52 protein-coding genes and 2 tRNA genes (1 of these 54 cut by a window edge) are annotated in these 55,995 nt (G+C 70.6%); 26 read left to right on the top strand and 28 right to left on the bottom strand.

Annotated features, from left to right (window positions below):
- From BLW78_RS02900 to BLW78_RS02895, 3 genes are all read left to right on the top strand, one after another.
- Positions 1-231 carry the 3' portion of a GCG_CRPN prefix-to-repeats domain-containing protein gene (locus tag BLW78_RS02900; protein WP_170855074.1) on the top strand. It extends 87 nt beyond the left edge of the window, so 231 of the gene's 318 nt are visible here — the last part of the coding sequence; its start codon lies off the left edge, out of view; it ends in the stop codon at positions 229-231.
- 275 nt (positions 232-506) lie between these two features.
- Positions 507-746 carry a hypothetical protein gene (locus BLW78_RS30880; protein ID WP_139307667.1) on the top strand — a complete coding sequence of 80 codons (240 nt, stop codon included), beginning with the start codon at positions 507-509 and terminating at the stop codon, positions 744-746.
- A gap of 154 nt (positions 747-900) precedes the next feature.
- On the top strand, positions 901-1,641 hold the full coding sequence (locus tag BLW78_RS02895; RefSeq protein WP_091676430.1) for a class I SAM-dependent methyltransferase: 741 nt from the start codon (positions 901-903) through the stop codon (positions 1,639-1,641).
- Between the two features lie 306 nt (positions 1,642-1,947).
- On the opposite strand, the gene BLW78_RS30875 is transcribed toward BLW78_RS02895, so the two are convergent.
- The 10 genes from BLW78_RS30875 to BLW78_RS02845 all read right to left on the bottom strand — a co-directional run bounded on the left by BLW78_RS30875 (position 1,948) and on the right by BLW78_RS02845 (position 10,761).
- Positions 1,948-2,193 (bottom strand): hypothetical protein, encoded by a 246-nt coding sequence (locus BLW78_RS30875; RefSeq protein ID WP_128083348.1) that lies wholly within the window; start codon positions 2,191-2,193, stop codon positions 1,948-1,950.
- Between the two features lie 148 nt (positions 2,194-2,341).
- Positions 2,342-2,650, bottom strand: a complete 309-nt coding sequence (locus tag BLW78_RS02885) for a hypothetical protein (RefSeq protein WP_132368135.1) — start codon at positions 2,648-2,650, stop codon at positions 2,342-2,344.
- 77 nt (positions 2,651-2,727) lie between these two features.
- Positions 2,728-2,949 (bottom strand): hypothetical protein, encoded by a 222-nt coding sequence (locus BLW78_RS02880; RefSeq protein ID WP_091676423.1) that lies wholly within the window; start codon positions 2,947-2,949, stop codon positions 2,728-2,730.
- Between the two features lie 352 nt (positions 2,950-3,301).
- A tRNA-Val gene (locus tag BLW78_RS02875) sits at positions 3,302-3,377 on the bottom strand.
- 61 nt (positions 3,378-3,438) lie between these two features.
- Complete coding sequence (locus BLW78_RS02870; RefSeq protein ID WP_091676420.1) at positions 3,439-4,158, bottom strand: aspartate/glutamate racemase family protein; 720 nt, start codon at positions 4,156-4,158, stop codon at positions 3,439-3,441.
- A gap of 83 nt (positions 4,159-4,241) precedes the next feature.
- Positions 4,242-6,668 carry an endopeptidase La gene (lon, locus tag BLW78_RS02865; protein ID WP_091676417.1) on the bottom strand — a complete coding sequence of 809 codons (2,427 nt, stop codon included), beginning with the start codon at positions 6,666-6,668 and terminating at the stop codon, positions 4,242-4,244.
- Between the two features lie 246 nt (positions 6,669-6,914).
- Positions 6,915-8,186, bottom strand: a complete 1,272-nt coding sequence (gene clpX / locus BLW78_RS02860; protein ID WP_020090762.1) for an ATP-dependent Clp protease ATP-binding subunit ClpX — start codon at positions 8,184-8,186, stop codon at positions 6,915-6,917.
- A 184-nt stretch (positions 8,187-8,370) separates the two neighbouring features.
- On the bottom strand, positions 8,371-8,997 hold the full coding sequence (locus BLW78_RS02855; protein ID WP_012322036.1) for an ATP-dependent Clp protease proteolytic subunit: 627 nt from the start codon (positions 8,995-8,997) through the stop codon (positions 8,371-8,373).
- 126 nt (positions 8,998-9,123) lie between these two features.
- Positions 9,124-10,545: a trigger factor gene (gene tig / locus BLW78_RS02850; protein ID WP_091676414.1), complete on the bottom strand. Its 1,422-nt coding sequence runs from the start codon at positions 10,543-10,545 to the stop codon at positions 9,124-9,126.
- A 131-nt stretch (positions 10,546-10,676) separates the two neighbouring features.
- Positions 10,677-10,761, bottom strand: a tRNA-Leu gene (locus tag BLW78_RS02845).
- A gap of 148 nt (positions 10,762-10,909) precedes the next feature.
- On the opposite strand from BLW78_RS02845, the gene BLW78_RS02840 reads away from it, so the two are divergent.
- A complete protein-coding gene (locus tag BLW78_RS02840; protein ID WP_020090764.1) occupies positions 10,910-12,412 on the top strand; it encodes a multicopper oxidase family protein in 1,503 nt (500 codons plus the stop codon).
- A gap of 16 nt (positions 12,413-12,428) precedes the next feature.
- Here the strand turns inward: BLW78_RS02840 and BLW78_RS02835 are convergent, their stop codons facing one another.
- Complete coding sequence (locus BLW78_RS02835; protein WP_091676412.1) at positions 12,429-13,931, bottom strand: NAD(P)H-hydrate dehydratase; 1,503 nt, start codon at positions 13,929-13,931, stop codon at positions 12,429-12,431.
- A gap of 194 nt (positions 13,932-14,125) precedes the next feature.
- Here BLW78_RS02835 and BLW78_RS02830 point away from each other — a divergent pair, with 194 nt between their 5' ends.
- Together BLW78_RS02830 and BLW78_RS02825 are read left to right on the top strand one after the other, a co-directional pair.
- Positions 14,126-14,464: a P-II family nitrogen regulator gene (locus BLW78_RS02830; protein WP_003600526.1), complete on the top strand. Its 339-nt coding sequence runs from the start codon at positions 14,126-14,128 to the stop codon at positions 14,462-14,464.
- A 183-nt stretch (positions 14,465-14,647) separates the two neighbouring features.
- The gene (locus tag BLW78_RS02825; protein WP_091676409.1) at positions 14,648-14,827 is read left to right on the top strand and encodes a DUF2735 domain-containing protein; all 180 of its coding nucleotides are present in this window, start codon (positions 14,648-14,650) and stop codon (positions 14,825-14,827) included.
- 266 nt (positions 14,828-15,093) lie between these two features.
- Here the strand turns inward: BLW78_RS02825 and BLW78_RS02820 are convergent, their stop codons facing one another.
- Positions 15,094-16,128: a glutamine synthetase beta-grasp domain-containing protein gene (locus BLW78_RS02820; protein ID WP_012322031.1), complete on the bottom strand. Its 1,035-nt coding sequence runs from the start codon at positions 16,126-16,128 to the stop codon at positions 15,094-15,096.
- A 334-nt stretch (positions 16,129-16,462) separates the two neighbouring features.
- Here BLW78_RS02820 and glnA point away from each other — a divergent pair, with 334 nt between their 5' ends.
- Positions 16,463-17,872, top strand: coding sequence for a type I glutamate--ammonia ligase (gene glnA, locus BLW78_RS02815; protein WP_012322030.1), 1,410 nt, complete (start codon positions 16,463-16,465; stop codon positions 17,870-17,872).
- A gap of 218 nt (positions 17,873-18,090) precedes the next feature.
- Entirely contained in the window at positions 18,091-18,729 is a 639-nt protein-coding gene (locus BLW78_RS02810; protein WP_091676407.1) for a VOC family protein, read from the top strand.
- 164 nt (positions 18,730-18,893) lie between these two features.
- Here the strand turns inward: BLW78_RS02810 and BLW78_RS02805 are convergent, their stop codons facing one another.
- A complete protein-coding gene (locus BLW78_RS02805) occupies positions 18,894-19,517 on the bottom strand; it encodes a ribonuclease D (protein ID WP_091676404.1) in 624 nt (207 codons plus the stop codon).
- A gap of 99 nt (positions 19,518-19,616) precedes the next feature.
- Here BLW78_RS02805 and BLW78_RS02800 point away from each other — a divergent pair, with 99 nt between their 5' ends.
- Positions 19,617-20,045 carry a cupin domain-containing protein gene (locus BLW78_RS02800; RefSeq protein ID WP_091676399.1) on the top strand — a complete coding sequence of 143 codons (429 nt, stop codon included), beginning with the start codon at positions 19,617-19,619 and terminating at the stop codon, positions 20,043-20,045.
- Positions 20,046-20,140: 95 nt separating this feature from the next.
- A complete protein-coding gene (locus BLW78_RS02795) occupies positions 20,141-21,367 on the top strand; it encodes a glycerophosphodiester phosphodiesterase family protein (RefSeq protein ID WP_091676396.1) in 1,227 nt (408 codons plus the stop codon).
- A gap of 220 nt (positions 21,368-21,587) precedes the next feature.
- On the opposite strand, the gene BLW78_RS02790 is transcribed toward BLW78_RS02795, so the two are convergent.
- From BLW78_RS02790 to BLW78_RS02775, 4 genes are all read right to left on the bottom strand, one after another.
- On the bottom strand, positions 21,588-21,827 hold the full coding sequence (locus BLW78_RS02790; RefSeq protein WP_091676395.1) for a hypothetical protein: 240 nt from the start codon (positions 21,825-21,827) through the stop codon (positions 21,588-21,590).
- Positions 21,828-21,848: 21 nt separating this feature from the next.
- The gene (locus BLW78_RS02785) at positions 21,849-22,247 is read right to left on the bottom strand and encodes a hypothetical protein (protein WP_091676392.1); all 399 of its coding nucleotides are present in this window, start codon (positions 22,245-22,247) and stop codon (positions 21,849-21,851) included.
- Positions 22,248-22,744: 497 nt separating this feature from the next.
- A complete protein-coding gene (gene phbB, locus BLW78_RS02780) occupies positions 22,745-23,473 on the bottom strand; it encodes an acetoacetyl-CoA reductase (RefSeq protein WP_020090774.1) in 729 nt (242 codons plus the stop codon).
- A 114-nt stretch (positions 23,474-23,587) separates the two neighbouring features.
- Complete coding sequence (locus tag BLW78_RS02775; protein WP_091676390.1) at positions 23,588-24,772, bottom strand: acetyl-CoA C-acetyltransferase; 1,185 nt, start codon at positions 24,770-24,772, stop codon at positions 23,588-23,590.
- Between the two features lie 325 nt (positions 24,773-25,097).
- On the opposite strand from BLW78_RS02775, the gene phaR reads away from it, so the two are divergent.
- Positions 25,098-25,694 carry a polyhydroxyalkanoate synthesis repressor PhaR gene (gene phaR, locus BLW78_RS02770; RefSeq protein WP_020090776.1) on the top strand — a complete coding sequence of 199 codons (597 nt, stop codon included), beginning with the start codon at positions 25,098-25,100 and terminating at the stop codon, positions 25,692-25,694.
- A 93-nt stretch (positions 25,695-25,787) separates the two neighbouring features.
- Positions 25,788-26,102, top strand: coding sequence for a hypothetical protein (locus BLW78_RS02765; RefSeq protein WP_091676387.1), 315 nt, complete (start codon positions 25,788-25,790; stop codon positions 26,100-26,102).
- Positions 26,103-26,121: 19 nt separating this feature from the next.
- Here the strand turns inward: BLW78_RS02765 and rpmF are convergent, their stop codons facing one another.
- Complete coding sequence (rpmF, locus tag BLW78_RS02760; protein WP_003601373.1) at positions 26,122-26,310, bottom strand: 50S ribosomal protein L32; 189 nt, start codon at positions 26,308-26,310, stop codon at positions 26,122-26,124.
- Between the two features lie 225 nt (positions 26,311-26,535).
- Between rpmF and BLW78_RS02755 the strand changes: the two genes are divergently transcribed.
- Positions 26,536-26,895 carry a helix-hairpin-helix domain-containing protein gene (locus tag BLW78_RS02755; RefSeq protein WP_091676385.1) on the top strand — a complete coding sequence of 120 codons (360 nt, stop codon included), beginning with the start codon at positions 26,536-26,538 and terminating at the stop codon, positions 26,893-26,895.
- A gap of 3 nt (positions 26,896-26,898) precedes the next feature.
- On the opposite strand, the gene BLW78_RS02750 is transcribed toward BLW78_RS02755, so the two are convergent.
- The gene (locus BLW78_RS02750; protein ID WP_091676382.1) at positions 26,899-27,603 is read right to left on the bottom strand and encodes a hypothetical protein; all 705 of its coding nucleotides are present in this window, start codon (positions 27,601-27,603) and stop codon (positions 26,899-26,901) included.
- Positions 27,600-27,902 carry a hypothetical protein gene (locus BLW78_RS02745; protein ID WP_091676379.1) on the bottom strand — a complete coding sequence of 101 codons (303 nt, stop codon included), beginning with the start codon at positions 27,900-27,902 and terminating at the stop codon, positions 27,600-27,602. The genes BLW78_RS02750 and BLW78_RS02745 overlap by 4 nt, the downstream gene beginning before the upstream one ends.
- Before the next feature lie 208 nt (positions 27,903-28,110).
- Between BLW78_RS02745 and BLW78_RS02740 the strand changes: the two genes are divergently transcribed.
- Positions 28,111-30,990: a phosphoenolpyruvate carboxylase gene (locus tag BLW78_RS02740; protein WP_091676377.1), complete on the top strand. Its 2,880-nt coding sequence runs from the start codon at positions 28,111-28,113 to the stop codon at positions 30,988-30,990.
- Between the two features lie 9 nt (positions 30,991-30,999).
- Here BLW78_RS02740 and BLW78_RS02735 read toward each other — a convergent pair whose 3' ends face one another.
- Both BLW78_RS02735 and BLW78_RS02730 read right to left on the bottom strand, forming a co-directional pair.
- Complete coding sequence (locus tag BLW78_RS02735; RefSeq protein WP_020090782.1) at positions 31,000-31,455, bottom strand: NfeD family protein; 456 nt, start codon at positions 31,453-31,455, stop codon at positions 31,000-31,002.
- A gap of 5 nt (positions 31,456-31,460) precedes the next feature.
- Entirely contained in the window at positions 31,461-32,441 is a 981-nt protein-coding gene (locus tag BLW78_RS02730) for an SPFH domain-containing protein (RefSeq protein WP_091676374.1), read from the bottom strand.
- A gap of 330 nt (positions 32,442-32,771) precedes the next feature.
- Here BLW78_RS02730 and BLW78_RS02725 point away from each other — a divergent pair, with 330 nt between their 5' ends.
- The 3 genes from BLW78_RS02725 to BLW78_RS02715 all read left to right on the top strand — a co-directional run bounded on the left by BLW78_RS02725 (position 32,772) and on the right by BLW78_RS02715 (position 36,099).
- Positions 32,772-33,866, top strand: a complete 1,095-nt coding sequence (locus BLW78_RS02725) for a glycosyltransferase family 4 protein (protein WP_020090784.1) — start codon at positions 32,772-32,774, stop codon at positions 33,864-33,866.
- Between the two features lie 107 nt (positions 33,867-33,973).
- Complete coding sequence (locus tag BLW78_RS02720; protein ID WP_091676371.1) at positions 33,974-35,068, top strand: glycosyltransferase family 2 protein; 1,095 nt, start codon at positions 33,974-33,976, stop codon at positions 35,066-35,068.
- Complete coding sequence (locus tag BLW78_RS02715) at positions 35,065-36,099, top strand: glycosyltransferase (RefSeq protein ID WP_091676369.1); 1,035 nt, start codon at positions 35,065-35,067, stop codon at positions 36,097-36,099. Before BLW78_RS02720 ends, BLW78_RS02715 begins: the two co-directional genes overlap by 4 nt.
- A gap of 72 nt (positions 36,100-36,171) precedes the next feature.
- Here BLW78_RS02715 and BLW78_RS02710 read toward each other — a convergent pair whose 3' ends face one another.
- Positions 36,172-36,354: a hypothetical protein gene (locus BLW78_RS02710; RefSeq protein WP_091676367.1), complete on the bottom strand. Its 183-nt coding sequence runs from the start codon at positions 36,352-36,354 to the stop codon at positions 36,172-36,174.
- Positions 36,355-36,531: 177 nt separating this feature from the next.
- Here BLW78_RS02710 and BLW78_RS02705 point away from each other — a divergent pair, with 177 nt between their 5' ends.
- From BLW78_RS02705 to BLW78_RS02690, 4 genes are all read left to right on the top strand, one after another.
- Positions 36,532-37,815: an efflux RND transporter periplasmic adaptor subunit gene (locus BLW78_RS02705; protein ID WP_091676505.1), complete on the top strand. Its 1,284-nt coding sequence runs from the start codon at positions 36,532-36,534 to the stop codon at positions 37,813-37,815.
- Between the two features lie 21 nt (positions 37,816-37,836).
- A complete protein-coding gene (locus tag BLW78_RS02700) occupies positions 37,837-40,974 on the top strand; it encodes an efflux RND transporter permease subunit (RefSeq protein ID WP_091676365.1) in 3,138 nt (1,045 codons plus the stop codon).
- A gap of 119 nt (positions 40,975-41,093) precedes the next feature.
- Entirely contained in the window at positions 41,094-41,651 is a 558-nt protein-coding gene (locus tag BLW78_RS02695) for a DUF4337 domain-containing protein (protein ID WP_091676362.1), read from the top strand.
- A gap of 123 nt (positions 41,652-41,774) precedes the next feature.
- Positions 41,775-42,302, top strand: coding sequence for a phosphate-starvation-inducible PsiE family protein (locus tag BLW78_RS02690; protein WP_043712027.1), 528 nt, complete (start codon positions 41,775-41,777; stop codon positions 42,300-42,302).
- Between the two features lie 192 nt (positions 42,303-42,494).
- Here BLW78_RS02690 and BLW78_RS02685 read toward each other — a convergent pair whose 3' ends face one another.
- Positions 42,495-43,013: a TspO/MBR family protein gene (locus tag BLW78_RS02685; protein WP_091676359.1), complete on the bottom strand. Its 519-nt coding sequence runs from the start codon at positions 43,011-43,013 to the stop codon at positions 42,495-42,497.
- Between the two features lie 107 nt (positions 43,014-43,120).
- Between BLW78_RS02685 and BLW78_RS02680 the strand changes: the two genes are divergently transcribed.
- The 4 genes from BLW78_RS02680 to BLW78_RS02665 all read left to right on the top strand — a co-directional run bounded on the left by BLW78_RS02680 (position 43,121) and on the right by BLW78_RS02665 (position 47,428).
- Positions 43,121-44,323, top strand: a complete 1,203-nt coding sequence (locus tag BLW78_RS02680; protein WP_091676357.1) for a trans-sulfuration enzyme family protein — start codon at positions 43,121-43,123, stop codon at positions 44,321-44,323.
- Between the two features lie 92 nt (positions 44,324-44,415).
- Positions 44,416-44,895 carry a hypothetical protein gene (locus tag BLW78_RS02675; protein WP_056531494.1) on the top strand — a complete coding sequence of 160 codons (480 nt, stop codon included), beginning with the start codon at positions 44,416-44,418 and terminating at the stop codon, positions 44,893-44,895.
- Positions 44,896-45,155: 260 nt separating this feature from the next.
- Complete coding sequence (locus BLW78_RS02670) at positions 45,156-46,085, top strand: AEC family transporter (RefSeq protein WP_091676354.1); 930 nt, start codon at positions 45,156-45,158, stop codon at positions 46,083-46,085.
- Between the two features lie 113 nt (positions 46,086-46,198).
- The gene (locus BLW78_RS02665; protein WP_091676352.1) at positions 46,199-47,428 is read left to right on the top strand and encodes an acyl-CoA dehydrogenase; all 1,230 of its coding nucleotides are present in this window, start codon (positions 46,199-46,201) and stop codon (positions 47,426-47,428) included.
- Positions 47,429-47,579: 151 nt separating this feature from the next.
- Here BLW78_RS02665 and addB read toward each other — a convergent pair whose 3' ends face one another.
- Positions 47,580-50,744 (bottom strand): double-strand break repair protein AddB, encoded by a 3,165-nt coding sequence (addB, locus tag BLW78_RS02660; protein ID WP_091676350.1) that lies wholly within the window; start codon positions 50,742-50,744, stop codon positions 47,580-47,582.
- Between the two features lie 117 nt (positions 50,745-50,861).
- Positions 50,862-52,358, bottom strand: coding sequence for an FAD-dependent tricarballylate dehydrogenase TcuA (gene tcuA, locus BLW78_RS02655; protein ID WP_091676348.1), 1,497 nt, complete (start codon positions 52,356-52,358; stop codon positions 50,862-50,864).
- Positions 52,359-52,474: 116 nt separating this feature from the next.
- On the opposite strand from tcuA, the gene BLW78_RS02650 reads away from it, so the two are divergent.
- Positions 52,475-53,128: a GntR family transcriptional regulator gene (locus tag BLW78_RS02650; protein ID WP_056531487.1), complete on the top strand. Its 654-nt coding sequence runs from the start codon at positions 52,475-52,477 to the stop codon at positions 53,126-53,128.
- A gap of 13 nt (positions 53,129-53,141) precedes the next feature.
- Here the strand turns inward: BLW78_RS02650 and BLW78_RS02645 are convergent, their stop codons facing one another.
- On the bottom strand, positions 53,142-54,449 hold the full coding sequence (locus tag BLW78_RS02645; protein WP_091676343.1) for an MFS transporter: 1,308 nt from the start codon (positions 54,447-54,449) through the stop codon (positions 53,142-53,144).
- Positions 54,450-54,473: 24 nt separating this feature from the next.
- Entirely contained in the window at positions 54,474-55,856 is a 1,383-nt protein-coding gene (locus tag BLW78_RS02640) for a 2-hydroxycarboxylate transporter family protein (RefSeq protein ID WP_091676341.1), read from the bottom strand.
- Between the last annotated feature and the right edge of the window lie 139 nt (positions 55,857-55,995).

Here is a 55,995-nt window from a genome sequence, read left to right as displayed (position 1 = left end):
GATCCGGGCCTCGCGGCGCCGATCACGCTCGTGGCGGGGGGATGTGGGCCGGGCGCCTGGCGCGGCCCCTGGGGCCACTGCCGCAGCACGCCCTATGTCGGTCCGCTGCCCGGCGGCTGGTATCAGGTGCGAGCGGGGAACGGCTGCCCGCCCGGCTACTGGCGCGGACCGTGGGGCCATTGCCGCAACACGCCGTATCACGGACGGCTGCCGAACGGCGGCTACCGGTAGCCACCCGCCCTCACCGTCGACGGAGGCCGGCGCCGGAGCGCCGGCGGGCGGTGAGGGACTCGAAATCCTGACCCTCTCCGTGGAAGGATTGGCGTTCCCAGGCCGTAGAGCGACGGCGCAGGAAAAAAACGTAGCGGGCCATCCGGAGCCCCGTCGGGCCTTCGTTTCCGGAAAATATCCGGAGACCTGTTCCGGGCCGGTTCGTCGGATGCCCCCTGTGTTCTACAGGGCACCCATGTCGGCCCGTAACGGGTCACGCGGTCGTCGCACCCGGCTTGTCGCTCGACGGCTTCGGCCTTGTCGCCATCGTCTCTATCGCCGCACCGGGTACAGACGCTGTCGAGCGCGGAACAGCACCTGACGCCGCCGGCCACATTGTGCCCGCCGGCGCGCCGTATATCGCACCCGACCTCCCGGCACGTCGCGATCGCCGCAATCCGTTCCAACTGCGCGACCCCGGCGCGGATCTCGGCCAGCTTGTCGGCAAGCTCTCGCATAGACCTATGGACGATTGAAAAACCCTATTGGCGGACCTCTGACTTCTTGACTGTTGTTCTTTTATTTGTCACTCATGAATGCTGATTTTTTCATATTTTTGAGCATCAAAATCTGCTGACGGATCGACTCTAAGCCGATTCCGAAAATGCCTATAACAACGCAGGCGACAGAATGGAGTTTCCGAACATGACACATACTCGCGAGGCCGTCGCCGGACTCAGCAAACAAAATGTTTCTTCTCTGAGGTATAACAGCAGAAACAATAATCGATACGAAAGCACGGGATTATTGATTTCGTTTATGAAAAAAAACAAAAAGCTATTAGATGTTGGATGTGGAACAGGGACGATCACATCCACACTGAGAGACGCGCTCTCTCTTGATGTAGTTGGCGTTGAGCCTCATCCCGAGAGAGCCGAGCAAGCGCGCACAGAAGGATTAAATGTCATCACTGGTGTTTATGATCAAACTTTCGCACAGAGAAACGAGAAATTTGACTACATCTTATTTGCAGACGTTTTAGAGCATCTTGTAGACCCAGCAGAAATGTTGAGAGAAGTAAAAAATTCGCTGGCGCCAGATGGTCGCGTGCTGGCCTCTATTCCAAATGTTGCGCATTGGACCGTAAGAGCGCAATTATTATTCGGAAATTTTAACTACAAGCCGACCGGGATAATGGATGCCACACATCTCCGATGGTTCACGCGCAGGAGTGTACGTCGTTTGTTCGAGGCGGCGGGATATGAAGTTGAAGATATTCGCGGTGCCGCGGGTGGCTGGATGGGCGTATACCGCTACACGCCCTTTCGCTTTCTCCCTCAAGATCAGAAGAGTTTTGTGCTCGGCCAGCTCTGCAGGATCGCGCCCGCCCTTTTTTCAGTTCAACATGTGATAAAAGCTCGGCCAAAGTAATATTTAAGACGTAATCAAGGTTGTTATTCTGCACTTATGTGCATGATCCTGTGTCGCTTTTCGATGGAGTTCCTGTCTGCCTCCCGCCCGACCACCCCGAGACACGGTCTCCACAACGCCGCGCAGATGCTCCGGGAGGTGGTGGCCATAAACCTGCTCCACGACCTGCTCGTTGGTGCCGAGTGCTCGAGCAACCTTGCCGAACGGCACGCCCGCCCTCATGCCCCCCGTCGCGAAGGTGTGGCCCAGTGCGCGCGGCAGTTCAGCCAGGTCGAGTTGGCGCCCGACAATGCCTGATTGAACTCATCAATAATAGTGACGGCGAATGATCAGCGCGATGAGGGCAGCAACGGCTCCCAAGGACGCCCCGATTGGCGTGAAAAGCAAAACGACCATATAGCCGGCCGTGCCTTCGCGCTGAGTTACCTTCATGATGTCAACATACCAAGCACCGACGAGAAAACCCAGTATTCCACCCACCACTGCCCCGCAAATAGCGGCACCTAGATACACAAAAATCGAAAATAAAATCTGATTGAACGCCATCGACACGCGAGCCCGCCCTCGAATCAGGGCGAAGCATCCGTAGATCCTCCTGCTTTTGCAACAGGCCCACTCTGTAATTGTGTCCTAGTACTGATATTCGCCCTCGCCAGATTTATCGGTGCCTCCACAGGCGCGCCGCCTCGTAGCGGGGCAGCTAGCGTCCCGTTCGCTTCAACGTCCCTTGGAACTCACACGAGGCGCCGTGCCACATCGTGCAGCCCTGTTCTTCCAGGACGACGGACCGGAAATCCGAAGCGTAGCGGGCGGTGATCCGGCAGGTTTGCCCACCGTCGGTTTTGCTGAAGACGACCGTGTCGGGTCCGGTCGGCCGCCCTTTCATCGTCACCTCACCGCCGCAGCCCTTGGTTCCCGTTGAGAACTGGGCCGTGAAGCCGGCTGCGCCCGCGGCCTTCACCTCGACGCCCTGCTCGTAGCCGTCCTCCTGGTGCTCGAAGGTGCCCACCGCCCTGGCTCCGGGGCCCGCAGCGTGCGCGACCGTGGAGACGAGCAAAGGGAGGAGGATCGCGAGCCGGCGAAGCATTACCGCACCTTATCAGATCGAGGAGAGCGATAGCCCTGGGCGGCCCGCACGATGATCGCCACGAAGCTGACGGCCAGCAGAAGGATCAACGCCTCGTAAGCCCACGGCCCGAGCCACGATGCGACCGCGTCCGGCATGTGACGCACGAGCGTACGCACGATGCCCGCGGCGAGCGCGATCAGCGTGACGAGGCCGAGGGCGAATTGAAGCCAGCGGGGCATGCGGCTTAGGTTAGCACGCCCCGCCAAGCCGGTCAGCGGGCAGCCTGCCGCTCGAACTGGATCCCGCATGTCTTCTGGACGGAGACCTTTTCCAGCGCCTTCATCTCGCCCTTGAGGCGCACCAGCTCGGTTCGGCGTGTCCTAGGACCGGGCCGTGGAGGCGCATCAGCGCAGGCGCGACGGTCAGAAGATGACCGAGGCGCTCGAGCCGTCGACCGCGGCTTCACCAGTCCTCTCCTGTGGGCCGCGGCCTAGCCGGAACCAAGGTGCCGTAAGGCGCCGTCAGAACGGTTGTTGAGGCCGGAATTTGCCGGCCTCACATCAGCAAACAATGGAAAACGAGAAACAATCTTGGTGGGCGGTGAGGGACTCGAACCCCCGACCCTCTCCGTGTAAAGGAGACGCTCTACCAACTGAGCTAACCGCCCGGCTGGCGACCGTTACGGCATGGTCCCGGTCCGGTGCAAGGGTCCGCACCCCGGATCCTTATCAGGGGTCGATGAGCCGCGTCGCCAGCGCGGGTGTCAGGCCGATGCTCTCGACAGGGTCGGGCCTCGACGGGGCCTGCCCGAATGCGCCCGCGGCCAGAACCGCGCGGGTCCCCGCCTCGACCGAGCAGATCACCGGAACGGGAACCTGCGGAGCGATCCGCGCGGCGAGCCCGGCCAGACCGGCACCGCCCAGGATGACCGACTCGGCGCCGGCCCCCGCGCAGGCGCGGCAGGCTTGGGCGAGGATCTCCAGGGCCGCGTCCGGGTCACGGGCGATGGTGCCGCCGCTCGGAGCCACCGTGCGGAGGGCCGCGAGGGCGTCGGCGAGGCCGAGCGCCGCCACGAACTCCCGCAGCATCGGCTCCCAGGCCGCGCCCCCGGTGACGATCCCGAAGCGACCGGACGCAGCGGCCTCGCGGCAGGCCGCCTCTGCCATGCCGATGACCGGTACCCGCGACAGCTCACGCAGGGCGAGGAGGCCCGGATAACCGAAGCAGGCCAGGTAGACCGCATCGCAGCCGGCGCCGTGCTCCGCGAGAGCGTCGAGGGCCGCGTGGCCGGCGATCGCCGCCGCCGCCCGGCTCGCGATGTAGCGGGCTCCGAACCGGCCGGTGACGGCGCGCAGCTCCGCACGGCCGCCGAGCTGAGTGCGGACATGGCCGGCGACGAGATCGGTGACGTGCGCACTCGTGTTCGGGTTGATCAGCAGGATGCGCATCCGGGCCTCCGCGCTCGCGTCCGCGCATGAAAAAGCCCCCGGGGCTCGGGGCACCGGGGGCTCGTCTCAATCGATCGGTCGGCTCAGTGCGCCACGAAGGCGGCGCCGTCCTCTTCGGTCCGGGCGGGCTTGGCCACCGGGAGCGGCTCCTCCCACTCGATCGCCTCGGGCTGACGGACCAGCGCCTTCTCCAGCACCTGATCCATCCGCGACACGGGCACGATCTCCAGCCCGTTCTTCACGCTGTCGGGCACCTCGGCGATGTCCTTGGCGTTCTCCTCGGGGATCAGCACCGTCTTGATGCCGCCGCGCAGCGCGGCGAGCAGCTTCTCCTTCAGGCCGCCGATCGGCAGGACCCGGCCGCGGAGCGTCACCTCGCCGGTCATCGCGACGTCGCGACGGACCGGGATCCCGGTCAGCGTCGAGATGATCGCGGTGGCCATGGCGATGCCGGCCGACGGACCGTCCTTCGGGGTCGCCCCCTCGGGAACGTGGACGTGGATGTCGCGCCGGTCGAACAGCGGCGGCTCGATCCCGAAATCGATCGCCCGGGAGCGGACGTAGCTCGCCGCCGCCGAGATCGACTCCTTCATCACGTCCTTCAGGTTGCCGGTGACCGTCATCTTGCCCTTGCCGGGCATCATGACGCCCTCGATCGTCAGCAGCTCGCCGCCGACCTCGGTCCAGGCCAGACCCGTCACCACGCCGACCTGATCGTCCGCGTCGATCTCGCCGTAGCGGAACTTCGGCGGGCCGAGGAAGACCGGAAGGGTCTCCACGTTCACCGCGACCGACTTGGTCTTGGTGATCAGGATCTCCTTCACCGCCTTGCGGATCAGGTTAGACAGCTCGCGCTCCAGGTTGCGGACGCCGGCCTCCCGCGTGTAGCGGCGGACCAGCATCATCAGGCCGTCGTCGTCGATCGACCACTCGTGCGTCCCGAGGCCATGCTTCTTCAGGGCGTTCGGGATCAGGTGCTTGCGCGCGATCTCGACCTTCTCCTCCTCGGTGTACCCGGCGATGCGGATCACCTCCATCCGGTCCATGAGCGGGCCCGGGATGTTGAGGGTGTTGGCCGTGGTCACGAACATCACGTTCGAGAGGTCGTAATCCACCTCCAGGTAGTGGTCGTTGAAGGTGCTGTTCTGCTCAGGGTCGAGCACCTCGAGGAGCGCCGCCGACGGATCGCCGCGGAAGTCCATGCCCATCTTGTCGATCTCGTCGAGCAGGATGAGCGGGTTCGAGGTCTTGGCCTTGCGCATCGACTGCACGATCTTGCCGGGCATCGAGCCGATATAGGTCCGACGGTGACCGCGGATCTCGGCCTCGTCGCGCACGCCGCCGAGCGACATCCGGACGAACTCGCGACCCGTCGCCTTGGCGATGGACTTGCCGAGCGAGGTCTTGCCGACGCCGGGGGGACCGACGAGGCACAGGATCGGGCCGGTGAGCTTGTTCGCGCGCTGCTGCACCGCGAGGTACTCGACGATCCGCTCCTTGACCTTGTCGAGGCCGAAATGATCCTCGTCGAGCAGCGCCTGGGCGCCGAGCAGGTCCTTCTTGATCTTCGAGCGCTTGCCCCACGGGATGCCGAGCATCCAGTCGAGGTAGTTGCGCACGACGGTCGCCTCGGCCGACATCGGCGACATCTGGCGCAGCTTCTTCAGCTCGGCCGTCGCCTTGTCGCGGGCCTCCTTGGAGAGCTTGGTCTTCTCGATCTTCTCTTCCAGTTCGGCCAGCTCGTCGCGGCCATCCTCGGAGTCGCCCAGCTCCTTCTGGATCGCCTTCATCTGCTCGTTCAGGTAGTACTCGCGCTGGGTCTTCTCCATCTGCCGCTTGACGCGGGTCCGGATGCGCTTCTCCACCTGGAGCACGGAGATCTCGCTCTCCATCAGCGACAGCACGCGCTCGAGGCGCTGCGCCACCGTGGGGGTCTCCAGGATGCCCTGCTTGTCGGAGATCTTGACGAGCAGGTGCGAGCCGATCGTGTCGGCGAGCTTGGACGGCTCGTCGATCTGGGTCACGGCGGAGACGACCTCGGGCGAGATCTTCTTGTTCAGCTTGACGTAGTTCTCGAACTCCGAGAGCACGGAGCGCGCGAGCGCCTCGGCCTCGACGCGGTCGCCGAGCTCGTCGTGGAGCGCCTCGGCGGTCGCCTCGTAGAACTCGTCCGAGCGGGTGAAGTCGACGACCTTGGCGCGGCCGACGCCCTCGACCAGCACCTTCACGGTGCCGTCGGGCAGCTTCAGGAGCTGGAGCACGGAGGCGAGCGTGCCGATCTTGTAGATGGCGTCGGTCGCCGGGTCGTCGTCGCCCGCGTTGATCTGGGTAGCGAGCAGGATGTGGCGGTCGGTGCGAACGGCCTCCTCGAGGGCGCGGATCGACTTCTCGCGGCCCACGAACAGGGGCACGATCATGTGCGGGAAGACGACGATGTCGCGCAGGGGGAGGACGGCGTAGGTGCCCGTCGAACCCGGGACCACCGGCTGGCGCGATTTCGACTGTGACATGTGACTTCCTCTCAGGGACGCCCAGGTTCGACGCCCCCATGCACGGAGCGCGCCTACAGCCGGGTGCCGACCGGGCCGCGAGGGTCGGATTTCGCTAACTTTGCGGCTGGCGACGCGGACCGGACCTCGAAGGAGCGTGCGGCCACCGCGCTGAGCCTGAGGTGGCTGCGAGGAAGCGCGTTTTCAAGGCGATCCCCGCAGCGCGCCCGGCCTGGGCCGGGCGCCTGATGCAACCCTGCCGAGTGCCTACGCGCTGACGCTCGCGGGCGTGTCCTTGTTGCGGTCGCCGTGGATGTAGAGGGGGCGCGACTTGCCCTCCACCACCTCCGGACCGATGACCACCTGCTCCACGGACTCGAGGCCCGGCAAGTCGTACATCGTGTCGAGCAGGATCGTCTCCAGGATGGAGCGCAGGCCGCGGGCGCCGGTCTTGCGCTCGATCGCCTTGCGGGCGACGAGCGACAGCGCCTCGTCCTGGAACGTCAGGTCGACGTTCTCCATCTCGAACAGCCGCTGGTACTGCTTGACCAGGGCGTTCTTCGGCTCCTGCAGGATCTTCTTCAGCGCGGCCTCGTCGAGGTCCTCCAGGGTCGCCAGGACCGGCAGACGGCCGACGAACTCGGGGATGAGGCCGAACTTCAGCAGGTCCTCCGGCTCGACCGAGCGGAAGATCTCGCCAGTGCGGCGGTCGTCCGGGGCCTGCACGGTCGCGCCGAAGCCGATCGAGGTGCCCTTGCCGCGCTGGGAGATGATCCGCTCCAGCCCCGCGAAGGCGCCGCCGCAGATGAACAGGATGTTGGTGGTGTCGACCTGCAGGAATTCCTGCTGCGGGTGCTTCCTTCCGCCCTGGGGCGGGACGGAGGCGACCGTGCCCTCCATGATCTTCAGGAGCGCCTGCTGCACGCCCTCGCCCGACACGTCGCGGGTGATCGACGGGTTGTCGGACTTCCGGGAGATCTTGTCGATCTCGTCGATGTAGACGATGCCGCGCTGGGCCCGCTCGACGTTGTAGTCCGAGGCCTGGAGCAGCTTGAGGATGATGTTCTCGACGTCCTCACCGACATAGCCGGCCTCGGTCAGCGTCGTGGCGTCCGCCATGGTGAACGGCACGTCGAGGATCCGGGCCAGCGTCTGCGCGAGCAGGGTCTTGCCCGAGCCGGTCGGCCCGATCAGCATGATGTTGGACTTGGCCAGTTCGACGTCGTTGTGCTTCGTCGCGTGGGCGAGCCGCTTGTAGTGGTTGTGCACCGCGACCGAGAGGACCTTCTTGGCGAAGTCCTGGCCGATGACGTAGTCGTCGAGGACGCGGCGGATCTCCTTGGGCGTCGGCACGCCGTCGCGGCTCTTCACCAGCGAGGATTTCGACTCCTCGCGGATGATGTCCATGCACAGCTCGACGCACTCGTCGCAGATGAACACCGTGGGGCCGGCGATCAGCTTGCGGACCTCGTGCTGGCTCTTGCCGCAGAACGAGCAATACAGCGTGCTCTTCGAGTCGTTGCCGCCAGTCTTGCTCATATCGGTCTCCGATTCCTCGCGTCCGCCGCCGGCAAGGGGCGGACGCGCATCGCATGAATGTAGGGGGCCCGTTTAAAGAAACAGTGTGCTGCGCGCCTTTGACCGAAGGGCCCGAACCTCGATGCAAACACGCTGCCGCGGCGGGATCAAGGCCGCGCCGCGGCGGTCAGGCGACGCGGGCCGGTCAGGCGGCCGCCGGCTCGGGACGCTTCTCGATCACCTCGTCGATGAGCCCGAACTCCTTGGCCGCGTCGGCGGTCATGAAGTTGTCGCGCTCCAGCGCCGTGTGGATCGTGTCGTAGTCGCGGCCGGTGTGCTTCACGTAGATCTCGTTCAGGCGCCGCTTCAGCGCCTCGATCTCGCGGGCGTGGATCAGGATGTCGGTCGCCTGCCCCTGGAAGCCGCCGGACGGCTGGTGGACCATGATCCGGGCGTTCGGCAGGGCGAAGCGGTGGCCCGGCTCGCCGGCGGTGAGCAGCAGGGAGCCCATCGAGGCGGCCTGGCCGACGCAGAGGGTCGTCACCGGGCAGCGGATGAACTGCATCGTGTCGTAGATCGACAGGCCCGAGGTGACCACGCCGCCGGGGGAGTTGATGTAGAAGGAGATTTCCTTCTTCGGGTTCTCCGCCTCGAGGAAGAGCAGTTGCGCCACGATCAGCGACGCGCCGTAATCCTCCACGGGGCCGGTGAGGAAGATGATGCGCTCGCGGAGCAGGCGGGAGTAGATGTCGAAGGCGCGCTCGCCGCGGCTCGACTGCTCGACGACCATCGGCACGAGCGCGTTGTTGTAGACGTCGATCGGATCTCTCATCTCATCCTGCCCCGGAGTGAGGCCCGGGGCTGCCGCGAATCAGGGCAGCCCCGGGCATGTCAGCGAACACCGGCGATGCTTAACCATCGCCTAACCCTTGCCCGCCGTCCTGGGACAGAGCGGGACTCAGTCGGCCTTGGCTTCGGTCTTGGACTCGCCCTTGGCCTCGGCCTTGTCTGCCGGCTTGCCGCCGGTCGTGTCGTCGTCATCTTCGTCCGCGAAAAGCGCCTCTTTCGAGACGGGCTCCTCGACGAGCTTGACCTGCCCGAGGACGTGGTCGACGACCTTCTCCTCGAACAGGGGCGCGCGGAGTTCCGCGAGCGCCTGCGCATTCTTCCGGTAGAAGTCCCAGACCTGCTGCTCCTGGCCCGGGAACTGCCGGACCCGGGCGATGAGGGCCTGGTTCACCTCCTCGTCCGAGACCTTGATATCGGCGCTCTCGCCGACCTGCGCAAGCACGAGACCGAGACGGACGCGCCGTTCCGCGATCTTCCGGTACTCGGCCTGGGCCTTCTCCTCGGTGGTGTCCTCGTCCTCGAAGGTCTTGCCGCGGGTCTTGAGGTCCTGCTCGACCTGGGCCCAGACGGCGGCGAATTCCTGGGCCACAAGCGACGGGGGCAGCTCGAAGGCGTACTTGCCGTCCAGCGCGTCGAGGAGCTCCTTCTTGAGCCGGCGGCGCGAGGCGGCCTCGAAATCCCGGCCGATCGCCTCGGACACGGCCTCGCGGAGCTTCTCCAGCGACTCCATGCCCATGGACTTGGCGAGCTCGTCGTCGATCTTGGCCTCGCCCGCCGCCTGGATCTTCGTGACGGTCACGTCGAACTCGGCGTCCTTGCCGGCGAGGTGCTCGGCCCCGTACTCGGCCGGGAAGGTGACCTTCACGAGCCGCTTGTCGCCGACCTTGGCGCCGACGAGCTGCTCCTCGAAGCCCGGGATGAACGAGCCGGAGCCGAGCTCCAGGTCGATGCCCTCGCCCTTGCCGCCCTGGAACTCCTCGCCGTCGATGCGGCCGACGAAGTCGATGGTGACGCGGTCGCCGCTCTGGGCCTCGGCGCCCTCATCGCGCTCGGTGAACGGACGGCTCTGGCCGGCCATGCGCTCCAGGGCCTCGTCGACCTCGGCGTCGGCGGGCTTGGCGACGAGCTTGGTCAGGCTGACGTCGGAGAGGTCGGCGAGCTCGAAGCTCGGCATCACCTCGAGGGCGACCTTGAAGGCGAGGTCGCCCTTGGCGTCGAGCGCCTTCTCGACCTCGGCCTGGTCGGTCGGGAACTCGACCTGCGGCTCCAGGGCGAGCTTGAGGCCGTTATCGGTGACGATCTGGCGGTTCGCCTCGTTGACGGCGTTCTGCACCACCTCGGCCATCACGGAGCGGCCGTAGACCTTGCGCAGGTGCGCGACCGGCACCTTGCCGGGACGGAAGCCCTTGAGCTGCACCTTGTCCTTCATGCCGGACAGCTCGTTGGTCAGGCGCTCCTCGAGTTCCTGGGCGGCCAGCAGAACCTGAAACTCGCGCTTCAGCCCCTGGGCGTTGATCTCGGTCACCTGCATCGTCGTCGTCGCTCTTCAAAGAAACCTGGGTTCGCCGGCCGGGCCGGCGTCGTGCTCGCGCGGACCGGGATGCCGAGATGTCGGGTACGGGGCGGAGGGTCCCGAGGGGACCGCAACCTCAGCAGAGGTCCTGGTGCGGGCGGAGGGGCTCGAACCCCCACGTCTTGCGACACTGGAACCTAAATCCAGCGCGTCTACCAGTTCCGCCACGCCCGCGCGCGCCGACATCCGGCGCATCGCCGGCCGCCGGAAGCGCGCCCTATAGCATGGGCCGGCGGGCCCGCAGCAAAAAACTTGCCCCTGTGGCGCGGGAGCCCGCGCGCCGCTAAGGAGCGGGTCCGTCGCGAGCCGCAGCCGAGATCCCATGCCGCCATCCCGCACCGTGCCGCCGACCGATTCGCGCGCCGGCACGCCGTCGCGACGAACCCTGCTCGCCGCCGCGGCGGCCTTCGGGCTCGCGCCGGAGGCCGCGCGGGCCCAGGCGCCGGCCGCCGCGCCGGGGACATCCGCGCCCGTCCAGCCGCAGCCCGAGCCCGCGCCGGCGGCCCTGCCGGCGGCGCCCGGCAAGGCCCGGTTCAGGCCGGACCCCGCACCCGAGACGGCGGTCTGGTGCTTCGACGGCAAGGCCCTGCCGCCCGTGGTCCGGGTGAAGCTCGGGCAGGCGTTGCGCCTCAAGGTCGAGAACCGGACCGACAAGCCGCTGTCGCTGCACTGGCACGGGGTGCGCAACGTCAACGCCATGGACGGTGTCGGCGGCGTGACCCAGGCGCCGATCCCGCCGGGCAGCGACTTCCTCTACATTTTCACGCCGCCGGATGCCGGCTCCTACCTGATCCGGCCCCTGGTCGTCGGCGGGGCGAGCGAGCCGTCGGGCCGGGGCCTCGCGGGCATGCTGGTCGTCGAGGAGACGAACCCGCCCGCGGTCGACGCCGACGTCAGCGTCGTCCTGCAGGACTGGCGGCTCCAGGACGACGGCACCCTCATGCCGTTCGGGCAGACGGCGCTCGCGGCCGCGCACGGGCGCCTCGGCAATCTCGTGACCGTCAACGGCAAGCCGGTGCCGGGCGCCTTCGAGGCGAGGCCCGGCTCCCGAATCCGCCTGCGTCTCGGCAATGCCTGCAACGCCCGGGCAACGCGCATCAAGTTCGAGGGCGTGAAGGTCTACGTGGCGGCGGTCGACGGCCAGCCCACCGACACGTTCGAGCCCCTGCGGGCGACCCTGCCCTTCCCGCCCGGCACCCGCTACGACCTGCTGGTCGACCTGCCGGAGGAGGAAGGCGCCACCTGCGAGATCCACGCGCTGATCGGCAAGGGCCTGGTCCTGGCGAGCGTCGTCACCAAGGGTGCTCGGATCACCGAGAAGCGACCCCCGATCGGGCCGATCGGCGAGAACAAGCGCCTGCCGGCCGAGATCAAGCTCCAGAACGCCCTGCGCCGCGACGTGGTGATCACCGGCGGCGCCTTCGTGCCGAAGGGCAAGGACGGAGTGAAGGACGGAGCCAAGGACGGCCCCGCGCCTGATCCGGTCTACACGGGCGACCCGCAGAAGATCTGGTCGGTGAACGGCGCGAGCGGCACCGCCGGCCTCGCACCGATCTTCTCGGTGAAGCGCGGGCAGGTGGTGGTGCTGGCCCTGCGCAACGAGACCGCCTTCCCGCAGGCCCTGCACCTGCACGGCCACTGCTTCCGCCTGCTCCATCCCCTGGACGACGGCTGGGAGCCCTACTGGCTCGACACGTTCCAGCTCCTGGAGGGGCGGACGGCCCGGATCGGCTTCCTGGCGGACAATCCGGGGCGCTGGCTGATCAGCGCCACGGTGCTGGAGCGGTTCGACACCGGCCTCTGGACGATGTTCGAGGTTACCTGAGCGGTCAGCCGCCGGGTCAGCCCCCGGTCGACGCGACGAGGTCGCGCAAGACCGCCGGCATCAGCTCGGGGATGTCCTCGGCGATCAGGCCCGGCCCGTGGCGCAGGCCGGCATCCCCGTGGAGCCAGACGCCCGCCGCGGCGGCCGCGAAAGGCTCCATGCCCTGCGCGAGCAGGCCGGCGATCAGGCCGCCGAGCACGTCCCCGGACCCGGCCGTCCCGAGATAGGGGCTGCCGTGGTCGTTGATGGCCGCACGGCCGTCGGGGGCCGCGATCACCGTGTCGGCCCCCTTGAAGACCACCACGGCGCCGGTGAGCGCGGCCGCCGCGCGGGCCCGGGCGACCTTGTCGGCGCCCTCGGCCATCGCGTCCGTCCCGTCGAAGAGCCGCGCGAACTCGCCGGCATGCGGGGTCAGCACGGCCCGCGCATCCCCGTCGGCGAGATGGGCGGCGAGCAGCGGCGCCTTGCCGGCGAAGCTCGTCAGCGCGTCGGCATCGAGGACGAGGCCGCGCCCGGCCGCGGCCGCCACGGCCACGCGCTCCCGGGTCGGCTCGCCGGTGCCGAGCCCGGGTCCCGCCAGGATCACGTTCAGCCGCTCGTCGGTGAGCAAGTCGTCGAGGTCGTCGGCGCTCTCGCAGGGCCGCAGCATGATCGCCGTGAGGTGGGCGGCGTTCTCGGGCAGCGCGGCGGTCGGGGACGCGACGGTGACGAGCCCTGCCCCGACCCGCAGGGCGCCGCGGGCGGCGAGCCGGGCGGCGCCGGTCTTGGTGGCCGGCCCGGACAGGACCAGGGCGTGGCCGCGGGTGTACTTGTGACTCGCGCCGGTGAGGTGCGGGACGTCCCGGCCCCAAAGGTCGGGCCCGTTCCGGTCGAGGGGCGCGCCGGCGGCCAGGCCCGCCTCCAGCGCCGCCGGGCCGGTCCCGATATCGGCGAGGCTGAGCTGGCCGCACAGGCCCCGCCCGGGCTGGAGCAGGTGCCCGGGCTTGAAGGTCACGAAGGTCACGGTCTCCACTGCCCGGATGGCGGCGCCGCGCACCGCGCCGGTATCGCCGTCGACCCCGCTCGGCACGTCGACGGCGAGCACCGGCATCCCGGCCTCGTTCACCGCCTCGACGAGCGCGCGGGCGGCGCCGTCGAGGTCGCGCGACAGGCCGGCGCCGAACAGGGCGTCGATCACGAGGTCGCCGGACGGCAGCGCGCCGCCCTCGGCCGGGCGCACCGGCCCCGTCCAGGCCGCGGCCGCGAGCGCGGCGTCTCCTGTCAGCGCCGACACCGCGCCGAGGCTGAGGAGCTCGACCGCGTAGCCGGCTTCGGCCAGCAGGCGCGCGGCCACGTAGCCGTCGCCGCCGTTGTTGCCCGGCCCGCACAGCACGACGACGCAGCCACCGGCCGGGAGCCTCGCCCGGGCGCGCCCGGCCACGGCGGCCCCGGCCGCCTCCATCAGCATCAGGCCCGGCACGCCGCCCTCGATTGCCGCGGCATCGACCCGCCTCATTGCCGCGACCGTCAGCAACCGCATATCCGTCTCCGCCTCTGCCCGTGCACCGATCAGCCCTGACTAAAATCGCGCCAGATTCCGGTGAAGCGCTCTAAGGATGTGCGTGCATCGCACAGCAAATAGGCACTATGGTCGGACACGCCGCGAAAACGGCGTGGCGAAGGCGTCACGAGGATGTTAGAAATGCCAGGCACCGCAGCGCAGGCCCGAGCGGCATGAAGAAGATCGAAGCGATCATCAAGCCTTTCAAGCTCGACGAGGTGAAGGAGGCGCTCCAGGAGGTCGGCCTCCAGGGCATCACCGTCATCGAGGCGAAGGGTTTCGGCCGTCAGAAGGGCCACACGGAGCTCTACCGGGGCGCCGAGTACGTGGTCGACTTCCTGCCCAAGGTGAAGCTCGAGATCGTGCTGTCCGACGCCCTGGTCGAGGGCGCCGTGGAGGCGATCCGCAAGTCGGCGCAGACCGGGCGCATCGGCGACGGCAAGATCTTCGTCTCGACGATCGAGGAGGCGATCCGCATCCGCACCGGCGAGACCGGCACGGACGCGATCTGACCCGAGCCCGCCCGCGGTCCAGGACCGCCGGCGGCCGCGCACCGCGCGACACTGCCTAAGATTTCGCACTGCGCGAATGTCCGGCATCGGCGCCTCCGGCCCTGGAGCGCCGCTTCCCGCACCCCACATCATCGAGAACGGCCGGCCCGATCGGCCGCTCGAACCGGTGCAGGAGGAAGTGCGATGGCCGCCACGGACCCGCGCGAGACCGCCAAGATCTACGATCTGTCCGCGTTCCGACGCGCGCGCGATACCGCCCGGGCGGCTCCGGAGGCGAAGCCCGCGCCCGTGCCGAGCTTCGGCGGAGGCGCGTGGTACCACGAGGCCGCCATCCGCGAGGACGAGCGCCCGCGGCGGTCCTGAGGCGGGGGAATTCGGGAGCGATGGCGCCCCTGCGGCCGTCGAGCAGGCCCGACGGGCTCCCTCACCCGACCCACTCATCCTGACGTGCCCGCGCCAGCGGGCTTCGAGAGGGCGCACGGCGGTCCGCGCGATCCCCGGAGGCCTCCGTCGAGGCCTGCGCCGCGCTCCAACCCCCAGGACGGGGTAGATCGGAAGCCCGTTACCCCGGAAACGGCGAAGCCGGACCCGAGGGCCCGGCTTCGCATCGTCTGTCGAAGCTCCGCGTCTTACGCGGCTGCAGCGGCCTCGGTCGGCACGGAAGCGATCGTCTTCAGCACCTGCGAGGCGATCTGGTAGGGGTCGCCCTGCGAGTTCGGGCGGCGGTCCTCCAGGTAGCCCTTGTAGCCGTTGTTCACGAAGGAGTGCGGCACGCGGATCGAGGCGCCGCGGTCGGCCACGCCGTACGAGAACTCGTGGATCGAGGCGGTCTCGTGCTTGCCGGTCAGGCGCATGTGGTTGTCCGGACCGTAGACGGCGATGTGCTCCTCGCGGGCGTTCTTGAACGCCTCCATGAGCTTCTCGAAGTAGGCCTTGCCGCCGTGCTCGCGCATGAACGCGGTCGAGAAGTTGCAGTGCATGCCCGACCCGTTCCAGTCGGTGTCGCCGAGCGGCTTGCAGTGGTACTCGACGTCGATGCCGTACTTCTCGCAGAGGCGCTGCAGGAGGTAGCGGGCCATCCACATCTCGTCGGCGGCCTTCTTGGAGCCCTTGCCGAAGATCTGGAACTCCCACTGGCCCTTGGCCACCTCGGCGTTGATGCCCTCGTGGTTGATGCCGGCGTCGAGACAGAGGTCGAGGTGCTCCTCGACGATCTTGCGGGCGACGTCGCCGACGTTCGAATAGCCGACGCCGGTGTAGTACGGGCCCTGCGGCGCCGGGTAGCCGGAGGCCGGGAAGCCGAGCGGGCGGCCGTCCTTGTACAGGAAGTACTCCTGCTCGAAGCCGAACCAGGCGCCGGCATCGTCCAGGATGGTGGCGCGCTTGTTGGACTCGTGCGGGGTCACGCCGTCCGGCATCATCACTTCGCACATCACCAGCACGCCGTTCTTGCGGGCCGGGTCGGGGAAGTGGCGCACGGGCTTCAGCATGCAGTCGGAGCTGCCGCCCTCGGCCTGCTTGGTGGACGAGCCGTCGAAGCCCCACATCGGGAGCTGCTCGAGGGTCGGGAAGCTGTCGAATTCCTTGATCTGCGTCTTACCGCGGAGGTTCGGGGTCGGCGTGTACCCGTCGAGCCATATGTACTCGAGCTTGTATTTGGTCATTCCGGTTCTCTCGTCCGTATCGATGCGCGACCTGGGCAACCCGGGAAGACGCGAACGGCTTGCCGCCTCGTCGACGGCTGCGGCCGCAATTGCATGGATCGTGCCAGGAAGGCCATTGCCGGAGAACAACGGTGCCCTAGAAACGGAGCTGCCGATCACGGTTACGAGATCGGGTGCGCGAACGGGCCGATCGTTTCATCCGTCGGCCGATTCCGCTGCCCGGCGGGTGGCAAGGTACGCCCGCGCCGGATATCAAGCGCCGCTTGCCGGTGCGCGCGACCGCGTGCGGGTGCGCCACGAGAGCCGATTCAGAGATCCCTGGAGGATGCCCACGATGACGACTGCGGCCGAGGTGCTGAAGACGATCCGGGACAACGACGTGCGTTACGTGGACTTCCGGTTCACCGACCCGCGCGGCAAGTGGCAGCACGTCACGTTCGACGTGTCGCTCATCGACGAGGAGATCTTCGACGAGGGCACCATGTTCGACGGCTCCTCGATCGCCGGCTGGAAGGCGATTAACGAGTCCGACATGCTGCTGATGCCGGATCCCGTCACCGCCACGCTGGACCCGTTCTTCTCGGCCGCGACCATGTCGATCGTCTGCGACGTGCTGGAGCCGGCCACCGGCGAGCCCTACGGCCGTGACCCGCGCGGCACCGCCAAGCGCGCCGAGGCCTACCTGCAACAGACCGGCATCGGCGACACGATCTACGTCGGCCCCGAGGCCGAGTTCTTCGTGTTCGACGACGTGAAGTTCGGCGCCGACCCGTACCGCACGGGCTTCGAGCTCGACTCCACCGAATTGCCGACCAACGGCTTCACCGATTACGAGGGCGGCAACCTCGGCCACCGGGTCCAGACCAAGGGCGGCTACTTCCCGGTGCCGCCGCAGGACTCGGCGCAGGACATGCGCGGCGAGATGCTCGCGGCCATGCAGTCCATGGGCGTGAAGGTCGAGAAGCACCACCACGAGGTGGCCTCGGCCCAGCACGAACTCGGCATGAAGTTCGACACGCTGACCCTGCTCGCCGACCACATGCAGATCTACAAGTACTGCATCCACAACGTCGCGCAGAGCTACGGCAAGTCCGCGACCTTCATGCCCAAGCCCGTCTACGGCGACAACGGCTCAGGGATGCACGTCCACCAGTCGATCTGGAAGGACGGCAAGCCGGTCTTCGCGGGCGACAAGTATGCCGGCCTGTCCCAGGAGTGCCTCTGGTACATCGGCGGCATCATCAAGCACGCCAAGGCGCTGAACGCCTTCACCAACCCGTCGACCAACTCGTACAAGCGCCTGGTGCCGGGCTACGAGGCGCCGGTGCTGCTTGCCTACTCGGCGCGCAACCGCTCGGCCTCCTGCCGCATCCCGTGGACCAAGAGCCCGAAGGCCAAGCGCGTCGAGGTCCGCTTCCCCGACCCGATGGCGAACCCCTACCTCGCCTTCTCCGCGCTGCTGATGGCCGGCCTCGACGGCATCCGGAACAAGATCGACCCGGGCCCGGCCATGGACAAGGACCTGTACGAGCTGCCGCCGCGGGAGCTGAAGAAGATCCCGACCGTGTGCGGGTCGCTCCGGGAGGCCCTGAACAGCCTCGACAAGGACCGGGCCTTCCTCAAGGAGGGCGGCGTGTTCTCGGACGACCAGATCGACTCGTTCATCGAGCTGAAGATGACCGAGGTCCTGCGCTACGAGATGACCCCGCACCCGATCGAGTTCGTGCAGTACTACTCGCTGTGATGTGAGAGCCGGCCGGGCACGAGGCCCGGCCCGGCACGCACTTCCGGGCCGGGGCCTCTCGCGGGGCCCCGGCCTTTTTCTTGGGGACGCTCAGGCGTTACCCCTCGCCGCCTCACCCGAGGCAGCCCGTGAGCGCCGAGACCGGGGCGGGACCGGTGCGGTCCCGGGCATGCCCGGCGGCCGGCTGCATAGGTGCCCGCGCACACGGAGCCCGAACGATGCTCACCCTCGACCACCTCGTCGTCGTCGCGCCCGACCTCGCGGAGGGCGTGGCCCATGTGCGGGACTGCCTCGGCCTCGCCATGCCCGAGGGCGGTCGCCACCGCGAGATGGGCACGCGCAACCACCTGCTGCGCCTCGGCGGCGCCCTGTTCCTCGAGGTGATCGCCGTCGATCCGGAGGCGCCGCCGCCGTCGGGCGCCCGCTGGTTCGGCCTCGGCGACGCGGCGCGGGTGCGGGCCGACTGGGATTCGGGCCGGCGGCTGCGCGGCTTCGTCGCCCGCGCGGACGATCTCGACGGCCTCCTCGCCGCGCACGGCGCGCTCCTCGGCGCGGCGGCGACGATGACCCGGGGCGACCTGTCCTGGCGCTTCGCGGTGCCCCCGGGCGGGGCGTGGCCGGCGGACGGTGCCGCGCCCTGCGCGATGGCGTGGGGACCGCGCGGCAATCCCGCCGCGACGATGCCGGATCTCGGCGCCGGTCTGGAGGCGCTCGTCCTGACGCATCCGGATCCCGACGCCGTCGCGGGGCTTCACGCGGCGCTGGGCCTCGACGTTCCACCACAGGTTGTGTCCGGCCCGGGCCCGCGCTGGACTGCCCGGATCAGCACGCCGTCGGGCCCGCGGACCCTGACCTGAGGGCGACGGACCCTCCTCGCCGGCCTGATCGGGTGGGCGACCGGCGAGGAGGGCCTGGCCGGGACTCGGAAGTCCAGGCAGCCACAACCTACCAGCGACTTATCGCGGTGCGGTGACAGGAAAGTCTCACTCCGCACAGGAAGTGTGCAGGCCCCGCCGGACCCTCAGGTGTGCGCGAAGATGTCGGTCTCGGGCCAGCCGTCGAGGTCGAGGTGCGCCCGCGTCGGCAGGAAGCCGAAGCAGGCGGCCGCGAGATCGGTGCGACCCTCCCGGGCCAGCATCGCGTCGAGCCGCTCCCGGGCCGCGTGGAGGTGGAGGACGTCCGAGGCCGCGTAGTCGAGCTGGGCCTGCGACAGGGTCTCGGCGCCCCAGTCCGAGGATTGCTGCTGCTTCGACAGGTCGACGCCGACCAGCTCGCGGACCACGTCCTTCAGCCCGTGGCGATCCGTGTAGGTGCGCGCGAGCTTCGAGGCGATCTTGGTGCAGTAGACCGGGCTCGGCATCACGCCGAGGGCCCTGTACAGGACCGCCACGTCGAACCGCGCGAAGTGGAAGATCTTCAGGATGCCGGGATCGGCCAGGACCCGCTTGAGCACGACCGGCTCCGGCCCGTCCTGCGGGATCTGCACCACGTCGGCCGTGCCGTCGCCGGTGGAGAGCTGCACCACGCAGAGGCGGTCCCGATGCGGGTTGAGACCGAGCGTCTCGGTGTCGATGGCCACCGCCCGCCCCGCGTCGTAGGTGGCGGGCAGGTCGCCGCGGTGGAGACGTACGGTCGGGCTCGGCATCGTTCTCGGACCTTGCGGGGTTTTCGGCCGGTAGCATCGGTGCCAAGTGCCGGCAAGCCGCGGACGATCCGCGCGGCCGGGACCGACAGGGAGCTGGACATGACGGCAGCCGAGGTGATCGCGACCCTGGGGTTGAAGCCCCATCCGGAGGGCGGCCATTACCGCGAGACGTTCCGCGATCCACGGACCGTCGACGGCCGTTCGGTCGGCACCGCGATCTACTTCCTGCTCGACCTCGGCGAGGTCTCGGCGTGGCACCGGGTCGACGCCACCGAGATCTGGCACTGGCACGCCGGCGCGCCGCTGGTGATCACCACGAGCCCCAACGGGCACGACGCCGAGGCCCGGCATCTCGGGCCGGACCTCGCCGCCGGGCAGCGCCCGCAATGCGTCGTGCCGGCCGGCCACTGGCAGACCGCCACCAGCCCGGGCGCCTGGACGCTCGTCGGCTGCACGGTCTCGCCGGGCTTCGACTTCGCCGGCTTCGAGATGGCGCCGCCCGACTGGCGGCCGACGCCGCGCGGATGATCCGCCGCTATCATGGCGGCGGCGCGCCGGGGCGTGCGGGGTCACGCCCCTGTCACCGTCCCCCTCTACCGGCGGCCTGAAACGGGAGGTTCGCGATGCGTGCGATCATGTTGGGGCTGGGGCTGCTTCTGGGAGCGGGCCCCGCGCTCGCCGGCGAGGCCGCCCAGCTCGGCCCCCGGCCCTTCTATCTCGTCGACCAGCTGAAGCCCGGCCCGCTCAAGGACAGGCTCGCCGCCTGCGGCGTCGACCGGACCTACACGCCCCGGACCTTCTCGATCTCGCACCGCGGCGCGCCGCTGATGTTTCCCGAACACACCCGGGAGGGCCTGCTCGCCGCGTACCGGATGGGCGCCGGGATCATCGAGTGCGACGTGGCCTTCACCAAGGACCGCCAGCTCGTCTGCCGCCACAGCCAGTGCGACCTGCACACGACCACCGACATCCTCGCCCGGCCCGAGCTCGCGGCGAAGTGCACGCAGGGCTTCACGCCGGCCGACCCGGCCACCGGGCGGAAGGCCTCGGCCAAGTGCTGCACCAGCGACCTGACGCTGGACGAATTCAAGTCGCTGAACGGGAAGATGGACGCGTCCGACCCGGACGCCACCACGGTGGCGGCCTACATGAACGCCACGCCGCGCTGGCGCACCGACCTCTACGCTGGCACCGGCACGCTGATGTCGCACAAGGAGTACATCGCGCTGGTGAAGGGGATGGGGCGGAAATTCACCCCCGAGCTGAAGGCGCCCCAGGTTCCGATGCCGTTCCAGGGCACCTACACGCAGGACATGTACGCCCAGCAGCTGGTCGACGAGTACCGGGAGGCCGGGATCCCGGCCTCCGACGTCTACCCGCAGAGCTTCCAGCTCCGCGACATCCTCTACTGGCTGGAGAAGGATCCGGAATTCGGCCGCCAGGCGATCTTCCTCGACGACCGGGACGAGACCGCGAAGGGCTTCGACCCCGAGAAGCCCGCCACGTGGCAGCCCGGCATGGCCGAGCTCGCCCGGAAGGGCGTGAAGATCCTGGCGCCGCCGCTGTGGATGCTGGTCCGGCCGGGCCCGGACGGGGCGATCGAGCCCTCGACCTACGCCCGGGAGGCCAAGGCGGCCGGGCTGGGGCTGATCGCGTGGTCGCTGGAGCGCTCGGGCCCCCTGAAGGGCGGCGGCGGGTACTATTACCAGTCGATCAAGCCGGTGGTCACCGGCGACGGCGACATCCTGCGGCTGCTCGACGTCCTGCACGGTCAGGTGGGCGTGCTGGGGGTCTTCTCCGACTGGCCCGCGACCACGACCTTCTACGCCAACTGCGTCGGCGCTCCTTAGCGCCGCCGCTCAGTCGGCCCAGAGGGCCACGAGGGAGAAGAGGCCGGCCATCACGAAGTTCACGATCAGGAAGCCGGTGATGATGAGGGCGAGCGTCATGGTGGCCTCGGAGGCGGCGCGGTCTGGGGGATGGGTGCGCGGCGCGGCCAGGTCTTCGTGGACCTGCGCCGCCCGCCGATGAGCCCCGCGGCGCGTCCGCGGGGCCGTGCGCGGTGTCCGCCTAGTGCGGGCTCAGCACGTGGAGGAGGTTGAACAGGTACTCGCCGCTCAGCGGCTTCCAGCCGAGCCGCCGCCGGATCAGGCCGTAACCCGCGCAGGTCAGAGCGGCGGAGCCGAGGACCGCGAGCGTGAACCAAGCGAGGCTGGCGGTCGCGAACCCGACGGCGATGCCGATCAGGGCCACGGTCACGAAGATGATCCGGCTCGGGTTGCGCGGGCCGCGCGTCGTCATGTCGGACATGGGAACCTCCCTCGATCCGGATCAGCGGGCGCGGCAGTTCGGGCCGTACCAAGTCATGGTCCGGCGATCCATGCCGCCGTCCGAGGAGGCGCCGCAGACGGGGAACCGCGCGTCGCCGGTGCGCTGCAGGCTCATGACCTTGTAGAGGTCCTGCTGCGCCTCGCGGCGGCGGTTCTGCTCGGCGAGCTGCGCCTGCCAGTACAGGTTGCTGTTGGACTGGGCGACGGCGCGCTGCTGGTGGAGCCCCATCATGCACTCGGCGAAGCCGTCGGTGCCGGGCTCGAAGCCGAAGGCGTAGCACTGGTTCTGATCCAGCGCGTGGCGCTCCTGCGGGGTGACGCAGGCCGCCAGCCCCAGGGCACAGGCCGCCGCGAGGCCGAGCTTCGCGATTGCGGGCAGCGCGGAGCGGTCGTCACGCATCGCGGTCGTGCGGGAAGAACAATTCTGGCTCGCGCCGATAAACTGAACGCTGAATTTACCGTGAAACCAGTTGTTCATGATCCTCAGGACCTCGATTTCTATCGGCAGGACCATCCGTGAGCCGATGGAAGGAGGTCTATACGAGGCCGTTCGAATTGTTCGTGTCTCAGAACACGCGGGCCGGCGGCTCGATCGCTGCCCGCAATGCCCGTTATCCCGCCCGACGCGCGATTCCGCACGCGGGGAAGGACTTTCGTCACGCTTGATGGGTCGGATGGTCCGGGCTCGCGACCACGGCCGGCGGCGCGCGGGCCGGACCGGCGCGTCCCGGCACGGTCGCCGGCAGGTGGGGCCGGCGCGGGGAGCGCCGTCGTCGGGCTCGGCCGCGCGGAGTGTCGGAAGGAACGCTCACCGGACGGAGAGATGCGCGTCCGGCGCGGTGGGGCGGCTCGCCCACAGGGCGGGCGCGCCGGGTCGATCCGGCGCGCCCGCGGCGATCAGACGAAGTGCTGGCCGCCGTTGATGGTCAGCGTCGAGCCGTTCACGAAGCCGGCCTCGTCGCTGGCGAGATACTCGACCGCGTGGGCGATCTCGTCGGCCTCGCCGAGGCGGCCGGTCGGGATCGTGGAGATGATCTTGTTGCGGATGTCCTCCGCCACCGCCATCACCATCTCGGTGGCGATGTAGCCGGGCGCCACCACGTTCACCGTGATGCCCTTCGAGGCGCTCTCCTGCGCGAGCGCCTTGGCGAAGCCGATCACGCCGGCCTTGGCGGCCGAGTAGTTGGTCTGCCCGGCCTGGCCCTTCTGGCCGTTGATCGACGAGATGATGATGATGCGGCCGAAGTTGCGGCTGCGCATGCCCTCGATCAGCGGACGGGTGCAGGTGAACATCGAGTCGAGGTTGGTCTTGATGACCGCCTGCCACTTCTCGAACGTCATCTTGTGGAAGGCACCGTCCCGGGTGATGCCGGCGTTGTTCACCAGGATGTCCACCGGGCCGAGTTCGGCCTCGATCGCCTTGATGCCGGCCTCGCAGCTCGCGAGATCACCCACGTCGAACTTGAAGACGGGGATTCCGGTCTCGGCCTTGAAGGCGTTGGCCGCCTCGTCGTTGCCGGCGTAGTTGGCGGCGACCTTGTAGCCCTTGTCCTTGAGCCGCTTCGAGATCGCCGCGCCGATGCCGCGGGTGCCGCCCGTCACGAGGGCGACGCGTCCTTGAGCCATTGTTTCCTCCTGTTCGCATCACTTGATGCCGCGTGCGGATGGCGTCCGCACGCGATTTTTTCTGACTTCGGCCTTAAGTCTATGTTGTGGGCCGATACTGTCGTGACAGACCGATCAGGTCCGCTCGACGCACATCGCCACGCCCATGCCGCCGCCGATGCAGAGCGTGGCGAGGCCCTTCTTGGCGTCGCGGCGCTTCATCTCGTGGAGCAGGGTGACGAGGACGCGGGCGCCCGAGGCACCGATCGGGTGGCCGATGGCGATGGCGCCGCCGTTGACGTTCACCTTCGCGTCGTCCCAGCCCATGTCCTTGTTCACGGCCAGCGCCTGGGCCGCGAAGGCCTCGTTCGCCTCGATCAGGTCGAGGTCGGACGGCTTCCAGCCGGCCTTCTCCAGGGCCTTGCGCGAGGCCGGGATCGGGCCGGTGCCCATCACCTTCGGGTCGACGCCCGCGGTCGCCCAGGACTTGATCCGGGCGAGCGGGGTCAGGCCGCGGCGCTCGGCCTCCGAGGCCGACATCAGCACCAGGGCGGCGGCGCCGTCGTTGAGGCCCGAGGCGTTGGCGGCCGTGACGGTGCCGTCCTTGGTGAAGGCCGGCTTCAGCTTGCCCATCGCCTCCAGGGTGGCGCCGTCGCGGATGTACTCGTCGGTGTCGACGATCGTGTCGCCCTTCTTGCCCGGCACCGTGACGGGGACGATCTCGTCCTTGAACCGGCCCTCCTTGCGGGCGGCCTCGGCCTTGTTCTGCGAGCGGGTCGCGAACTGGTCCTGCTGCTCGCGGGTGAGCTGGAAGGCCTGGGCGACGTTCTCGGCGGTCTGGCCCATGTGGTAGCCGTTGAAGGCGTCCCAGAGCCCGTCCTTGATCATCGTGTCGACGAGCTTCACGTCGCCCATCTTCTGGCCGCCGCGCAGGTACTGCGCGTGGGGCGACAGCGACATCGATTCCTGGCCGCCGGCCACGATGACCTTGGCGTCGCCGTTGGCGATCTGCTGCATGCCGATCGCGACCGTGCGCAGGCCCGAGCCGCAGACCTGGTTGAGGCCCCAGGCGGTGGCCTTCTCGGGGATGCCGGCCTTGATGGCCGCCTGCCGGGCGGGGTTCTGGCCGGCGCCCGCGGTGAGGACCTGGCCGAAGATCACCTCGTCCACCTCGTCGGGCGAGACCTTGGCGCGCTCCAGGGCGGCCTTGATCGCCGTCGCGCCGAGCTCGTGGGCCGGCACCGCCCCGAAGGCGCCGCCGAACGAGCCGACCGGCGTGCGCGCCGCCCCGACGATGACGATCTCTTCGCTGCCTGCCATGTGAACGTTCTCCTCTCGCGAGCCGGCGCGCCTTCCACGTCCCGGGGCGCGCTCTGTGCCGGCCCTGGGATGAAGGGCCTGAGGTGGGCGAAGTCAAGGTTGTGGATCAACGCGCCAAACGCGCCGATGACGCGACCGCGAGACTGAAATGGCGCGACCGCCCCGACCGCTCTGCATTATTCTGCGTTGAACAGCTGCAGTTTGCTGTTTTCTGCGCCCGGGGAAGGCTTTAAGGATCGTGTTGCGGGCGCGAAGACAGCCCCCGTCAGACAGCACCGCGCGTCTGCAACGCCCCCCGGTCCCGAGTCCAGAAAGGCCGTTCCCGATGGCGGATACCGTCAAGGCCACCCAGACCGTCATCAAGAAGTACGCCAACCGGCGCCTCTATCACACCGGCACCTCGACGTACGTGACGCTGGAGGACCTCGCCACGATGGTGCAGAACGGCGAGGATTTCGTCGTCTACGACGCGCGCACGGGCGACGACATCACCCGCTCGGTCCTGACGCAGATCATCTTCGAGCAGGAGAACAAGGCCGGCGCCGAGAACCTGCTCCCGGTGGCGTTCCTGCGCCAGCTGATCCGCTTCTACGGCGACAGCATGCGCACGATGGTGCCGAGCTTCCTCGAATTCTCCATGGCGAACTTCGCCAAGGACCAGGACGGCCTGCGCGAGAAGTTCGCCCAGAGCTTCGGCCCGGCGGCGTTCCAGAACGCCATCGAGCAGCAGGTGCGCACCAACATGAACTTCTTCGGCGATGCCATGAAGATGTTCACGGGCTTCGCCCCGCCCGCGCCGGGAGCCCAGCCGACCGCGCCGGCCGCGACTCAGCCTACATCCTACGGGGGCGGCGAGCTGGACGATCTCAAGCGCCAGATGCTGGAGATGCAGCAGCGCCTGGAAGCGCTCGCGAAAAAGTAATTCGGCCGGACCGACCGGACGAAGGGTTGACGATCGGTAAACGTCGGCCCCACCTTTGCGACACGGGCACGGAAACGTGCGGAGAATGTGCGCATGGTGCGTATCGGAACAGTCAGCCGTCTCGGCCCGACACAGGTCCGCTCCACCCGGCGCGCGCCGGCCCCGGACGCGGACGTCTCCCCAGAGGCGGCGCGGACGGAGGTCCAGGCGCTCGCCCTGATCGACGGTGGCCGCTCCGACGAGCCGCCCGCCCCTCGGACAGCGGAACGCGCGGCCGCGGGGAGACCCCGCGCCGGCTTCATCGCGCAGTTGCTGACGGCGGGCGATCCGACGCTGCTGCCGTCGCGCCTGGAACGGACCCGGATGGCCGCCGCGCGCTACGCGGAGGCCGCGCGGCGCCTCGCCTGAGGCGCCGCCTTCGCGAGGCTCAGGCCTCGGCGGACTTCACCTTCAGGACCTGACGGCCGCGGTACATGCCGGTCTTCAGGTCGATGTGGTGCGGACGGCGCAGCTCGCCGGAATCCTTGTCCTCGACGTAGGTCGGCGCCTTGAGGGCGTCGGCCGAGCGGCGCATGCCGCGGCGGGAGGGGGAGGTCTTTCGCTTCGGAACGGCCATGGCTGGATCCTTCGTGACGCCGCGGACAAAGCGGCGCGCGGGCGGCTCCTCGATCGAGGATCGCCACGCACACCGCGGGATACGGATGAGGCCGGGCTTATAGCTCCGGCGCCGGCCCGTGACTAGGGGTGCCGGACCACAACCGTTAAGGGCGGGTTCAAGCGGAGCGGCGCAGATCTGGCCGGACGGCACCGCGGTGCGGGCCGCGCCCCTCGGGAGAACGCCATGGCTTCCTCCACCAAGACCCTCGCCCTCCTCGCCCTCCTGTCGAGCCTCGTCGCGGCCCCGGCCCTGGCGCAGGCGCCGCAGGCGCCGACGACCGCGGCACCGACGGCCCCCGCGAAGCCTGCCGCCCCGAGCGCGCCCGTCGCCGGATCGCCGAACGCCGCCAAGGGGGCGCTGATCGATCTCAACAGCGCCAGCACCGAGGAGCTCGACGCGCTGCCCGGTATCGGCGCGGCGCGCGCGGCCGCGATCATCAAGGGACGGCCGTATCGCGGGAAGGACGATCTCGTCTCCAAGAAGATCATCCCGCAGAGCGTCTACGACGGCATCAAGGACAAGATCATCGCCAAGCAGAAGTAGCCGCTACTCGGCGATCGCCCCCTGGGGCATGGAGAAGCCGGGGGGCGTCTTCGGGGCCGCTGCGGCCTTCGGTGCCGCCTGGCGGGGCGCCTTCTTGCGGGCCTCGGCCTTCGGCACCTTCGGCGCCTTGACGGCGGGCGGCGCCTCGCAGGCGCGGAAGGTCAGCTGCGCCAGGGGCGTCCCCTCCTCGCTCACGATCGCGATCGGGTCGGGGAAGGTCGGCAGCGTCGGCTCCCAGTGGATCGGGCTGCCCAGCATCGCCTCGACACCCGACGCGGCGCCGCCGCGCCGCAGCGTCGTGAAATCGGGCCCGTAGGCCGTGGCGACCTTTCCGGCGATCACGACCTGGAGAACCTCGTTCACCTCGGGCGTGAGCGGCCTGAGCGGGTTCGTCGTGCGGACCTGCCCGGCCCGCGTGATCACCATCTTGAACCCCTTGGCGCTCTCGAAGCGGGCCGCCTGCGTCCCGCAGGGCTGCTCGAGGGTCGGGCCGGCGGCGGGCGTAGGGCTCGCCGCCTGAGGGGCGGCTTGACCTGGCGGCGCCGTCGCGGCGGGCGCGGCCGGTGCGGGCGCGACTTGCGCGGGCGAAGCCTGGGGAGGCGCGGCCGGCGCCGGCTTGCCGGCAGGCGCGGCGGTCGCCTGCATCGTCGACAGGCAGAGAGGACCGGCGAGCAGCAGCCCGGCCACCCCGCGCGCACATCGCTTCATCGCCCGGCTCCCGGCGGATCTCCGCGGAGCGCCGCGTCGCGCTGTGTCCGGTCGAGGGCGCGGATCGGCTCCAGTTCGATCGCGTCCAGATCGAGCACGCGCGGGTCGAGCACCTGGGCGCTGCGGTCGATCGGGCTCTTGCGCGGTCCGACCGAGCCGATGACGAGGTCCTCGTCCTCGATGTCGAGTTCGGAACCCATGCGCAGGGGCTCGCGCCGGCCGCGCGCCGCCATCGCGGCCACGGCGACGATGGCGACAGCGAAGACCAGAATAGCCAGGATGATGAACAGGCGCTCCATCAGGAGGTCAGCTCTAGCCTGCGGTTCAGGCCGCCGCCACCCCATCCCATCGTGGATATCGCCCCGCCGCGTCGCGGTTGTGTTCCCCGTCACGTCCTCGGCCCCGTCCTCTGTCAGGATCCGGTCAGTCCCGGGTCACGTGCGGAACGCTCCTTGCGTGGGCCGGCGGACCGGGTAGATGCGGGCAGACCGGAGCCGGGACCGACCGATGCAGCACGAGCCGAGCCGCGAGCCCGAGGAACTGGAGGCGCACCTCCTCGGACTGATCGAGGCCGCCCGGGATCAGGCCCGGGAGGACCCGTTCCGCAATCCCGTCCTGGCGGTGACTCTGGCGATCACCCGGCGCTTCGACCGGAACGAGATCTCGACGGGCGACCTCGACGGCCTGTTCGTGCGCCTGCGTGCCGCAGCGCTGGCGGCGCGGGCGGAACGGCTGCGGGCCTATGTCGGGCTCGATGCCGGGCCGGAGGATCCGCAGGCGGCGATCCCCGCGCGGCTCGTGGCGGCGGCGCCCGACCGGCCGGACGGCGTCGAGGCCTTCGCGGCCCTGATCCACCGCACCGCCTTCGCGGTGGTGTTCACGGCCCACCCCACCTTCGGCATGCCCCGAGCCGTCGCGGGCCTCCTCGCCGAGGCCGCGAGCCTGCCCGACGCCAGGGACCGAGCCGGGCTGGTCGCGCGCGCGGCGGCCCTGTCGACCCGGCCGGACGCGCCGATCACCCTGGATGTCGAGTTCGAGCAGGCCTGCGCGGCGGCCAATAACGGCCGGCTCGCCCTCGACGCCTTCAACGGCGCCCTGCTCGACGCCGCCCGCGCCCGCTGGCCCGACCGCTGGACCGAGCTGACGCCCCGCCCCTTCGCCATCGCCAGCTGGGTCGGCTGCGACACCGACGGGCGCACCGATATCGGCTGGTGGGACACCCTGCGCTACCGGCTGATCTCGAAGCGCATGCAGTTCGACCGGGTGATGCGCGACCTGCCCGAGATCCCCGCCTGCCGCGAGGTCCGGGCCCTCGCGGAGAACGCCCTGGCGGCCGTGAACCGCCAGCTCACCGTGGCGCCGCGCCTCGGTGACCAGCCGTCCCTGGAGGCGGTGCACCGCTTCGCCCTCGCGCTCATCATCGAGCGCGAGCGCGCCCAGACCGATGCCGGTGCCCTCGTCGCCGCGCTGACCAAGGCCCTGGAGGCCGCCGACGACGCGGCCGACCAGCGCCGGATCGCCGTCCTGCGCGCGGGCGTCGCGACGCACGGCCTGTCGAACGCCCTGCCGCATTTCCGGCTGAACGCCAGCCAGATCCACAACGCGGTGCGGCGGGTGATCGACCTGGAGGGCGAGCCCACCGACGCGGCCCGGCGCCGCTCGCACCTCGCGACGATCCACACGCTGCTGAACGACGTCCGCCCGGTGGCGGTCGATTTCGGGGCGCTCGCGGCCGAGCGGGCCTCGGCGGCGCGGCTGATGATGACGATCGCCCAGATCCTCAAGCACGTGGACGGCACCCATCCGGTGCGCTTCCTCATCGCCGAGACCGAGACCGGCTACACCCTGCTCGCCGCCCTCTGGCTCGCGCGCCACTACGGCATCGCCGACAAGCTCGAGATCACGCCGCTGTTCGAGACGGCGAGCGCGCTGGAGCAGGGCATCCGGGTGCTCGACGACGCCCTGCGCAACCCGCACTGGCGCCAGTACCTGAAGCGCATCGGCCGTCTCACCGTGCAGTTCGGCTACTCCGATTCGGGCCGCTACGTCGGCCAGCTCGCGGCGACCTTCTGGATCGAGCGGCTGCGGCTGCGCATCACCGAGATGCTGGTCCAGAACGGCCTGTCCGACGTCGAGCTCGCGATCTTCGACACGCACGGCGAGTCGATCGGGCGCGGCGCCCATCCGACCTCCCTGCGCGACCGCCTCGCCTACCTCGCCCCCGAGGACGCGCGCGACCGCGCCCGGAAGGCCGGCATCCGGGTCCGGCTCGAATCGAGCTTCCAGGGCACCGACGGCTACCTGCTGTACGGCACCGAGGCGCTGGCGCGCGCCAGCGTCGCCCGCATCGCCGAGCACGTCTACGCCCTCGACGTGACGGAGGAGGATTCGTTCTCGGACTACGCCCTGAACGACCGACCGAAGGCCTCCGAGGACAAGATCGACCCGATCTACGCCGAGCCGGACTTCGCCCTCGAATTCTTCACCGCCGCCCGCCAGGACATGGAGGCGCTGGTCGACGACCCGGGCTACGCGGCGCTCCTCGGCACCTTCGGCCCGAGCCTGATCGATCGGACCGGGTCGCGCCCGGTGGCGCGCCAGACCGACAATGGCGGCCCGGCGCGGATCACCCATCCGCGCCAGATGCGGGCGATCCCCAACAACGCGATCCTGCACCAGCTCGGCTTCCTGGCGAACTCCCTCCACGGGATCGGCCGGGCGGCCCAGCGCGGCCCCGACCTGTTCCGCGACATGCGGCGCGACTCGGTGCGCTTCTCCCGGGCCTTCCGGCTGGTCCAGCACGCCGCCTCGGTCGGGGACCTCGACGTCCTGCGGGCCTATATCGACACCCTGGACCCGGCCGTGTGGCTGGAGCGGGCGCGGCGCACCCAGAAGGATTTCCGCCGGGACGAGCTGGTGGTGATCTCGGGAGCGCTGGAGCGCCTCGACCTCGCCCCCGCGCTGCGGAACCTGTTCGGACGCCTGACCCGGGACTGGCTCGCCCTGAGTGCGGCCGCCCCGGACCTGCCCGCCATGTCGGCCCGGCTGACGCTGCTCCACGCCCTGCGGCTCGCGCTGATCCACCGGATCTGGTTCCTGGCGGTGCACATCCCGGGCTTCCGGCCGCAGGCGGGCATCTCCCGCGAGCAGCTGCTGGAGCGCTTCCTGCGGCTGGACATCGACGGCTGCCTGAAGCTCCTCGACGCGATCTTCCCGGTCACGCCGGACCCGACGCTGGGCCTGAACTTCGGCGAGCCGGCCGGCCCGCGCGACGTCGGCACCTACGAGGCGGAGCACGCCAACCTGTTCCAGCCGATCCGCCGGATGTTCGATCAGGTGCGGGAGATCTCGGGGATGATCCAGCACGAGGTCGGGGCGTTCGGGTAGGCGCGGCCCTCAGGCCGCCTCCACCCGCAGGACCGTGCCGCCGATCCCGGTGACGCGCACCCGGCGGCCCGCCGGCAGGTCGGGCCCCTCGACCCGCCACAGCGTGTCGTCGAAGCGGATCCGGCCCGCGCCCCGCACGATCGGCTCGTCGAGCACGCCCTCGCGCCCGATCAGGCCGCGGTCGGCGCGGTTCAGGTCCGGCCCGGCCCGCCTGCCGCGGTGCTGGAGGCGCGCCGCGAGCGCCACCAGGGCGACGGCGAGACCGGCGAACAGCAGGGTCTGGCCCTGCCAGGGCATGGGCAGCGCCGCGGCCGCGAGGCCGGTCGCGACGGCGGCGAGGCCGAGCCAGATCAGGAACACGCCGGGCAGCAGGATCTCGGCACCGGCGAGCACGAGGCCGGCGATGACCCAGCTCCAGGCCGCCCCGAGGGTCCCGAGGGTTCCGGCGAGGGAATCGAGCGTCACCGGCGTCAGGCCCGCGGCGGAGCGACGTTCGGCGGGCTCCCCGCGCGCCGGGGCGCCGCGGCGCCGTCGCCGAAGACCGTGCGGGTGAGCTCGCCGATGCCGCCGAGGATGCCGGCCAGGGCCGCCGCCTCGATCGGCACCACCACGACCCGCTGGTTCGGCGCGGTGGCGATCGCCCGCACCGCGTCGACGTACTTTTCGGCCACGAGGAAGTTCGCCGCCGCGATGTCGCCCTCGGCGATCGCCCGGCTGACCATGCCGGTCGCGGCCGCCTCGGCCTCGGCCGAGCGCTCCCGCGCCTCCGCGTCGCGGAACGCGGCCTCGCGCCGGCCCTCCGCCTCCAGGATCGCCGACTGCTTGCGCCCCTCGGCCCGCAGGATCTCGGCGGCGCGCTGCCCCTCCGCCTCCAGGATCGAGGCGCGCTTCTCGCGCTCGGCCTTCATCTGCCGGGCCATCGCCCCGGCGAGGTCGGCCGGGAGCACGATGTCCTTGATCTCGATCCGGTTGATCTTGACGCCCCAGGGCGAGGCCGCCGCGTCCATCACCCGGAGCAGGCGCTCGTTGATCTCGTCGCGGTGGGCGAGGAGCTGGTCGAGATCCATCGAGCCGACCACGGTGCGGATGTTGGTCATGGTCAGGGTCGTGGCCGCGAGGTCGAGGCTCGAGACCTCGTAGGAGGCGCGCGCCGCGTCGAGCACTTGGTAGAACACCACCGCGTCGATGGTGACGCCGGCATTGTCGCGGGTGAAGGCCTGCTGGCTCGGCACGTCGATGACCTGCTCCATCACGTTGACCTTGCGGCCGATCCGCTCGACGAAGGGCGTGATCAGGCCCAGGCCGGCGTCGAGGCTGCGGGCGTAGCGGCCGAAGCGCTCCACCGTGTAGACGTGGCCCTGGGGCACGATCTTCACGCCCGCGGCCAGGGTGATGATCGCCAGCACCGCCAAGCCCACGGCGAACACGCTCAGCCCCAACGGAAGCCCCATCGACACCCCTCCCCTGACGGCGCCACGGCCGGCGCGGCCGCGCAGCCTAACAGGCCGATCGGGGCTCCGCGACCGCGTGTCCGCGGGGCAGCCCGGAGGCGTGCCGCGCCGCGGCGTGAACGGTCACCCGCGGATGTCGATCATCAATGGTTCAGGCCGCCGCGCTTAGGAAGCCGGCAAGCGTCGCGTTCGTCGTCGCTCGGACCCCGTCAACGCAACGCTTGTTGAAGAAATATTCGGCATGATCCCCGCCACCCTCGCTGCGGAAAGAAGTCCTTTCGCGCCGCTGCGGGCGGCAGAAATCCCCACCCAACCGGACTCGGTGCGCGCGTGAAGATCGCTGTCCTCGCACATCTGAAATACCCGATCGGCCAGCCCTACGCCGGCGGCCTGGAGATGCACACGCATCTCCTGACCGTCGCGCTGAAGCGGCACGGGCACGACGTCACGCTGTTCGCGAGCCGCGGGTCCGACCCGGCGCTCGACCCGGTCATGCTCTGCGATCCGACCGGGGACGCGCTCCTCGACCCGGAGCGGGAGGAGGCGATCGACCGGGAGGAGGAGGACGCCTACCGGCGCATGATGGAGATGGTCGCGGCCGGAGGCTTCGATCTCGTCCACAACAACGCGCTGCACGCCCTGCCGCTGCGCGAGAGCGCCCGGCTCGGCCTACCCTGGGTCACCGTGCTGCACACGCCGCCCTTCGACTCCCTGGTCGGCGGCGTCGTCCAGGCCGACCCCGACATGGCCTTCCTGGCGGTGTCCCCGTCGCTGGCGCAGGAATGGGCGCATCTCGTGCCCGGCGCCCAGGTGGTCGACAACGGCGTGGACCTCTCGACCTTCGCGTTCTCACACGCTGCCGACGATACGCCCTTCGCCTTCTGGTCGGGTCGGATCGTGCCCGAGAAGGGGCTGCACCTCGCGATCGACGCGGCCCGCGCCGCCGGGCTACCGCTGACCTTCGCGGGTCCCAAGCTCAATCCCGGCTACTGGGCCGCCGAGATCGCCCCGCGTCTCGGGCCGGACCTGACGCATCTCGGCCATCTCTCCCACCGGGACCTCGCCCATCATCTCGGCCGGGCCCGCGTGGCGATCGTCTCGCCCCGCTGGGAGGAGCCCTTCGGCCTCGTCGTGGCAGAGGCCCTGGCCTGCGGCACGCCGGTCGCCGCCTTCCGGCGCGGCGCCATGCCCGACATCCTGGACGCGTCCTGCGGCCGCCTCGCCCGCCCGGACGACCCGCAGGATCTCTCGGTAGCGATCCGGGAGGCCGCCGGCCTGTCGCGCCGGGCCTGCCGCGACCGCGCCGAGGCGCTCTACGACGCCGCCGCCATGACCGGGCGCTATCTGGAGGCCTACGACGCCGTGATCGCGCGCTGCGCCGAGCGGGCACGGCCGGCCCTGCGCGTCGCCGGAGGACGCGGCTGAACGGCGCGGATCCGCGCGCCGCAATCCGCACCCGAGCCCGGAGCCCGGCGGCATGACGGGCCGCCCCTGACCTCCGCGGCGCACGAGGGTGCCACGGGAGACCTGCCATGACCACCGACGCCGACCATCCGGCCCCACCGCCCTGCGTCGTCTGCATCCCCGCCCGGAACGAGGCCGAGCGCCTGCCGCGCCTGCTCGCCTCCCTGGCCGCGCAGAACGGCGTCTCGGCGCGGGCGCCCCTGCGCGTCGTGGTGCTGGCCAACAACTGCACGGACGGGACCGTCCAGGCGGTGCGCGACGTCGAGGCCTCGGGCATCCTCGCGACCCTGACCCTCCGGCTGATCGCGGTCGAGCTCGGCGGCGCGGACGCCCATGTCGGCACGGCGCGGCGCATGGCGCTCGATGCCGGGGCCGAGTGGCTGGAGGCGGACGGGGAGCCGGACGGCATCCTCCTCACCACCGACGCGGATGCCCGCCTGCCGGCCGAGTGGGTCGCGGCCAACCTCCGCGCGCTGGAGGCCGCCGACATCGTCGGTGGCCGGCTGGTGATCGACGACGACGGCACGCCGGACCCAGCCCTGACGGACCTGCACGCGCGCATCGAGCGCTACTGGTCCGGCGTCCGACGCCTGGAGGATCTGCTCGACCCGCCGCCCTACGATCCCGCCCCCCGTCACGGCGACCATACCGGCGCGAGCCTCGCCGTTCCCGCGATCCTGTACCGGGCGGTCGGCGGGCTGCCGGCGCTGCCCTGCGGCGAGGACAACGCCCTCGTCGGGCTGCTGCGCGCCAACGGCGCGCGCCTGCGCCACTGCCCGGACGTGCAGGTGCTGGTCTCGTCCCGCCACCAGGGGCGGGTCTCGGGCGGCATGGCCACCGAGATGCTGCGCCGGACCCGCGTCCTCGACGGGGAGGCCTACCTGCTGCCAGAGGCCGCGCACTGGCAGGCGCTGATCCTGCGCCGCGCGGCCCTGCGCCGGGCCTTCCACCTCGACCCGCAGGCCCGCGCCACAGCCTGCGCGCGGCTCGGTCTCGACGCCGACGACCTCGCCGCCGTCGGGGCCTGCCCGAACGACATCGCCTTCGTGGAGCGGGCCGACCGGATCCTCGAGTCGCGCAGCCCGCCGGCGCGGGACTGCGCCCTCGACCAAGCGGTCGCCGATCTCGACGCCCTCGCGTCGTCCCTGAGGGACGCCGCGTGACCCGGGGCATCGGCTGGTACGTCCATCACCAGGGCGCCGGCCATCTCCAGCGGGCCCGGGCCGTCGCCGGTGCTCTGGACCGGCCCTGCACGATCCTCGGGACGCTGGCCGGGTTCGACACCGCCGGCCTCGACACCGTCGACCTGCCCGACGACCGCCCCCGCGACGACGCGGCCTTCGACGGCCGGGACGGCGCGACCGAGCGGCCCGAGGCGCTGCACTACGCGCCGCTCAACCATCCGGGGGTCCGCACGCGGATGGCGCGCATCGCCGCCTGGGCGGAGCGGGCCGAGCCGGCCCTCCTGATCGTCGACGTCTCGGTGGAGGTGGCGCTCCTGGCGCGCCTCCTGTCGGTGCCGACCCTGGTGGTGCGGCTCGCCGGGACGCGGACCGACCGGCCGCATCTGGAGGCCTTCCGCGGCGCGACGCGGCTGCTGGCCCCCTTCCCCGCGGCACTCGACGGCGCGGCGGTGCCGGACTGGGTCCGGGCCAAGACGCTGTACGCGGGCTTCCTGGGCGCGCCGGCGCAGGCCCCGATCGAGGCGGGACGCGAGATCGTGGTCGTGTTCGGCCGCGGCGGCGCGGGGGGCGACCTCGCGGATCTCGCCGCGGCCGCGCGGGCGGTGCCGGACCGGCCGTGGCACGTCCTGGGGCCGGTCTCAGGCTCGGGCGCCGTCCCCGGCAACCTGCACCTGCACGGCTGGGTCCCGGACGTCGAGGCGCGGGTCGCTCGGGCGGCTTTGCTGGTGGGCGGCGGCGGCGACGGCGTGGTCGCCCTGGCGGCCGCGCAGCGGAAGCGCTTCGTCTGCCTCCCGGAGGAGCGTGCCTACGGGGAGCAGACCGAGAAGGCCGAGGCTCTGGCCCGGCTCGGGGCCGCGATCGTTCATCCCGGCTGGCCCTCGGCCGCGGCGTGGCCTGGCCTCATCGCGGCGGCCCTCGCCATCGACCCATCGGTGATCGGCGGCCTGCACGACCCGGACGCGGTCCGGACCTGCGCCGCGACGATCCAGACCCTGATCGCGGATCTCTGAACGGCCGGGCCGCGACGGAGCGGGCGGTCGCCGCGCCGGCGCGGGTGCCTCAGTCCACACTCATGTCCGGACTCAGGAGATCAGGTCGAGCTTCGCGGCCTCGATCCCGTCGGCGCGGATCGTGTCCGGCAGGGACGAGAAGTCGCGATAGCCCGCCTCGCGCGCCATGGCGTCGAGGGCCGTCTGCTCGTCGTCGGCCGCCCCCGTCCAGAGCACCGCGCCGCTCTTCTTCTGCCTAATCTGGAAAATGCTCATCGACCCCTCCCCGGTCCCGAGAAGACCATCGGCCTATTAACGTCGCTATTCGTGGCTGGTTGCAGGTTGAGCGCCGTGAACGGCCGCGCTCCGGCCGCCCCGATCACCTGCGGCGCGAGGCCCGGCGACGGCCCCGCCGGATGGCGCTATGCTCGACCTCCGGTGGAGTGGCTCGCCATGAAAACGCCGACCTGCCCAGCGAGGGAGAGGCAATACCAGTCCAGCGCCGCTTGCGAGGCCCCCGTCGTGAACTCCGTCCGTTGGCGCGCGCCCCGCCTCACTCTCCTGTGCGGGCTCGCGATCCTCGCCGGGGCGCCGGCCCGGGCCGTCGAGACCGCCGCCGTTCCCGACGCGGCCGCCATCGCGCCCGCCGTCACCGTGGTCCCGGCCGAGAACCGCGAGATCGTCGAGCGGGCGGTCGTTACCGGCACGCTGGTCCCACGGGACGAGATCCTCGTCTCCCCGGAGGTCGAGGGCCTGCGCATCACCGATCTCCTCGTCGAGGAGGGCGACCGCGTCACCAAGGGACAGGTTCTCGCCAAGCTGTCGCTGGAGATGATCGTCACCCAGGAGGCCTCGAACGCCGCGGCGATCGCCCGGGCCGAGGCGGCCATCGTCCAGGCCCAGAGCCAGATCGTCCAGGCGGAGGCGGCCAACGTCGAAGCCAAGCAGTCGCTGGAGCGGGCCCAGGCGCTCGCCAAGACCGGGAACGCAACCGCGGCCGTGCTGGAACAGCGCGTCTCGGCGGCGCAGGGGGCGGAAGGGCGCCTCGCCGCCGCCAGGGGCGGCCTGCAATCGGCCCAGGCCGACCTCGCCACCGCCCGGGCGGCCGGCGCCGAGATCGCCCTGCGGCGTGCCCGCACCGATATCCGGGCGCCGGAGGCCGGCATCGTCAATCGCCGCACCGCCCGGATCGGCGCCACAGCCACCGCGGTGGGCGAGCCGCTGTTCCGGCTGATCGCCCGGGGCGAGATCGAGTTGGAAGGCGAGGTGCCGGAGACGTCGCTGGCGCGCATCCACGTCGGCAACCCGGCGAGCCTCGACCTCGATGATGGCCGCCGCCTCGCCGGCAAGGTGCGCCGGGTCTACCCAGAGGTCGACCGGGCGACGCGGCTCGGCAAGGTGCGCATCCGCCTCGGCGACGATCCGGCCCTGCGCATCGGCGCCTTCGCGCGCGGCAACGTCGAGATCGCGCGCCGCACCGGCGTGGCCGTGCCGGTTTCCAGCCTGCTCTACGCGGCCGACGGCCGCGCCAGCGTGCTCGTGGTGAAGGACGGGCGCGTCGAGGCGCGGTCCGTGACCGCGGGGCTCTCCGCCGACGGCTTCACGGAACTCCGCTCCGGCGTGGCGGCCGGCGAGAGCGTCGTGGCCCGCGCCGGAAGCTTCCTGCGCGACGGCGACCGGGTGCGCGCCGTGCCGGCTCCGACCGGCACGCCGATCGCCGACGCGGCCCCGCGGTAGGACGAGACGAAGGATCCGGCCATGCGCCTCAACGTCTCCGCCTGGGCGATCCGCAGGCCCCTGCCCTCGGTGGTCCTGTTCCTGGTCCTGATGATCCTCGGGCTCGTGAGCTTCCGCGCGCTGCCGATCACCCGGTTCCCCAACATCGACATCCCGATCGTCTCGGTGACGATCACCCAGTCGGGCGCCGCGCCCGCCGAACTCCAGACCCAGGTCACCAAGTGGGTCGAGGATTCGGTCGCCGGCGTGAAGGGCGTCAAGCACATCCTCTCGACGATCACGGAGGGCACCTCCACCACCACGATCGAGTTCCGCCTGGAGGTGAACCAGGATCGGGCGACCAACGACGTCAAGGACGCGATCGCCAAGATCCGCCAGAACCTGCCGCGGACGATCGACGAGCCGATCGTCTCGCGCGTGGAGATCGCCGGCCTGCCGATCATGGTCTACGGCGCCTCCGCGCCCGCCATGACGCCCGAGGACCTGTCGTGGTTCGTGGACGACGTCGTCGCCCGGGGCCTCCAGAGCGTGAAGGGCGTCGGCGGCGTCGAGCGCCTCGGCGGCGTCGCCCGCGAGATCCGCGTCACCCTGAAGCCCGACCGCCTGCTGGCGCTGGGCATCACCGCCGCGGACGTGAACCGGCAGCTGCGCCTGACCTCGGCCGACATGGCCGGCGGCCGGGCCGAGGTCGGCGGCCAGGAGCAGTCCATCCGGGCGCTGGCCGCCTCGGCGAGTCTCGAGACGCTCGCCAAGACCTCCATCGTGGTGCCGGGCAACCGCAAGGTCCGCCTCGACGAGCTCGCGACCCTGTCGGACACCGCCGAGGAGCCCCGCACCTTCGCGCGCTTCAACGGCGAGCCGGTGGTCGCCTTCGCGATCTCCCGCGCCAGCGGCGCCAGCGACGCCGACGTGTCGGTGGGCGTCGCCAAGAAGATCGCGGCGCTTCACGCGGCCAATCCGAACGTCCGGTTCGACCTGATCGACACCAGCGTCGTCAACACGATCGGCAACTACCACTCGGCCATGATGGGCCTGATCGAGGGCGCCCTCCTCGCCGTCGTGGTGGTCCTGCTGTTCCTGCGCGACTGGCGCGCGACCCTGATCGCCGCGGTGGCGCTGCCCCTCTCGGTGCTGCCGACCTTCTGGGTGATGAGCGCCCTGGGCTTCTCGCTCAACGCCGTCAGCCTGCTGGCGATCACGCTCGTCACCGGCATCCTGGTGGACGACGCGATCGTCGAGATCGAGAACATCGTCCGGCACATGCGGATGGGGAAATCGCCCTACCGCGCGTCGCTCGAGGCCGCGGACGAGATCGGCCTCGCGGTCATCGCCATCACCGCGACGATCATCGCGATCTTCTCGCCGGTGTCGTTCATGGGCGGCATCGCCGGCCAGTACTTCAAGCAGTTCGGCCTGACCATCGCGGCCGCGGTGTTCATGTCGCTGCTCGTGGCGCGCCTGATCACGCCGCTGCTCGCCGCCTACTTCCTGCGCGACCACGGGCCGGACCACGAGCGGGACGGCGTCGTCATGCGCGGCTACACCCGCCTCGTGGCGTGGTCGGTCCGGCACAAGTTCATCACGCTGGTGCTCGGCCTCGCGTGCTTCGCCGGCTCCATCGCCTCCACGGGCCTGCTGCCCGCGGGCTTCCTGCCGGCCGAGGACCAGGCCCGCACCCTGTTCGTGGTGGAGCTGCCGCCGGGCGCCCGGCTCCAAGACACGGTCCGGGTCACCGACCGCATCGAGGAGAAGATCCGCGCGCTGCCCGAGGTGAAGAGCGTGTTCGTGGACGGCGGCCGCCAGCTGCCGGCCAAGAAGGAGGTGCGCCTCGCGAGCCTCACCATCAACCTCACGCCGAAGAACAGCCGCGACAAGACGCAGAAGCAGATCGACGCCGAGGTCGCGGCGATCCTCCGGGAGGAGCCGGACCTGCGCTTCTGGGCCCTGCGCGAGGGCGGCCAGCGCGACCTCGCGCTGATCATCGCCGGCCCCGACAAGGCCGTGGTGGCCGAGACGGCGGCCAAGCTCCAGCGCGAGGCCCAGCAGGTCCCGCACCTCGTCAACGTCATGTCGACCGCACCCCTCGACCGGACCGAGGTCCGGATCCGGCCGAAGCCCGCCGTGGCGGCCGATCTCGGCGTCAGCACCGACACCATCGCCGAGACCGTGCGGGTCGGGACGATCGGCGACATCGGCATGAACCTCGCCAAGTTCAACGCCACCGACCGGCAGATCCCGATCCGCGTGCAGCTCCCCGAGAGCGTGCGCGGCCGGCTCTCCGACCTCGAGACCCTGAAGGTGCCGGTGAAGGGCGGGACGGCCGTCCCGCTCGCGACCGTGGCCGACATCAGCCTCGGCCAGGGCCCGACCGGCATCGACCGCTACGACCGCGCCGTGCGCGTCGCCCTGGAGGGCGACATGCAGGGCACCGACGCGCTCGCCGAGCTGATCAGCCAGGTCATGAACCTGCCGACCGCCAAGAACCTGCCGCCCGGCGTCACGATCAGCCAGACCGGCGACGCCGAGGTGATGGGCGAGGTCTTCGAAGGCTTCGCGCTGGCCATGGGCGCCGGCCTGATGATGGTCTTCGGCGTGCTGATCCTGCTGTTCGGCAACTTCCTGCAGCCGCTGACCATCCTGTTCTCGCTGCCGCTCTCCATCGGCGGCGCGATCCTGGCGCTGCTGATCTGCCACATGCCGATCTCGATGCCGGTGGTGATCGGCATCCTGATGCTGATGGGCGTCGTGACCAAGAACGCCATCATGCTGGTGGACTTCGCCGTCGAGCAGATCCGCGCCGGCGTCGACCGGAACGTCGCGATCGTCGATGCCGGCCGCAAGCGCGCCCGGCCGATCGTCATGACCACCATCGCCATGGCGGCCGGCATGGTCCCCTCCGCGATGGCCTACGGGATCGGCGGCGAGTTCCGCTCGCCCATGGCGGTGGCGGTGATCGGCGGCCTGATCGTCTCGACGGTGCTGTCGCTCGTCTTCGTGCCGGCGATCTTCGTGCTGATGGACGACCTGTCCCGCCTGCTGACGCGGCTGTTCGGCCGCTTCATCGGCGAGCGCGACGATCCGGAGGATGCCCCCGTCTTCGATCCGGCCCATCCGGCCAATGACGGTCACCCGCCGCCGCCGCGGATCGCCGCGGAGTAGAGCGGGTCGGCGCGGAGAGCGGGTGCCGGATCGGCGGCGCGGATTGCGTCGCGGATTGCGTCGCGCGCCGCGATGGGCTGTGACTCGGCCCCGCCGAATCAACGGAGACGAGCGAGACGATGTCGGGTGGTCACGGGGCGGTCGAGGGGTCGAACAAGCGCGTGGCGCTGCTGATCTCGGTGCTGGCGCTGTTCCTCGCGTTCAGCGAGACACTGGGCAAAGCGTCCCAGACGGATTCGATCGGCGCCAACGTCGAGGCCGCGAACCAGTGGGCCTATTTCCAGGCCCGCACGATCCGCGCGACGGTGCTCAAGACCGCCGACGAGGCCCTGGCGCTGGTGCCCCCGGGACCGAACCAGGACGCGATCGCCGCCAAGCGCGCCGAGTGGTCGAAGACGCTGGCGCGCTGGGATTCGGAGCCGGCGACCGGCGAGGGCCGCAAGGAGCTGTCCGAGAAGGCCCGCGCGTCCGAGGGCCGGCGCGACCTCGCGCTGCTGCGCTACCACCACTACGAGCTGGCCTCGGCGGCCTTCCAGATCGGGATCGTGCTGGCCTCGGCCGAGGTCATCACCGGGATCAGCCTGCTGGTCTTCGCCGGCGGCTTCCTGGGTCTCGCCGGGGCGGCGCTGCTCGGCTTCGGCTACCTCGCGCCGCACGCCCTGCCGTTCTTCCACTGAGCGGCCCTGGCCGCCGGCAGCGACGTAACGCCACCCCCGATCCCGATCGATCGAGCACAAGCGTCGCCGCACTGGACGCGCGGTCCGGAAGCTGATCGTCTCGGCGCATTCCAGGGGGGAATGATGTCGGAACACTCAGAAGACCAGGGACGCCTGACGAAGGTCGCCAGCGCGATCTTCCTGCACACCGAGCACGCGATCTACGCGGCGCTCGGCATCCTGCTGGCGCTCACCGCCCTCGTGGCGCTGATCGAGGCCGCCGGGATGACCTGGGAGGCAATGCGGGCGCTCGGCGGCGCTCAGCAGATCCTCGAGGTGATCGACCGGCTGCTGTTCCTGCTCATGCTGATCGAGATCCTGCACACGGTCCGGGTCTCGATGCGGTCGGGGACGCTGACCTGCGAGCCGTTCCTGATCGTCGGGCTGATCGCCTCGATCCGGCGGGTTCTGGTGATAACCCTGCAATCGTCGGAGATCATGCACGCCAAGGACTGGTCGCCGGAGAAGCAGGCGCTGTTCCAGGCCTCGATGATCGAGCTCGGCGTGCTGGCGGGGCTGATCCTCACGATGGTGTTCGCGATCTTCCTGCTGCACCGCGCGCGCGACGACGGCAAGCCGGCCGGCGAGGAGAAGCCCGAGCACGTGTCCTGAGATCCGCGCGCCTTCGCGGCGTTCACGAAGGACCTGCACTGTTCCGTACGCCTGACGGCGTCCGGATTGCCCTGACCGTCCTTGCGAGCGCAGCGAAGCAATCCAGTTGCGCCACGCCGACCGAGGTAACGCTGCACTGGGTCGCTTCGCTTCGCTCGCGATGACGGAGCGAAACCGAACCGGAAATGGAAATCAATTCATCCGCAGGATCGCGGCGTTGAGGAGCGTCGCGAAGGCGACCCAGGCCGCGTAGGGGACGAGGAGCCACGCCGCGAGCCGGTCGAACCGCCAGGTCAGCCGGATCGTCCAGAGCACCATCACCAGCAGCATCGCGACGACGATCAGGCCGGCGCCGATCGCGTGGGCGGTGAAGAAGACCGGCGTCCAGGCGGCGTTGAGCGCGATCTGCACCACGAACGCCGCGAGGGCGAGCCACCAGCCCTGGCGGCTCGGTCCCGTGCGCGGCATGGCGCCGAGCAGGCGCCAGAGCGAGACCGCGATCATCGTGTAGAGGATCGTCCAGGCGACCGGGAACACCCAGTTCGGCGGGTTGAAGGCCGGCTTGTTCAGGCTCGCGTACCAGCCCGGGATCTCCGCCTGGGTCGACGCCGAGCCGACGACGGCCGTGGCCGCGACGGGCAGGATCGCGGCGGCGAGGCGCAGCCAGCGCGGCAGGGGCGATCCCTCGGGGACCTGTGTGGCGGCGGTCATGATCGTCTGTCTCCACGGGGCGCGGCATGTGGCCCGGCATGTGGCGCGGCTTGCCGGCACCCGCGCGCCGTGGCACGCGCCCGTCTCCATCCGCCGAGAATCGCCAGATGTCACAGCCTTACGCGCCGCAGGGTCCGTCGGATACCCGGAGCGACGCCGAGCCGGAATACACGCGCCGGAGCCTCGCCGCCCAGGCCCTGGGGCGGATCGAGCCGGAGACGCGGGCGGTGGTGATGCCGCTCCACGTCGCCACCACCTTCATCCGCGATCCCGACAACGGCTACAGCTCCGGCTACAGCTACGCGCGGCCCGACAACGCCACGGTGCGCGAGGCGGAGTCGGTCCTGGCGATGCTGGAGGGCGCCGCCGCCGGCGCGCTGCTGTTCGGCTCGGGGATGGCGGCGGCGACCGCGGTGTTCGGCGCGCTGGAGCCCGGCGACCACGTGGTCGCCGGCACGGTCATGTACTGGGCGCTCAAGCGCTGGCTGCGCGAGGAGGCGCCCCGGCGCGGCCTCACACTGAGTTTCGTGGACACGGACGACGCGGGTGCGCTGCGCGCCGCGATCGAGCCCGGCCGGACCAAGCTCGTCTGGATAGAGACCCCCGGCAACCCGCTCTGGACCGTCACCGACATCGCCGCGGCGGCCGAGATCGCCCACGCGGCGGGGGCGCGGCTCGCCGTCGATTCGACGGCCGCCTCACCGGTGCACACGCGCCCTCTGGAACTCGGCGCCGACATCGTGATGCACTCGGCCACCAAGATCCTGAACGGTCATTCCGACGTGGTTGCGGGCGTGCTGGCGGGGGCGCGGGCCGACGCGTTCTGGGAGCGGATCCGGGGGATCCGCGCCGGCAGCGGCGGCATCCTCGGGCCGTTCGAGGCCTACCTGCTGATGCGCTCGCTCCGGACCCTGCACCTGCGGGCGGCCGCGCAGGCGGCGGGCGCCCTGCGCCTCGCCGGGCGCCTGAGCGGGCACCCGCACGTGACACGCGTCCTCTACCCGGGCCTCCCGGACGATCCCGGCCACGCGGTCGCCTGCCGGCAGATGCGGGACGGGTTCGGCTTCATGCTGTCGATCCGGGTCGCCGGCGGCGAGGCCGGCGCCATCGCCACGGCGGCGCGGGTGCGGCTCTGGAAGCGGGCGACCTCGCTCGGCGGCGTCGAGAGCCTCATCGAGCACCGCGCCTCGGTGGAAGGCCCGGGCAGCCCCTGCCCGCCGGACCTGCTGCGCCTGTCCACCGGCATCGAGGACACGGACGACCTGTACGGCGATCTCGACCAGGCCCTGCGCGGCGCCCACGCGGGCTGATCGTCGCGGGCGCTTGGTGCCGAACCGGCTCCTGGCGCGTTGTGCCGGCAGTTCCGGCGGCGCGAACCGCCACAGATCGCGAGTCTGACGACATGACGACCCGTTCCCGCACGATGGTCCCCGGCACCTTCGCGCTGCTCATCCTGGCGCTCGCGCCGGCCTCCGCCCGGGCCGACGCGGTGCCCGATCTCGACGTCGAGCGGACCTGCCGGTCGGCTCAGGTCGCCAACACGAGCATCAGCGACAAGGCGAATTACGACGGCTGCATCCGCTCCGAGCGCGACGCCAAGAAGGAGGCCGAGCGCCACTGGAGCAGTTACACGCCCGCCGCGAAGAGCCAGTGCCAGAACCAGTTCAAGGCGGGCGGCTTCCCCTCCTACGTCGAGATGGTGACCTGCCTGGAACTGGCGTCCGGCACGGTGCCGACCCAGAGCGCCGAGGGCGGCCGCGCGGTGGGCGGGCCGGGTGCGCCGAAGGACGTCAAGGTGCAGCGGGAGGGCGGCGCCAACCTGACCAAGGAACCGCCCGCGAGCCAGCGCACGGATCCGATCCAGGTGCTGGAGAACAAGTAGGCGGCGCGGGCGCCGTCACGCGCCGCTGTCGGCCGTGGTGACGAAGGGGAGGTCCACGGTCTCGCGGCCGGCGCGTTACCGGGTGCCTGCGATGAGGGCCCGCACCGCCGCGGCGACCCGGGCGCGCTCGGCGGCGCGGTGATTCTCCCCCCTCTCGTCCGGCATGCCAGCACAGCTTCCGACGGGGCGCGACGCGGCGCGCGGGCGTGCTATGGGCCGAGTCCTCCCCCCGCGCACCAGCCCCCGCTCCCGCCGGCCCCGTGAACGCCCTCGCCATCATCGCCCCGATCTTCGGGATCGTCCTGATCGGCTGGGCCGCCGCCCTCGCGGGGCTCCTCTCCGACAAGGTCAGCGACGGGCTGTCGGAATACGTCTTCGCCGTCGCCGTCCCGGCGCTGATCATCGCCACGCTGACCAAGCCCGGGATGAGCGGGACCATCGCGTGGTCCTACTGGGTCGCGTATTTCGGCGGCGCGGCGATCTCGTGGTCCGTCGGCACGCTGATCGCCCGGCGGCGGGCCGGGATCGAGCGCCGGGGTGCGATCCTCCACGGCTTCGCGGCGAGCCAGTCGAACACGGTGTTCGTGGGCGTCCCGATGATCCTCCAGGCCTACGGCGAGGAGGGCGCCTTCCCGCTGTTCATGCTGCTGGCCGTCCACCTGCCCCTGATGATGGGCAGCGCCACTTTCCTGATCGAGTCCGATTCCGGCCTGCCGGTCCTGGCGCGGATCCGCGGGCTCGCCCTGGTGCTGCTGCGCAACCCGATCTTCGTGGCGCTGCTGATCGGCATGGCCATGAAGGCCCTCGGCCTCGCGCCGGTCGGCATCGCCCAGTCGCTGATCCACGCCTTCGCCGGCACAGCCTCCACCTGCGCCCTGGTGGCGCTGGGCGCCGGCCTGAAACGCTACCGGGTGCTGTTCGACCTCAAGGGTGCGCTCGTGATCGCGCTCCTGAAGAACCTCCTGCACCCGCTGGCGGTCTGGGTCCTGGCCTTCCACGTCTTCGCGATGCCAGCCGCCTACGCGGGCGTCGCGACCCTGTTCGCCGCCATGCCGGTGGGGATCAACGCCTACCTGCTGGCGGCGCGCTACCGGACCGAGACCGGCATGGTCGCGGCCTCGGTCCTGGTCTCGACGCTGCTGGCGCCGCTCACCACGCTGCTCTGGCTCATGCTCCTCGGCCGGGCGTGACGGCGGCGCCCCGGCGTCACCGCGCGCGTTGGACCGGGCGGCGCACGGGTCTAGGGTAGGGTCAAGCGCGCGGGCCGCGAAGACCCGCGCCACCCTGCAGGCGAGGAATCTCGATGAACGCTCCGATGCGCCCTCCGGGCAGCGCCTCCCCGTCGGCCCCGGCCTCGGCCCGCTTCGTCTGGGACGACCCCTTCCTGCTGGAGGATCAGCTCACCGAGGACGAGCGGGCGATCCGCGACGTCGCTCAGAGCTTCGCGCAGGAGCAGCTGCTGCCCGGGATCGTAGAGGCTTACGCCACCGAGAAGACCGATCCCGGCCTGTTCCGCAAGATGGGCGAGCTCGGCCTGCTCGGCGTGACGCTCCCGGAGGAGTACGGCTGCGCGGGCGCCTCCTACGTGGCCTACGGGCTCGTGGCGCGGGCGGTCGAGGCGGTGGATTCCGGCTACCGCTCGATGATGAGCGTCCAATCCTCCCTCGTGATGTACCCGATCCACGCCTATGGCTCGGAGGAGCAGCGCGAGAAGTTTCTGCCGAAGCTCGCCTCGGGCGAGTGGATCGGCTGCTTCGGCCTCACCGAGCCGGATGCCGGCTCGGACCCGGCCGGCATGAAGACCAAGGCCGAGAAGATCGACGGCGGCTACCGGATCTCCGGCGCCAAGATGTGGATCTCGAACGCCCCCTTCGCGGACGTGTTCGTGGTCTGGGCGAAGTCCGACGCGCACGAGGGCGCGATCCGCGGCTTCGTCCTCGAGAAGGGCATGAAGGGCCTGTCCGCCCCGACGCTGAAGGGCAAGCTGTCCCTGCGCGCCTCCACCACCGGCGAGATCGTCATGGAGGGCGTCGAGGTCGGCGAGGACGCGCTGCTGCCGAACGTCTCGGGGCTGAAGGGGCCGTTCGGCTGCCTCAACCGGGCGCGCTACGGCATCTCGTGGGGCGCGATGGGCGCCGCCGAGGATTGCTGGCACCGCGCCCGCACCTACACGCTGGAGCGCAAGCAGTTCGGCCGGCCCCTGGCGCAGACCCAGCTCGTCCAGAAGAAGCTCGCCGACATGCAGACCGAGATCGCGCTGGGCCTCCAGGCCTCGCTCCGCGTCGGGCGGCTGATGGACGAGGGCAAGATGGCGCCCGAGATGATCTCGCTGGTCAAGCGCAACAATTGCGGCAAGGCGCTGGACATCGCCCGCACCGCCCGCGACATGCACGGCGGCAACGGCATCATGGGCGAGTACCACGTGATGCGCCACGCCCAGAACCTCGAGACGGTGAACACCTACGAGGGCACCCACGACGTCCACGCCCTGATCCTGGGCCGGGCCCAGACGGGGCTGCAGGCGTTCTTCTGAGGCGCGGAGGACGCGCCTCCCACCGGGTCACCTCATCCTCAGGTGCGGCGCAGTCGCCTCGAAGAAGTCCCCCGGAACCGCGGCGATATCGGGAGGCTTCCTCGAGACCTCCGCTGCGCTTCGGCACCTCAGGATGAGGGCGCGGGCGGGGTCACTCCCCGCCCTCGTCCCCGGCGAGCGACCACTCGAGCACCCGGGCGAGGTGGTCGTAGGCGCCGTACCGGCTGGCATATTGCGGGTAGGGCCGCGCCGTGTAGGCCGCCTCGCCGGTCATGAACCGGGCCACGAGCCCCCGCAGACGCGCAGCGTGCTCGGCCACGATCGCCTCCACGCCGCGCTCCTCGCCCCGGGGCGGCTTCACCGGGATCGGGACGAAGGGCTTCCGGCCGCCCGAGGCGTGGACGTAGAGCAGGTCCGGCGTCGTCTTCACGGCCGGCAGATCCGCGAAGGCGCCGTGCATCAGCATCGCCGCCTCCAGGGTGAGCTGCGGCGAGAACCCGGAGAAGATCATCTTGCCCGAGGGCGGCGTCCCGGTCTTGTAATCGACGATGCAGGCGGTGCCGTCCGGCCGCAGCTCGATCCGGTCGGCCCGGGCGCGCAGCGTGAAGGTCTCGCGCCCCATCGGGATCGCCCAGCGGCCGGAGACCTCCGGGTAAACCCGGGTCAGGCCGGGCCGGCGCTGGGTCTCCCAGTCCAGATAGGCCGAAGCCATGCGCTCGTAGCGCGGCCACCACTCGGCGTAGAGGTTGGGGTACTCCGCCTCGATGTCGCCGAAGGCGTTCACCGCGAAGTTCAGCAGCCGCTCCGCGGAGTCCGGCGGCAGGTCCGCGGGATGGCGGGCGGCGAACTCCGCGAAGACGTCGTGCACCAGGGAGCCGCGGGTGGCGACGCCCGGCGCCGCCGCCAGCGGATCGAGCGGGTCGAGCCCGAGCACGTGGCGGGCGAAGATGCTGTAGGGATCGCGCACCAGCGTCTCGATCTCGGTGACGCTGAGCGAGCGCGGGAACAGCGCCGGGTCCGGCTTCGGCGCGGGGCGCTTCAGCCGCGGCTCCGGCGGCGCTGTGTCGAGCCGCGCGGCGAGGCCCGTTTGCCGGCGCCCCGCGTGCAGGACGCTGTCCCAGCGGGCGTCGCCCGAGAGGGCGCGCAGGCGCTGGATCAGGCGCGACGGCACGGTCGGCGCGCCCTCCCGCTTCAGCGCGCGGGTGATCACCGCGTCGCGGCAGCCGAGCGCCTGCACGAAGTCGTGGGCCATCTGCCCGATCCGCCGCTCGGGCGGGTTGAGGCCGACCCGCTCGCGCATCGGCCGGTTGAGGAACGAGTCGGTCAGCGTGCGCACCGGCCAGACGCCCTCGTCCAGCCCGCCGAGCACCACGCGATCCACCGACAGGAGGCGCGCCTCCAGCAACCCGAGGATGCGCAGGCGCGGATGCGGCGCGTCGCCTGAGCAGGCGACTTTGCGCTCCCGGGCGAGCGACGTGAAGAAGGTGGCGTAGTCGTCGAACCGCCCCGGCATCAGGCCGGGCTCCGCCATCTCCAGGTCGTCGAACAGGGCGTCGAGGCAGGACAGGGATCCGTCCGTCTCGACCGGGGGACCGTCCTCCGGCCCGGCGATCAGCCGGTCGCACGCCTCACGGTGACCCGCGGCGGTGGTGACGAGGTCGCATTCCCCCGCCCCGTCCGGTCCCGGGAAATCCCGGAACACCAGATCGAGCCGGTCCAGCAGGTTCGCGGCCAGCTCCCAGTCGACGTCCTTCAGGCGGCGCTTGGCCCGGGGCCGGTGCTCGGGCGGCCCGGCGCGCTCGGCGGCGAGGGCCTTGCGCAGGCCGTCGAAGCCCGGGGCCGGGACCGGACCGCGCAGCAATCCGATCTCCAGGGCGGCCGCGCCCCGGACCACGTCGGGACGCGGCAGGCCGAGATGGACCATCGGATGGGAGAGCAGCGCGATCAGCCGGGCCGGGATCGCGTCGGCCTGATCGCGGGCGAGGTCGGCGGCGAGCTCCGCCGCGAGCCGGGCGAGCCGCCCGGCCGGGCTCACGGCCAGGGACAGCCCGGCGGAATCCTCGGCCACGATGCCCCAGCGCAGCAGCTCGACGGCGACCCGGCCGGCGAGCCCGCGGTCGGGCGTGATGAGCGCCGCAGTGGCACCGGGGGTCTGCAGGGTCTCGCGCAGCGCCAGCGCCGCGACCAGCGCCTCCTCGCGCTCGTCGGCCGCTTCGGCGAGCGCGAGCCCCTCGAGGCCGAGGCGGGCGACGGTGTCGCGCTCGGCCGGGTCGAGGGCGGCCCACGCGTCGGTGGTGTCGGCCGGCCGCAGGGCCTGCGACAGGAGCGCGGCTCGCGCCGCCTGGCCGGGGTCGGGCTCGCCGAGGGCGACGACCTCGGCGCGGTCGAGGTTGAGGTTCTCCGGTCCGAGCAACCGGTGCAGCACCGCCTGCGGATGGCCGTGCGCGATCACGCGGGAAAAACCCTCCCCGGTGTCGATGCCGTCCCAGCCGGCCGCGTCGAGGTCGAGATCGAGCCCGGGCAGGACCACGGCGCCGTGTGGCAGTTTGGCCACGGCGGCGATGAGCCGGGCCGTGGCGGGGACGGAGCCCAGCGAGCCGGCGACGATCACCGGGTCCGGCGTCGCGCCGCGCGACAGGCGCCTCTCCTCGGCGAGCACGAGCCCGCGGGCGCGGGCGACGGGATCGGCGAGGCCCCGCTCGGCCAGGAGCTTCGGCCAGTTCTCGGCGGCGATCTTCACGAAGTCGAGGGTCAGGCCGAAGTAGCGGGAATACTCGGCCTCGACGGCCGCGCCGATCTCCGACCAGGGCAGGCCCTCGACGGTGAGCGCGTCCATCAGGCGCTCGAGATCGCCGGCGAGCCCGACCGCGTCCGCGGGGGAGGACGGCACCAGGAACGGCACCTCGGCGTCCAGCGGCAGCAGCGTCCGGTCGACGGTCCTGGCCCAGGCCTGGACGAGGCGGGCCAGGATCAGCCGGCGCTCCAGCGGCGGCATCGGGATGCTCAGGGGGTCGGCGTTCTCCTCCAGCAGCGGCTCGGCGGCGAGGTCGAGCTCGGCCTCGTCGGCCTCGCCGAGCGGCACCATCCGCGGCAGCAGCGTCGCCTGGCCGGGCGCGTCCCGGCCGAGCCTCTCGGCCAGGATCGCGCCGAGCGCCCGGGCCGCGCGGCGGGTCGGGAGGTAGATCGTGACGGAGGCGAGCGCCAGCGGATCGTCCGCCACCGGCCCGACCAGGCGGCCGGAGAGCAGCGCCTCGGCGAGCGTCGGCAGGAACGGGACGCCGCGGGAGATGGTGAAAACGGCCTGTCGGGCGGGCATGGCTGGGCTTCTACGCCCGCGCCGGGGCGGCGGACAGGGGACGATGGGCCGCTGGGGAACGATCGCGCGGCTTCCCTCCCCGCATCGGAGGAGTTCGGTCGCGCTCCGCCGCTGACCTCAGCCCTTCGCCCTCGCGGCGGCGCCGTAGCCGGCGCGGCGGCCGAACACGACGCCGGAGGTCAACCCCGAGCCGCCGGGATAGCCGTTGAAGAACACGCCGCCGACCATCTCGCCGCAGGCGTAGAGGCCGGGAATCGCGCCGCCGTCCGCGCGCTTCACGCCGCCGTCGTCGCCGACCTCGACGCCGCCGTAGGTGAAGGTGATGCCGCCCGTGACCGGGTAGGCCTTGAACGGCCCGGTCTCGATCCTCTGCGCCCAGTTCGACTTCGGCAGGGCGAGCCCCTTCGTGCCGCGCCCGTCCTTCACGGTCGGGTCGAAGGGCACGCTCTCGTCCACGGCGGCGTTGAACGCCGCGATGGTCCGCCGCGCCGCCGCGCGGTCGATGCCCTCGAGCTTGTCGAGGAGCCCGTCCAGGGTGTCGGCCTCGACGAAGTGCGCGTCGTGGAACCGGTACTCGCTGTAGAGCAGGTGATCGACCTTGGCGTCGAAGATCTGCCACGCCACGTGCCCGGGCTGCTCCATGATCGAGCGGCCGAACTGGGCGTAGGTGTAGTTGCGGAAATTCTTGCCCTCGTCGACGAACCGCTCGCCGTCCGCGTTCAGCATGAGGCCCAGGAAGTAGCAGATCTTCCGGTAGTGCTTGCGCTCGCCGTGCGGCAGCTCGAGGTTGCCGTAATCGGGGGTGTGCAGGTCCATCGGCGTGGCGTGGCAGCCACCGTAGAAGCCGTGGGCCTTCGCGCCGAGGTCGAGCGCCATCTGCAGCCCGTCGCCTTGGTTGTGGGGCGTGCCGCGTACCCGGGCCTTGTCCCAGCCCTCGCCGATGAAGCGTGTCCGGAGGGCGGCGTTCGACTCGAAGCCGCCGCAGGCCAGCACCACGGACGTCGCCCGGACCGGACCCTGCGGCGTCTCCACGCCGACGACACGCCCGTCCTCCACGATCAGGCCCCGGGCCGGGCAGCCGTAGCGGATCTCGCCGCCGGCCCGGGTGAAGGCCTCCAGCTCGGCCCGGGCGAGGCCGAAGCCCTCGTCGTGGGTGGCGAGCGTCAGGCCGCCCCAGAACACGAAGCGCCCGTCCTTCTCGAACGACTGACGGGAGTAGATCGGCTCGAACTTCACCCCCTGCGTCGCCAGCCAGCGCAGGGCCGCGCCGCTCTCGTCGATCAGGATGCGCTGCTCGCGCGAGAGCGGCCGCCCATCGTTGAAGCCGAGCAGGTCCGCCTCGAATTTCTGTGCCGTGTAGGCACCGAAATCGGTCCGCGGCAGGCGCGGGTCCTCGGGATCGACCAGCAGCGGGATCAGGTCGTCGTTGCCCGCGTAGACGAAGCGCATGGCCCCGGCCGTGTAGGCGGTGTTGCCGCCGGCGAGGTCCCGCTCGGCCTTCTCGATCATGAGCACCGAGGCGCCGCGCTCCAGGGCGGCGAGGCCGGCGCTCATGGCGGCGTTGCCCGACCCGACCACGACCACGTCCCACGGCGCATCGTCCGGACGCTGCATGCTTGCCTCCTCTCCAACAGCTGCTCTCGGAGCATTGTATACGTTTGTATGCAATTCTTAGCAAGCGTTTCAGGCGTCACGCTTTCGCGCTATGGCCGAGCCGAGGAGAGCCGGACATGAAGGCCAGCGAAGCGGAGCGCTCCAGCGGCGCCGGCGCCTACGAGCGGCTGCTGCGGGCGATCGAGGAGGGCGAGCTCGCCCCCGGCAGCCGCCTGCGCGAGGCGGAGCTCGCCGAGCGGTTCCAGATCAGCCGCACGCCGGTCCGCGAGGCGCTCGGCCGGCTGGAGGCGCAGGGACTCGTCGCCCACGAGCCGCACCGGGGCGCCAGCGTGGCGCAGCTCGACTACGGGCAGGTGAGCGAGCTCTACGACCTGCGCGAGGTGCTGGAGGGGACGGCCGCGCGCCTCGCGGCGATCCACGCCAGCACGGTCGAGACCGAGATCCTGGAGGAGATGGTCGCCCGGGACCGGACGCTGCTCGGCGACGCGCCCGCGCTGGCACGGACCAACCGGCTGTTCCACCGCCAGATCCACGGGGCGGCGCGCAACCGCTTCCTGCAGGGCACGCTGGAGACGATGCGCCTGTCGCTGGTGCTGCTCCCGGGCGCCACCACGCTGGCGGCGCCCGACCGCGCCGCGGAATCGCTCGCCGAGCACGCGGCGATCGTGGCAGCGATCCGGGCCCACGACGGGGATGCCGCCGAGGCCGCGGCCCGGGCCCATATCCGCGCCGCCTTCAAGGCGCGGATCCGGATCTGGCAGGAGAGCTGAGAGCCCCCGACCCTCAGGCGTGGGCCGGCACGCGCTCCAGACCGGGCCGGCCGCGGAACAGGGCGAGCGTCGCGACGATGCCGCAGGCGGCCGCCGCCATCAGCCAGTAGCTCGGCGCCGCCCGGTCGCCGGTCTTCTCGATCAGGAAGGTCGAGACCATGGGCGTCGCCGTGCCGAACAGCGCGGTGGCGAGGCTGTAGGCCAGCGAGAAGCCGCTGGCGCGGACATGGGCCGGCACGACCTCCGAGAGCGAGACCACCATCGCGCCGTTGTAGACACCGAAGAAGAACGAGAACCACAGCTCGACGGCGAGCATCTTGCCGAAGGTCGGGTCGGCCACGAGCCAGTGCAGCGCCGGGTAGGTGGTCAGCAGCGACAGGGTCGAGATCGTCAGCAGCACCGGCTTGCGACCGATGGCGTCCGACAGCGCTCCGCCCACGGGCAGCCAGACGAAGTTGGTGATCGCCACGAACAGCGTCACGATCAGGCTGTCGGCCTCGGTGAGCTTGAGGACGTTCTTGCCGAAAGTCGGGGTGTAGACGGTGATCATGTAGAACGTCACCGTCGTCATCGTGGTCAGCATCATGCCGAGCAGCACGATCCGCCAGTTGGCGGCCACCGTGGTCAGGATCTCGCGGGTGGTCGGGTGGCGGGTCCGCTTGGCGAATTCCTGCGTCTCCTGGAGCGACCGCCTGATGAAGAAGATGAACGGCACGATCAGGCAGCCGATGAAGAACGGGATGCGCCAGCCGAAATCGCCGAGCTGCTGCTTGGTCAGCAACGCGTTCAGCCCGTAGCCGATCAGGGCGGCGAACATGATCGCCACCTGCTGACTCGCCGACTGGAACGACGTGTAGAAGCCGCGCCGGCCCGGCGTGGCGATCTCGAACAGGTAGATCGAGACGCCGCCGATCTCGACGCCCGCCGAGAAGCCCTGCAGCAGGCGCCCGGCCAGCACGATCAGCGGGGCCGCGACCCCGATCGTGTCGTAGCTCGGGCAGAAGGCGATGAGCACCGTTCCGCTCGCCATGATGGCGAGGGTGATGATCAGGCCCTTCCGGCGGCCGATCCGGTCGATATAGGCGCCGAGCACGATCGCCCCGAGCGGCCGCATCAGCGCCCCGAGCCAGAAGGTGCCGAAGGTCAGGAGCAGCTCGGTGGTCTCGTTGCCCGAGGGGAAGAACGCCCGCGCGATGTAGGTGGCGTAGAACCCGAACAGGAAGAAGTCGAACATCTCCAGGAAGTTGCCGCTCGTCGAGCGGAGGATCGCGCCGATCCGCGACTTGAGCGTGGCCCCGACGGCCCCGGGATCACCGGCCATGACGACGTCCTTTCCGGGTGCCCGTCAGGCACCGATCCACTTCATGGCGACGATCGTGCCGGTCACCGTCAGCGCGCCGCCGATGCGGGTGGCGATCTGCGCGAAGGGCATCAGGGCCATGCGGTTCGCCGCCGTGAGGATCGCCACGTCGCCGGTGCCGCCCTGGCCGCTGTGGCAGGCGTTCACGATGGCGGTCTCGATCGGATACATGCCGAGCCAGCGGCCGACGAAGAAGCCGACCGTCATCAGCGTCACGACGGTCGACACGATCGTGATCAGGTTTACCAGAGTGAAGGCCGCCATCAGCTCGTGCCAGGGCGTCAGCGCGACGCCGATGGCGAAGAGCAACGGGTAGGTCATCGAGACCTGGACGAACTTGTAGACCACGAAGCCACCGGCCTGGAGATGGGGCGACACCGCGCTGGCGAGCTTCGCCAGGACGGCGAGGAACAGCATCGCCACCGGCGCCGGCAAGCCGACGAGGTGGTGGGCCATGACGCCGAGCAGGTAGAGGGTGATCGCCGTGAGCCCGGCCGCACCGATCGTGGCGGGATCGATCTGGCCCTTGGCCGCCTCGGCCTTGGCCTGGGCGTCGCTCGACTTGATGCCGTCCGAATCGGGCTGGAGGCGGCCCTCGCCGGTGAGGTGCGGGTAGCGCTTGCCGACGGAGTTGAGCGTGCCCGACAGGATGATCGCGGTCAGGGAGCCCAGCATCACCGGCGGCAGCACCTGGGCGAAGATTACGCCCTGCTGCATCCCCAGGATCGCCGCGTAGCCGATGGAGAGCGGGATCGCCCCCTCGCCGACGCCGCCCGCCATGATCGGCACGACGATGAAAAAGAAGGTCTTGTAGGGGCCGAGGCCGAGGAGCGTGCCGACCAGCGTCCCGACCAGGGCCGCCGCCACCGAGCCGAGGGCGAGCGGCGCGAAGATCTTGAGGAAACCCTTGATCAGGACCTCGCGGTCCATCCCGAGGATCGAGCCGACGATGATCGTGGCGATGTAGATGTAGAGGAAGTTGGTGAACTTGGTGAAATCGGTGATCGCCTTGACCATCTGCGGCGGCACCAGGGCGTAGTAGACCAGCGCCGAGGGGATGAAGGTCGCGAAGATCGCCCCGGCTCCGATGTTCTTCAGGATCGGGATCCGCTTGCCGATCTCCGCGCAGGTGAAGCCGCCCATCACCAGCACGGCGATCATGGTCGGCCCGTCGGGCTTGATCTCGCCCTCCTGGACCAGGACGGTGAGCAGGATCGCCAGCACGACGAAGATCGGGAGCGGTATGATGCCGATCTTGAAGTCGATCAGCCGCCACCAGACGTCCGGCCAGAACCGGGCCGCGCGCCCGTCCTCGGCCCGGCCCTCCGCCGGCGACGGGATCGGGCTCGGTGAAACGGTGCTGGTCATGGCGTCCCCCCGGATCTCTGACCGCTCGCGGGCCGCTTCGCCGCGCCCTCGCGACCGCGCGCCGGGCCACGATCCATCGGATCGCGCACGATCGGCGGCAATAAAGTGACATCCGGCGTATCAGCGCGGATGAAGGGCG

It is taken from the genome of Methylobacterium sp. 275MFSha3.1, from assembly GCF_900108435.1.
GTDB lineage: Bacteria > Pseudomonadota > Alphaproteobacteria > Rhizobiales > Beijerinckiaceae > Methylobacterium.
Note: the sequence above shows the minus strand (reverse complement) of the source record. Positions and strands in the feature narration are given on the sequence as shown.

Coding starts and splice junctions, on each gene's coding strand:
- BLW78_RS02895 (WP_091676430.1), top strand. CDS start 901: ATGGAGTTTCCGAACATGACACATACTCGCGAGGCCGTCGCCGGACTC.
- BLW78_RS02880 (WP_091676423.1), bottom strand. CDS start 2,949: ATGCCCCGCTGGCTTCAATTCGCCCTCGGCCTCGTCACGCTGATCGCG.
- BLW78_RS02870 (WP_091676420.1), bottom strand. CDS start 4,158: ATGCGCATCCTGCTGATCAACCCGAACACGAGTGCGCACGTCACCGAT.
- lon (WP_091676417.1), bottom strand. CDS start 6,668: ATGTCACAGTCGAAATCGCGCCAGCCGGTGGTCCCGGGTTCGACGGGC.
- clpX (WP_020090762.1), bottom strand. CDS start 8,186: ATGAGCAAGACTGGCGGCAACGACTCGAAGAGCACGCTGTATTGCTCG.
- BLW78_RS02855 (WP_012322036.1), bottom strand. CDS start 8,997: ATGAGAGATCCGATCGACGTCTACAACAACGCGCTCGTGCCGATGGTC.
- tig (WP_091676414.1), bottom strand. CDS start 10,545: ATGCAGGTGACCGAGATCAACGCCCAGGGGCTGAAGCGCGAGTTTCAG.
- BLW78_RS02840 (WP_020090764.1), top strand. CDS start 10,910: ATGCCGCCATCCCGCACCGTGCCGCCGACCGATTCGCGCGCCGGCACG.
- BLW78_RS02835 (WP_091676412.1), bottom strand. CDS start 13,931: ATGCGGTTGCTGACGGTCGCGGCAATGAGGCGGGTCGATGCCGCGGCA.
- BLW78_RS02830 (WP_003600526.1), top strand. CDS start 14,126: ATGAAGAAGATCGAAGCGATCATCAAGCCTTTCAAGCTCGACGAGGTG.
- BLW78_RS02825 (WP_091676409.1), top strand. CDS start 14,648: ATGGCCGCCACGGACCCGCGCGAGACCGCCAAGATCTACGATCTGTCC.
- BLW78_RS02820 (WP_012322031.1), bottom strand. CDS start 16,128: ATGACCAAATACAAGCTCGAGTACATATGGCTCGACGGGTACACGCCG.
- glnA (WP_012322030.1), top strand. CDS start 16,463: ATGACGACTGCGGCCGAGGTGCTGAAGACGATCCGGGACAACGACGTG.
- BLW78_RS02810 (WP_091676407.1), top strand. CDS start 18,091: ATGCTCACCCTCGACCACCTCGTCGTCGTCGCGCCCGACCTCGCGGAG.
- BLW78_RS02805 (WP_091676404.1), bottom strand. CDS start 19,517: ATGCCGAGCCCGACCGTACGTCTCCACCGCGGCGACCTGCCCGCCACC.
- BLW78_RS02800 (WP_091676399.1), top strand. CDS start 19,617: ATGACGGCAGCCGAGGTGATCGCGACCCTGGGGTTGAAGCCCCATCCG.
- BLW78_RS02795 (WP_091676396.1), top strand. CDS start 20,141: ATGCGTGCGATCATGTTGGGGCTGGGGCTGCTTCTGGGAGCGGGCCCC.
- BLW78_RS02790 (WP_091676395.1), bottom strand. CDS start 21,827: ATGTCCGACATGACGACGCGCGGCCCGCGCAACCCGAGCCGGATCATC.
- BLW78_RS02785 (WP_091676392.1), bottom strand. CDS start 22,247: ATGCGTGACGACCGCTCCGCGCTGCCCGCAATCGCGAAGCTCGGCCTC.
- phbB (WP_020090774.1), bottom strand. CDS start 23,473: ATGGCTCAAGGACGCGTCGCCCTCGTGACGGGCGGCACCCGCGGCATC.
- BLW78_RS02775 (WP_091676390.1), bottom strand. CDS start 24,772: ATGGCAGGCAGCGAAGAGATCGTCATCGTCGGGGCGGCGCGCACGCCG.
- phaR (WP_020090776.1), top strand. CDS start 25,098: ATGGCGGATACCGTCAAGGCCACCCAGACCGTCATCAAGAAGTACGCC.
- BLW78_RS02765 (WP_091676387.1), top strand. CDS start 25,788: ATGGTGCGTATCGGAACAGTCAGCCGTCTCGGCCCGACACAGGTCCGC.
- rpmF (WP_003601373.1), bottom strand. CDS start 26,310: ATGGCCGTTCCGAAGCGAAAGACCTCCCCCTCCCGCCGCGGCATGCGC.
- BLW78_RS02755 (WP_091676385.1), top strand. CDS start 26,536: ATGGCTTCCTCCACCAAGACCCTCGCCCTCCTCGCCCTCCTGTCGAGC.
- BLW78_RS02750 (WP_091676382.1), bottom strand. CDS start 27,603: ATGAAGCGATGTGCGCGCGGGGTGGCCGGGCTGCTGCTCGCCGGTCCT.
- BLW78_RS02745 (WP_091676379.1), bottom strand. CDS start 27,902: ATGGAGCGCCTGTTCATCATCCTGGCTATTCTGGTCTTCGCTGTCGCC.
- BLW78_RS02740 (WP_091676377.1), top strand. CDS start 28,111: ATGCAGCACGAGCCGAGCCGCGAGCCCGAGGAACTGGAGGCGCACCTC.
- BLW78_RS02730 (WP_091676374.1), bottom strand. CDS start 32,441: ATGGGGCTTCCGTTGGGGCTGAGCGTGTTCGCCGTGGGCTTGGCGGTG.
- BLW78_RS02720 (WP_091676371.1), top strand. CDS start 33,974: ATGACCACCGACGCCGACCATCCGGCCCCACCGCCCTGCGTCGTCTGC.
- BLW78_RS02710 (WP_091676367.1), bottom strand. CDS start 36,354: ATGAGCATTTTCCAGATTAGGCAGAAGAAGAGCGGCGCGGTGCTCTGG.
- BLW78_RS02705 (WP_091676505.1), top strand. CDS start 36,532: ATGAAAACGCCGACCTGCCCAGCGAGGGAGAGGCAATACCAGTCCAGC.
- BLW78_RS02700 (WP_091676365.1), top strand. CDS start 37,837: ATGCGCCTCAACGTCTCCGCCTGGGCGATCCGCAGGCCCCTGCCCTCG.
- BLW78_RS02695 (WP_091676362.1), top strand. CDS start 41,094: ATGTCGGGTGGTCACGGGGCGGTCGAGGGGTCGAACAAGCGCGTGGCG.
- BLW78_RS02690 (WP_043712027.1), top strand. CDS start 41,775: ATGTCGGAACACTCAGAAGACCAGGGACGCCTGACGAAGGTCGCCAGC.
- BLW78_RS02685 (WP_091676359.1), bottom strand. CDS start 43,013: ATGACCGCCGCCACACAGGTCCCCGAGGGATCGCCCCTGCCGCGCTGG.
- BLW78_RS02680 (WP_091676357.1), top strand. CDS start 43,121: ATGTCACAGCCTTACGCGCCGCAGGGTCCGTCGGATACCCGGAGCGAC.
- BLW78_RS02675 (WP_056531494.1), top strand. CDS start 44,416: ATGACGACCCGTTCCCGCACGATGGTCCCCGGCACCTTCGCGCTGCTC.
- BLW78_RS02665 (WP_091676352.1), top strand. CDS start 46,199: ATGAACGCTCCGATGCGCCCTCCGGGCAGCGCCTCCCCGTCGGCCCCG.
- addB (WP_091676350.1), bottom strand. CDS start 50,744: ATGCCCGCCCGACAGGCCGTTTTCACCATCTCCCGCGGCGTCCCGTTC.
- tcuA (WP_091676348.1), bottom strand. CDS start 52,358: ATGCAGCGTCCGGACGATGCGCCGTGGGACGTGGTCGTGGTCGGGTCG.
- BLW78_RS02650 (WP_056531487.1), top strand. CDS start 52,475: ATGAAGGCCAGCGAAGCGGAGCGCTCCAGCGGCGCCGGCGCCTACGAG.
- BLW78_RS02645 (WP_091676343.1), bottom strand. CDS start 54,449: ATGGCCGGTGATCCCGGGGCCGTCGGGGCCACGCTCAAGTCGCGGATC.
- BLW78_RS02640 (WP_091676341.1), bottom strand. CDS start 55,856: ATGACCAGCACCGTTTCACCGAGCCCGATCCCGTCGCCGGCGGAGGGC.